This is a genomic window from Streptomyces sp. NPDC089915 (genome assembly GCF_040684675.1).
GTDB lineage: Bacteria > Actinomycetota > Actinomycetes > Streptomycetales > Streptomycetaceae > Streptomyces.
The window spans coordinates 55,955-110,311 of sequence record NZ_JBFBGN010000002.1 but is presented as its reverse complement, the minus strand read 5'-3'; the positions used below and the strand labels follow the sequence as shown (position 1 = coordinate 110,311).

Annotated in this window: 53 protein-coding genes and 2 pseudogenes; 22 read left to right on the top strand and 33 right to left on the bottom strand. The window is 72.3% G+C overall.

Features of this window, described 5'->3' with window-relative positions; all coding sequences use genetic code 11:
- Positions 1-523: 523 nt before the first annotated feature.
- Both AB0O29_RS01370 and AB0O29_RS01365 read left to right on the top strand, forming a co-directional pair.
- Entirely contained in the window at positions 524-1,162 is a 639-nt protein-coding gene (locus AB0O29_RS01370) for an ATP-dependent Clp protease proteolytic subunit (protein WP_365144216.1), read from the top strand.
- 1 nt (position 1,163) lies between these two features.
- Positions 1,164-1,766 carry an ATP-dependent Clp protease proteolytic subunit gene (locus AB0O29_RS01365; RefSeq protein WP_365144213.1) on the top strand — a complete coding sequence of 201 codons (603 nt, stop codon included), beginning with the start codon at positions 1,164-1,166 and terminating at the stop codon, positions 1,764-1,766.
- A gap of 94 nt (positions 1,767-1,860) precedes the next feature.
- Here the strand turns inward: AB0O29_RS01365 and AB0O29_RS01360 are convergent, their stop codons facing one another.
- A complete protein-coding gene (locus tag AB0O29_RS01360) occupies positions 1,861-2,298 on the bottom strand; it encodes a helix-turn-helix transcriptional regulator (RefSeq protein WP_365144210.1) in 438 nt (145 codons plus the stop codon).
- Between the two features lie 331 nt (positions 2,299-2,629).
- On the opposite strand from AB0O29_RS01360, the gene AB0O29_RS01355 reads away from it, so the two are divergent.
- The gene (locus tag AB0O29_RS01355) at positions 2,630-3,478 is read left to right on the top strand and encodes a hypothetical protein (protein ID WP_365144207.1); all 849 of its coding nucleotides are present in this window, start codon (positions 2,630-2,632) and stop codon (positions 3,476-3,478) included.
- 69 nt (positions 3,479-3,547) lie between these two features.
- On the opposite strand, the gene AB0O29_RS01350 is transcribed toward AB0O29_RS01355, so the two are convergent.
- The 8 genes and pseudogenes from AB0O29_RS01350 to AB0O29_RS01315 form a co-directional block, all read right to left on the bottom strand.
- Positions 3,548-3,943, bottom strand: coding sequence for a hypothetical protein (locus tag AB0O29_RS01350; protein ID WP_365144204.1), 396 nt, complete (start codon positions 3,941-3,943; stop codon positions 3,548-3,550).
- Positions 3,944-4,157: 214 nt separating this feature from the next.
- The gene (locus AB0O29_RS01345) at positions 4,158-4,418 is read right to left on the bottom strand and encodes a hypothetical protein (RefSeq protein ID WP_365144201.1); all 261 of its coding nucleotides are present in this window, start codon (positions 4,416-4,418) and stop codon (positions 4,158-4,160) included.
- Between the two features lie 123 nt (positions 4,419-4,541).
- On the bottom strand, positions 4,542-5,009 hold the full coding sequence (locus AB0O29_RS01340) for a hypothetical protein (RefSeq protein WP_365144198.1): 468 nt from the start codon (positions 5,007-5,009) through the stop codon (positions 4,542-4,544).
- A gap of 113 nt (positions 5,010-5,122) precedes the next feature.
- Positions 5,123-5,653 (bottom strand): hypothetical protein, encoded by a 531-nt coding sequence (locus AB0O29_RS01335; RefSeq protein ID WP_365144195.1) that lies wholly within the window; start codon positions 5,651-5,653, stop codon positions 5,123-5,125.
- 354 nt (positions 5,654-6,007) lie between these two features.
- A complete protein-coding gene (locus AB0O29_RS01330; protein WP_365144192.1) occupies positions 6,008-6,511 on the bottom strand; it encodes an NUDIX domain-containing protein in 504 nt (167 codons plus the stop codon).
- A 148-nt stretch (positions 6,512-6,659) separates the two neighbouring features.
- A complete protein-coding gene (locus AB0O29_RS01325) occupies positions 6,660-7,097 on the bottom strand; it encodes a hypothetical protein (protein ID WP_365144382.1) in 438 nt (145 codons plus the stop codon).
- 47 nt (positions 7,098-7,144) lie between these two features.
- Positions 7,145-7,243: pseudogene (locus AB0O29_RS01320) on the bottom strand (IS5/IS1182 family transposase); the annotation flags it as partial.
- Positions 7,244-7,709: 466 nt separating this feature from the next.
- Positions 7,710-7,928, bottom strand: coding sequence for a hypothetical protein (locus AB0O29_RS01315; RefSeq protein WP_365144189.1), 219 nt, complete (start codon positions 7,926-7,928; stop codon positions 7,710-7,712).
- Positions 7,929-8,874: 946 nt separating this feature from the next.
- On the opposite strand from AB0O29_RS01315, the gene AB0O29_RS01310 reads away from it, so the two are divergent.
- Entirely contained in the window at positions 8,875-9,153 is a 279-nt protein-coding gene (locus AB0O29_RS01310) for a GlsB/YeaQ/YmgE family stress response membrane protein (RefSeq protein WP_365144186.1), read from the top strand.
- A 300-nt stretch (positions 9,154-9,453) separates the two neighbouring features.
- Here AB0O29_RS01310 and AB0O29_RS01305 read toward each other — a convergent pair whose 3' ends face one another.
- From AB0O29_RS01305 to AB0O29_RS01295, 3 genes are all read right to left on the bottom strand, one after another.
- Positions 9,454-10,617 carry a Cmx/CmrA family chloramphenicol efflux MFS transporter gene (locus AB0O29_RS01305; protein ID WP_365144183.1) on the bottom strand — a complete coding sequence of 388 codons (1,164 nt, stop codon included), beginning with the start codon at positions 10,615-10,617 and terminating at the stop codon, positions 9,454-9,456.
- 285 nt (positions 10,618-10,902) lie between these two features.
- The gene (locus AB0O29_RS01300) at positions 10,903-11,049 is read right to left on the bottom strand and encodes a hypothetical protein (protein ID WP_365144379.1); all 147 of its coding nucleotides are present in this window, start codon (positions 11,047-11,049) and stop codon (positions 10,903-10,905) included.
- 317 nt (positions 11,050-11,366) lie between these two features.
- Positions 11,367-11,972 carry a cadmium resistance transporter gene (locus tag AB0O29_RS01295; RefSeq protein WP_365144180.1) on the bottom strand — a complete coding sequence of 202 codons (606 nt, stop codon included), beginning with the start codon at positions 11,970-11,972 and terminating at the stop codon, positions 11,367-11,369.
- A gap of 265 nt (positions 11,973-12,237) precedes the next feature.
- On the opposite strand from AB0O29_RS01295, the gene AB0O29_RS01290 reads away from it, so the two are divergent.
- From AB0O29_RS01290 to AB0O29_RS01280, 3 genes are all read left to right on the top strand, one after another.
- Positions 12,238-13,458 (top strand): cytochrome P450, encoded by a 1,221-nt coding sequence (locus tag AB0O29_RS01290; RefSeq protein ID WP_365144177.1) that lies wholly within the window; start codon positions 12,238-12,240, stop codon positions 13,456-13,458.
- Positions 13,459-13,802: 344 nt separating this feature from the next.
- Positions 13,803-14,711, top strand: coding sequence for a hypothetical protein (locus tag AB0O29_RS01285; RefSeq protein WP_365144174.1), 909 nt, complete (start codon positions 13,803-13,805; stop codon positions 14,709-14,711).
- A gap of 316 nt (positions 14,712-15,027) precedes the next feature.
- Positions 15,028-16,179: an alpha/beta hydrolase gene (locus AB0O29_RS01280; RefSeq protein ID WP_365144171.1), complete on the top strand. Its 1,152-nt coding sequence runs from the start codon at positions 15,028-15,030 to the stop codon at positions 16,177-16,179.
- Between the two features lie 42 nt (positions 16,180-16,221).
- Here AB0O29_RS01280 and AB0O29_RS01275 read toward each other — a convergent pair whose 3' ends face one another.
- Both AB0O29_RS01275 and AB0O29_RS01270 read right to left on the bottom strand, forming a co-directional pair.
- Positions 16,222-17,364, bottom strand: coding sequence for a helix-turn-helix domain-containing protein (locus tag AB0O29_RS01275; protein ID WP_365144168.1), 1,143 nt, complete (start codon positions 17,362-17,364; stop codon positions 16,222-16,224).
- Between the two features lie 51 nt (positions 17,365-17,415).
- Positions 17,416-18,588, bottom strand: coding sequence for an alpha-hydroxy-acid oxidizing protein (locus tag AB0O29_RS01270; protein WP_365144373.1), 1,173 nt, complete (start codon positions 18,586-18,588; stop codon positions 17,416-17,418).
- 697 nt (positions 18,589-19,285) lie between these two features.
- Between AB0O29_RS01270 and AB0O29_RS01265 the strand changes: the two genes are divergently transcribed.
- The 4 genes from AB0O29_RS01265 (at position 19,286) to AB0O29_RS01250 (ending at position 24,347) form a co-directional block, all read left to right on the top strand.
- Positions 19,286-20,851: an oleate hydratase gene (locus tag AB0O29_RS01265; protein WP_365144165.1), complete on the top strand. Its 1,566-nt coding sequence runs from the start codon at positions 19,286-19,288 to the stop codon at positions 20,849-20,851.
- Positions 20,852-20,966: 115 nt separating this feature from the next.
- Positions 20,967-22,556 (top strand): molybdopterin-dependent oxidoreductase, encoded by a 1,590-nt coding sequence (locus AB0O29_RS01260; RefSeq protein WP_365144163.1) that lies wholly within the window; start codon positions 20,967-20,969, stop codon positions 22,554-22,556.
- A gap of 87 nt (positions 22,557-22,643) precedes the next feature.
- Positions 22,644-23,294, top strand: coding sequence for a fasciclin domain-containing protein (locus AB0O29_RS01255; protein ID WP_365144160.1), 651 nt, complete (start codon positions 22,644-22,646; stop codon positions 23,292-23,294).
- A gap of 51 nt (positions 23,295-23,345) precedes the next feature.
- The gene (locus tag AB0O29_RS01250) at positions 23,346-24,347 is read left to right on the top strand and encodes an L-threonylcarbamoyladenylate synthase (RefSeq protein WP_365144157.1); all 1,002 of its coding nucleotides are present in this window, start codon (positions 23,346-23,348) and stop codon (positions 24,345-24,347) included.
- Positions 24,348-24,408: 61 nt separating this feature from the next.
- Here the strand turns inward: AB0O29_RS01250 and AB0O29_RS01245 are convergent, their stop codons facing one another.
- The 4 genes from AB0O29_RS01245 to AB0O29_RS01230 form a co-directional block, all read right to left on the bottom strand.
- Positions 24,409-25,050 (bottom strand): carbonic anhydrase, encoded by a 642-nt coding sequence (locus AB0O29_RS01245; RefSeq protein WP_365144154.1) that lies wholly within the window; start codon positions 25,048-25,050, stop codon positions 24,409-24,411.
- 122 nt (positions 25,051-25,172) lie between these two features.
- Positions 25,173-26,663 carry a multicopper oxidase domain-containing protein gene (locus AB0O29_RS01240; protein ID WP_365144151.1) on the bottom strand — a complete coding sequence of 497 codons (1,491 nt, stop codon included), beginning with the start codon at positions 26,661-26,663 and terminating at the stop codon, positions 25,173-25,175.
- A 177-nt stretch (positions 26,664-26,840) separates the two neighbouring features.
- Positions 26,841-28,214 (bottom strand): histidine-type phosphatase, encoded by a 1,374-nt coding sequence (locus AB0O29_RS01235; RefSeq protein ID WP_365144148.1) that lies wholly within the window; start codon positions 28,212-28,214, stop codon positions 26,841-26,843.
- A gap of 156 nt (positions 28,215-28,370) precedes the next feature.
- A complete protein-coding gene (locus AB0O29_RS01230) occupies positions 28,371-28,832 on the bottom strand; it encodes a transcriptional repressor (protein WP_365144145.1) in 462 nt (153 codons plus the stop codon).
- Between the two features lie 191 nt (positions 28,833-29,023).
- On the opposite strand from AB0O29_RS01230, the gene katG reads away from it, so the two are divergent.
- Positions 29,024-31,213, top strand: coding sequence for a catalase/peroxidase HPI (katG, locus tag AB0O29_RS01225; RefSeq protein ID WP_365144142.1), 2,190 nt, complete (start codon positions 29,024-29,026; stop codon positions 31,211-31,213).
- Positions 31,214-31,327: 114 nt separating this feature from the next.
- On the opposite strand, the gene AB0O29_RS01220 is transcribed toward katG, so the two are convergent.
- The 3 genes from AB0O29_RS01220 to AB0O29_RS01210 are packed head-to-tail and all read right to left on the bottom strand — an operon-like array spanning position 31,328 to position 33,416.
- Positions 31,328-32,557 (bottom strand): aromatic acid exporter family protein, encoded by a 1,230-nt coding sequence (locus AB0O29_RS01220; RefSeq protein WP_365144139.1) that lies wholly within the window; start codon positions 32,555-32,557, stop codon positions 31,328-31,330.
- A gap of 58 nt (positions 32,558-32,615) precedes the next feature.
- Entirely contained in the window at positions 32,616-33,014 is a 399-nt protein-coding gene (locus AB0O29_RS01215; RefSeq protein WP_365144136.1) for an STAS domain-containing protein, read from the bottom strand.
- Positions 33,015-33,056: 42 nt separating this feature from the next.
- Positions 33,057-33,416, bottom strand: a complete 360-nt coding sequence (locus AB0O29_RS01210) for a helix-turn-helix domain-containing protein (protein ID WP_365144133.1) — start codon at positions 33,414-33,416, stop codon at positions 33,057-33,059.
- Positions 33,417-33,556: 140 nt separating this feature from the next.
- Between AB0O29_RS01210 and AB0O29_RS01205 the strand changes: the two genes are divergently transcribed.
- Both AB0O29_RS01205 and AB0O29_RS01200 read left to right on the top strand, forming a co-directional pair.
- Entirely contained in the window at positions 33,557-35,137 is a 1,581-nt protein-coding gene (locus tag AB0O29_RS01205; RefSeq protein ID WP_365144370.1) for an FMN-binding glutamate synthase family protein, read from the top strand.
- A 54-nt stretch (positions 35,138-35,191) separates the two neighbouring features.
- Positions 35,192-36,288 (top strand): annotated as a pseudogene (locus AB0O29_RS01200) (thiamine pyrophosphate-binding protein).
- A 91-nt stretch (positions 36,289-36,379) separates the two neighbouring features.
- Here AB0O29_RS01200 and AB0O29_RS01195 read toward each other — a convergent pair.
- Positions 36,380-36,943 carry a PepSY domain-containing protein gene (locus tag AB0O29_RS01195; protein ID WP_365144130.1) on the bottom strand — a complete coding sequence of 188 codons (564 nt, stop codon included), beginning with the start codon at positions 36,941-36,943 and terminating at the stop codon, positions 36,380-36,382.
- Positions 36,944-37,262: 319 nt separating this feature from the next.
- Here AB0O29_RS01195 and AB0O29_RS01190 point away from each other — a divergent pair, with 319 nt between their 5' ends.
- The 3 genes from AB0O29_RS01190 to AB0O29_RS01180 all read left to right on the top strand — a co-directional run bounded on the left by AB0O29_RS01190 (position 37,263) and on the right by AB0O29_RS01180 (position 38,609).
- Positions 37,263-37,670, top strand: coding sequence for an STAS domain-containing protein (locus tag AB0O29_RS01190; protein WP_365144127.1), 408 nt, complete (start codon positions 37,263-37,265; stop codon positions 37,668-37,670).
- 178 nt (positions 37,671-37,848) lie between these two features.
- Complete coding sequence (locus AB0O29_RS01185) at positions 37,849-38,184, top strand: hypothetical protein (RefSeq protein ID WP_365144124.1); 336 nt, start codon at positions 37,849-37,851, stop codon at positions 38,182-38,184.
- 149 nt (positions 38,185-38,333) lie between these two features.
- A complete protein-coding gene (locus tag AB0O29_RS01180) occupies positions 38,334-38,609 on the top strand; it encodes an isoamylase early set domain-containing protein (RefSeq protein WP_365144121.1) in 276 nt (91 codons plus the stop codon).
- A gap of 38 nt (positions 38,610-38,647) precedes the next feature.
- Here the strand turns inward: AB0O29_RS01180 and AB0O29_RS01175 are convergent, their stop codons facing one another.
- The gene (locus AB0O29_RS01175; RefSeq protein ID WP_365144118.1) at positions 38,648-39,646 is read right to left on the bottom strand and encodes a zinc-binding alcohol dehydrogenase family protein; all 999 of its coding nucleotides are present in this window, start codon (positions 39,644-39,646) and stop codon (positions 38,648-38,650) included.
- Positions 39,647-39,754: 108 nt separating this feature from the next.
- On the opposite strand from AB0O29_RS01175, the gene AB0O29_RS01170 reads away from it, so the two are divergent.
- Positions 39,755-40,228 carry a MarR family transcriptional regulator gene (locus AB0O29_RS01170; RefSeq protein WP_365144115.1) on the top strand — a complete coding sequence of 158 codons (474 nt, stop codon included), beginning with the start codon at positions 39,755-39,757 and terminating at the stop codon, positions 40,226-40,228.
- A gap of 18 nt (positions 40,229-40,246) precedes the next feature.
- Here AB0O29_RS01170 and AB0O29_RS01165 read toward each other — a convergent pair whose 3' ends face one another.
- From AB0O29_RS01165 to AB0O29_RS01155, 3 genes are all read right to left on the bottom strand, one after another.
- Positions 40,247-42,691 carry an Orn/Lys/Arg decarboxylase N-terminal domain-containing protein gene (locus tag AB0O29_RS01165; protein WP_365144112.1) on the bottom strand — a complete coding sequence of 815 codons (2,445 nt, stop codon included), beginning with the start codon at positions 42,689-42,691 and terminating at the stop codon, positions 40,247-40,249.
- 180 nt (positions 42,692-42,871) lie between these two features.
- Positions 42,872-43,207, bottom strand: coding sequence for a DUF6204 family protein (locus tag AB0O29_RS01160; protein WP_365144109.1), 336 nt, complete (start codon positions 43,205-43,207; stop codon positions 42,872-42,874).
- The gene (locus AB0O29_RS01155) at positions 43,200-43,919 is read right to left on the bottom strand and encodes a TetR/AcrR family transcriptional regulator (protein WP_365144106.1); all 720 of its coding nucleotides are present in this window, start codon (positions 43,917-43,919) and stop codon (positions 43,200-43,202) included. The genes AB0O29_RS01160 and AB0O29_RS01155 overlap by 8 nt, the downstream gene beginning before the upstream one ends.
- A gap of 109 nt (positions 43,920-44,028) precedes the next feature.
- Here AB0O29_RS01155 and AB0O29_RS01150 point away from each other — a divergent pair, with 109 nt between their 5' ends.
- Entirely contained in the window at positions 44,029-45,645 is a 1,617-nt protein-coding gene (locus AB0O29_RS01150; RefSeq protein ID WP_365144103.1) for an MFS transporter, read from the top strand.
- 159 nt (positions 45,646-45,804) lie between these two features.
- Here AB0O29_RS01150 and AB0O29_RS01145 read toward each other — a convergent pair whose 3' ends face one another.
- Together AB0O29_RS01145 and AB0O29_RS01140 are read right to left on the bottom strand one after the other, a co-directional pair.
- Positions 45,805-46,008: a CsbD family protein gene (locus AB0O29_RS01145; RefSeq protein WP_365144100.1), complete on the bottom strand. Its 204-nt coding sequence runs from the start codon at positions 46,006-46,008 to the stop codon at positions 45,805-45,807.
- Between the two features lie 84 nt (positions 46,009-46,092).
- Entirely contained in the window at positions 46,093-46,272 is a 180-nt protein-coding gene (locus AB0O29_RS01140; RefSeq protein ID WP_365144097.1) for a hypothetical protein, read from the bottom strand.
- Positions 46,273-46,404: 132 nt separating this feature from the next.
- Here AB0O29_RS01140 and AB0O29_RS01135 point away from each other — a divergent pair, with 132 nt between their 5' ends.
- Positions 46,405-47,607: a glutamate--cysteine ligase gene (locus AB0O29_RS01135; protein ID WP_365144094.1), complete on the top strand. Its 1,203-nt coding sequence runs from the start codon at positions 46,405-46,407 to the stop codon at positions 47,605-47,607.
- A 43-nt stretch (positions 47,608-47,650) separates the two neighbouring features.
- On the opposite strand, the gene AB0O29_RS01130 is transcribed toward AB0O29_RS01135, so the two are convergent.
- Positions 47,651-48,502, bottom strand: coding sequence for an SDR family NAD(P)-dependent oxidoreductase (locus AB0O29_RS01130; RefSeq protein ID WP_365144091.1), 852 nt, complete (start codon positions 48,500-48,502; stop codon positions 47,651-47,653).
- A gap of 103 nt (positions 48,503-48,605) precedes the next feature.
- On the opposite strand from AB0O29_RS01130, the gene AB0O29_RS01125 reads away from it, so the two are divergent.
- Together AB0O29_RS01125 and AB0O29_RS01120 are read left to right on the top strand one after the other, a co-directional pair.
- Positions 48,606-49,217, top strand: coding sequence for a CGNR zinc finger domain-containing protein (locus tag AB0O29_RS01125; RefSeq protein WP_365144088.1), 612 nt, complete (start codon positions 48,606-48,608; stop codon positions 49,215-49,217).
- Between the two features lie 37 nt (positions 49,218-49,254).
- The gene (locus AB0O29_RS01120; protein WP_365144085.1) at positions 49,255-49,641 is read left to right on the top strand and encodes a DUF4440 domain-containing protein; all 387 of its coding nucleotides are present in this window, start codon (positions 49,255-49,257) and stop codon (positions 49,639-49,641) included.
- A gap of 41 nt (positions 49,642-49,682) precedes the next feature.
- Here AB0O29_RS01120 and AB0O29_RS01115 read toward each other — a convergent pair whose 3' ends face one another.
- The 4 genes from AB0O29_RS01115 to aceA all read right to left on the bottom strand — a co-directional run bounded on the left by AB0O29_RS01115 (position 49,683) and on the right by aceA (position 54,141).
- Positions 49,683-50,168 carry a hypothetical protein gene (locus AB0O29_RS01115; protein ID WP_365144082.1) on the bottom strand — a complete coding sequence of 162 codons (486 nt, stop codon included), beginning with the start codon at positions 50,166-50,168 and terminating at the stop codon, positions 49,683-49,685.
- A gap of 122 nt (positions 50,169-50,290) precedes the next feature.
- The gene (locus AB0O29_RS01110) at positions 50,291-51,163 is read right to left on the bottom strand and encodes a 3-hydroxybutyryl-CoA dehydrogenase (RefSeq protein WP_365144079.1); all 873 of its coding nucleotides are present in this window, start codon (positions 51,161-51,163) and stop codon (positions 50,291-50,293) included.
- The gene (gene aceB / locus AB0O29_RS01105; protein WP_365144076.1) at positions 51,160-52,755 is read right to left on the bottom strand and encodes a malate synthase A; all 1,596 of its coding nucleotides are present in this window, start codon (positions 52,753-52,755) and stop codon (positions 51,160-51,162) included. The genes AB0O29_RS01110 and aceB overlap by 4 nt, the downstream gene beginning before the upstream one ends.
- A gap of 96 nt (positions 52,756-52,851) precedes the next feature.
- Positions 52,852-54,141: an isocitrate lyase gene (gene aceA / locus AB0O29_RS01100; protein WP_365144074.1), complete on the bottom strand. Its 1,290-nt coding sequence runs from the start codon at positions 54,139-54,141 to the stop codon at positions 52,852-52,854.
- Positions 54,142-54,357 lie beyond the last annotated feature (216 nt).

The window sequence follows — 54,357 nt, the reverse complement described above, 5'->3', positions numbered from 1 at the left end:
CGTCCTCGCCTGCCGGCCCGCTGCCCACCCTTGACGCTCCTGCTGGGCGTCGAGGTCGTAAGACCGGCGCTGCCGTGGCCTTCCGCGTGGCGGATCGTTCCTTCTGCTGTCGCACGGCATGCCTACCGCTCGGCTCGGTCAGGAGCAGAGGAGTGGTGCCGCGCGGTTCGGGCAGGCGCAGCACCTGGTCTCTCGGTGCGGCCGGGTGGAGGGCGTGGCGGACGCCGACGGCCGCCGTGCAGGCCTCGAGCAGAGCAGGGCGTTGAGGGTTGAGGTCGCCCACTCGGTAGCGGAGTCCCTGGGCGGTCCAGGTCCTGGAGGTGTCGGGGTTCGTCGACCTCGACACCGTCGATCCGATCGTCTTCGGCAGGACGTACCACCTCGGGTGAAGGCCTTCCAGGTACGAGGGCCGTGACGTCGTGTCCGCCCGTGGCGGATCTGCCAGGGGCAGAGGAACGGCGTCCGGGGGGTTCCCGAGGTCGAGAGTGGAGTCGACGGCATCCCGCCCCGACAAGGAGAAGAGATGATTCCCCTCACCATGCTCGCGCCCCGCGCGGAGGAGGGCGGCACACCGCCCGGCCACTTCGACGACCACCTCGCGGCAAGGCTGCTCGACCAGCGGATCGTCTTCCTCGGCACCCAGGTCGACGAGGTGTCGGCCAACCGGGTGTGCGCGCAGTTGCTGCTGCTGTCGGCGCAGGACCCGCGCTCCGACATCAGCCTGTACGTCAACAGCCCTGGCGGGTCGGTCACCGCGGGTCTCGCCATCTACGACACGATGCGGCTCATCCCGAACGACGTCTCGACGCTGGCGATGGGCTTCGCCGCCAGCATGGGCCAGTTCCTGCTGACCGTGGGGACGCCCGGCAAGCGGTTCGCGCTGCCGAACGCGCGGATCATGATGCACCAGCCCTCGGCGGGAATCGGCGGCACCGCCGCGGACATCGAGATCCAGGCGGAGAACCTCGAGTTCACCAAGAGGGCCGTCGAGCGGATCACCGCCCGGCACACCGGGCAGAGCGAGGAGACGATCGCGCGGGACGGCGACCGGGACCGCTGGTTCACGGCCGAACAGGCCAGGGAGTACGGGATGGTGGACCGGGTGGTGGAGTCGCTCGCCGACATCCGCCCGGCCACGCCGCGCCGACGGGCGGGGCTGTGACATGGGGTCGTACACGGTTCCCTACGTGATCGAGCGGACCGCGCAGGGCGAACGGTCCTACGACGTCTTCAGCCGGCTGCTGAACGAGCGGATCATCTTCCTCGGCACGGAGATCGACGACGGGGTCGCGAACGTCGTCATCGCGCAGCTCCTTCACCTGGAGTCGGCGAACCCGGAGCAGGAGATCTCGATCTATCTCAACTCGCCCGGCGGATCGTCCACTTCGCTGATGGCGATCTACGACACGATGACGTTCGTCCAGGCGCCGATCTCCACCTTCTGCGTCGGTCAGGCGGCGTCGACGGCGGCGGTGCTGCTGGCGGGCGGAGACCCCGGGCGACGGTTCGTGCTCCGGCACGCGCGGGTGCTGCTCGGCCAGCCGGCCAGCGGCGGCCGGCAGGGGACCGTCTCCGACCTCAGCCTCGCGGCCAAGGAGATGGTCCGCATCCGCTCGCAGGTGGAGGAGGTCCTGTCCCGGCACACACAGCACGACGTGGCGACGCTGCGCGCGGACATGGACCGGGAGAAGGTGTTCACCGCCGAGGAGGCCGTGGCCTACGGGCTCGCCGACGAGGTGCTGAACCGACGGGTCGCGTTCGTCTGAGCGCGCGCGGCCGAGGCCGAGGGCCGGCGAGCCGGCCGGCAGGAAGGGGCGTACCCCTTCCTGCCGGCCGTAGGCCCGGTCCGATCCGGTCCGGTCAGGCGGCGAGGCAGAAGCCGTCGTACTGCGCCGTGGGTGACGTGCGGCCCCGGACCACCCGGCTCCGGGCGTGCCGGGCCTGCCGAGTCCGCCGGGCCAGCTCGTCACCGGCGAGCAGCAGCAGGTCGGCGAGGCCGAGACCGAGGGCTTGGGCGGCGGCCGCGAGGACCTCGGAGGATGCCTCCTTGCGTCCGCGCTCCACCTCCGACAGGTACGGCATCGAGATCCGGGCCGCCTCCGAGACGTCCTTCAGTGTGCGCTCCTGGGCGATCCGCTCGCGCCGCAGCACGTCGCCGACGAGGTCACGCCACAGAGGCTCCCTCGGCGCACCCCCCACGGGGCGCCGCGGGGCGCCGGCCGCCGCGCCGGAACCAGGCGACGGGGCCTGCGGGCGCAGGGAGATGACGCGGGACTCGTTCGGCCTATGAGTGCTCACCCCCTCACCCTAAGGATTTGGGGCGCGGGGCGAAGGCAGTGGCCTTCTGCCCTGGGCGAAGCCGCGCCGGCGCCTGGGCCGACGCGGGCCCTGAATCCGGACGGCGCTGAGGGCCGGTCCGGCCTCACGAGCACACCGCGCGGAGTCCGGCTGCGCGCGGCCGACCGTGGCGGCCGTCGTCAGCGCTCAGCGGGGGTGGTGGGTCATCCCTCAGGAGGAGGGGGTTCCCGTCCCGGCGGGCGACGATCACGCTTCAGATGCCGGCGAGACTTGGCCTCAGTACCCTCTTGTCGCGGTTTCGGGAGGGCTGTGATCGAAAGGCTGTCGTCTCGTGGTCGACCTGTCCCTGTTCCCTCTTCCTCCTCGGACGATCGGTCTGCAGGACGCGGCGTTCGTCGCCGACGTCCCGTACGACCGCGCAAGAGCCTGGCACGAGATCGGCCTGCCGGCCGCGGCCGCCCACGACGAACACGGCGAGCCGTTCTTCGGCCACCGCGAAGTCGTGACCTTGATGTGGCTCGCCCGGATGAACCACATGGGCGTCACCGACACCGAGATCCACACCGCAACCACCGCCCTCGGGGCGGCCGGCACCACCCCGACGGCCGTGGCCACCGCCCTCCCCGACATCCTCGACCACCGCCCGGACGACACCGCATCCGATCTGGCCGACCGCCTGCGCACCATGGGGCCCCTCGCGCTACTCCCGACCCCGGTGGCCGACCGCCTCACCCACCTGGGACCCGACGGCCTACGCCCCGCCGACCTCGAGGACCTGCTGGTCACCGACTCGCTCCAGGGCACCGCCCTCGCCTTCGTCCGTTCCGACATCCCCCTCACCCTGGCCGCCGACCCCGCCCTGCGCGCCGGGGCCGAGGAGATCGAAGCGGCGGAAGCGGCCCTGGACCTCCTGGAGGATCCGGAGCACCCGGACGTCACCGCCACCGCCCGTCTCATGGCCCACCACACCGAGGCCCTCGCCCAGGCCACGGCCCGCCTCGGCCTGGACACCGAGGTCGAGGCATATCTCGACGCGGCCTGCGCGTCCGCCCCGGAGAAGACCGAGGCACAACGGCAGGCCGAGAACGAACGGGACGCCGAACGAACGACGAAGATGCCCTACCCGTTCTCCGCCGCGCGGTGGCGGGCCCACGTCCTCTCCTTCACCACCACCGACTGAGCCGGCATCCCTTTGCCCGCTGAGGGCGCACCTGGGGCAGCAGGCACGTGCGAGCGGTGGGCTGGGGTGTCACCGGCTGCCGCCCGCGAGGTCCTCGCGCACCTGGCGGCACGGTTCGCGGGCCTGGACCACGGCGTTTGCGGCGCCCGGGCGCAGTTCCAGCCGGAGTCGGTTGAGCCTGCCGCGCAGAGCGGTCAGGCGGGCTGTGGTGGCCTCATCCGCGTGGGGGTGGGCCCCCGAGATGGACGCGACGGTGAACTGGATGTCGCCCAGGGCGAGTTCGCAGGCCTCGCCGGCGGCGGGGCCGCCGGGGATCGGGCTGATCTGGGAGAGGATCGGCATGATGGCGTGGTCGGCGAGCGCCTGCCAGGTCTGCCGGGCGCGGGCGTAGGGCGGGCAGACGACGAGCTCGGGGCCCCCGGCAAGCGTCGCGAGCCACGGGCCCAGCGCCCGGGGCCTGGGCACTGCCGGCACCGGACAGGGGCACGGCACGATCACGTCCGGTCACCGGCACGTGGTCGATCCGCTCCGCTCGGCTTCCGAGAAGGTGATGTCGGCGCTGCTCTGCCCGGGCCGGGTCGCCCACAGCGCAGTCAGCGACATCGGCGCCAGCAGACCGATTCCTTTCACGGGCTCTGCGACAGCAGCCGCTTGAGGGGGAGCAAATAGCCGGGGTCGGTCACTGGGCCGCCCTCAGGCTCTCGATCTCCTGCTTCCAGGAGGCCATCTGCTGCACCAGGGCCTGCCGGTCATACGGGTCCACGGCCCGGCGGGCGTCACGGATGGCAAGGGCGTGCTGCCACCACCGCTCGCGCGCCTCCGGGTCGGTCGCGGTGTCACAGCGGTGCACGTAGAGGCCGATCAGGTCGTTGGCCGTCTCGAAGAAGTAGTCGCAGACCATGGCGGTCGGGGTGTGCTCGTACGGGTCCGTGCTGGTCATGGTGTCGTCCGTTCGCTCGGGCGGGAGGTGTTCGGACGGGATGAGCTGCGGGCGGCGTCACCAGGGGGTAGGGGCGGGCACGGGATGGGTAGGTCCGTCGTCTTCGGGGCCGTTCTGGGCGGCTCATTCGGCGGTCGCCTCGATGTCGTCGTCCCTGGTAGCGGGGTGGAGGGTCACGCTGCCGTCGGCGTTCGTCCCGGCCGCGCAGTACGGGTCCACGGCGGCGTGGGTGTAGCGGATCGGCTTACCCAGGGCGCGGGCGTAGTCGATCTCCGAGCGGGTGGACTCGCCGATGTAGTCACCGACGACCAGCACCTCGTCGGCGAGGCGGATCTTCGCGCGGTGCAGTTCGTCGAGACGGCACTTCAGATCCTCCGCGTCCGCCGGATCGCCCCACAGCGCGTGCGGCTCCTTCATGTTGCAGCCCGGGCGGACGACGATCCTGCCTGCGGCGGTCTCCTGGAGGTCCGCCTCGGTCATCGCGTCCATGAAGCGGGTGGAGCCGCAGATGGCGACGATGACCGGCAGGCCGAGCCCCCGCTTCGCGGCGACGAGGTGACGCTCCGGGGTGAGTAACCGCGGGTGTGACATGGATGTTTCTCCTCTACCTGGGGTTGAAGATGCTGTCGAAGGCCTTGCCGAAGGCGTTGCCTTCGAATCTGCAGGTGCTCTCCCCGTCTACCTTCCGAACAGGGTGGGCGCGCTTACCCCGCATCGGGCCGTGGGCTGTCCGGCGATGTGACCCCCTGCGGAGGGAGCCCAGTGGCCGGGTACTTCTGGTCCTCCTCGGAGGGCAGCGAATCCCACTCCGTCCACGCGCCGTCACGCGGCACCATGAACAGCGGACGTGATCGGCGGGTCTCACCAACTGGTTGTGCGCGCATGATGATGCCCGGATCATCGGGTCCTGCATGGCCGTCGCACGTGTAGCGGAACCCCACGTCATGGGCCTCGGCGTACGCGATCATGTCGCTCTCCAGCTCCGCCAGGTCCTGCCCGACCAGCGGGAGGCCGTCGTACGCGACCTGGGGCCCGTGCACAGCGTCGCACGCCACGCCGAACAGCCCCGCGTCCTGACTCACGTAGGCCGTGACGGCCGGAGGTGAAGGCGCGCCCCCGGGGCGGTGGACCTCGATCCTCCACGTCGGTGAGAAGACCGCGTACTGCCGGCGGCATTCGCTGACCGTCGCCGGGCCGAGTGCCTCAGCTGCCTCGACCACGTCGCTGACGGTCATCCCGAACCGGAAGGGGCCCACCCCGACAGCCGCGGCGTACGACCACTCGCCCCGCTCGACCCCGAGATCTCCGTCGGACTCCAACGCCACAGCCCCTCCAGTAACACCCGCGAACATCCCGCTGCCCAGCTCCGGCGCCCTGCTTTCGGCGCCGCCTGTCCACGACAGCGTCGCACCCAACACTGACAGCGGCGGGACCGCCCGCTCTTGGGCCCCTGGCCCGGGCGCAGCCCGTACCGCTGGGCACAGCCTCCCCGAGCGCGAGCACGGTGGTGCACGACCAGGGGACGTTGCAGGTTCCGCATCGGCCGGCGCTGTCCGCGTGCAGGGTGAGTGCGTCGGCGACCGCCCCGGCTAGGACTTGTCCGGGCGATCTCCGATGGCCCGTTCGATAAGGTCGTGGATCAAGAACTCTCCGGGTCTGCGGTTCTCTTTGAGGCGGGCGAGGTTGCCGGGGTTGAACCAGTCGTAGGCAGAGTGCTTGGACCACTCCAGCGTGGGATGGTCCAAGTCGCCGTCGACCTCGACGAGGTAGTCGGCCTCGTGACGGAGTCCACCGCCGTCGTCCCCTGTCCAGGTTGTGGTGCCGAGGAACCGCCGCACATGGCTCAGGCGCCAGCCGGTCTCCTCCTCAACCTCGCGTGCGAGAGCCTCCAGAACCGTTTCCCCCGCCTCGACGTGGCCGCCCACGATGTCCCAGGTATCGGGAAACAATCGACGGTCCGCACTCCGCTTTTGGGCGAAGGCATGACCGTCCTGGTTGAGGATGACGGCGCCGACGGTCCAGACCTCGCCTGAGGCGGGATTGGGCACCTCAACGTCGTCGTTGACAGTGAACGACGGGTTCTGAGTGGGCATGACCGATAGCGTAAGAGGTTGTTCGCCTCCCCCGGCAACATCAACGGCTCCTCCGACTCCGCACCACCCCTAAGGGGCCCGACAGAAGCTGTTGATCATGCGACTTTCGGTTAGAGGGCCTGTTTCATAAGCCCGCTTCCAGTGGCGGTCAGCCGGCACCGAGGACGTCGGAGAGGCTGACGGCAGGACGGGCGAGCATTGCTGTCAGCACGCGCTGCTGGCGCTCGGTCAGAGAGGCTACGAAGATCACCACGTCGGCACTGGCCTGGCCGCTCGTCTGAGCCACCTCGCGGACCTTTCCGTAGCTCAGCAGGGTCCGCGAAGAGTAGGGCAGGCTCATCTTCTGAACCCCGCCGTCCGAGACGCCTCGACGCTGCACGATCTGCTCAACGACCCGAGCGCCCCGTGCTGCCAGCTCTTGAGCTGCAGAGGCCATGAGTGCTTCGAAGTCCTTCCGCTTCGCGGAGAAGTACCCGACCAGCACCACGTCAGCTCCGGCGACGGCGAGGTGCGAGGACTGGGGTCGGGCCCGCTCCGACGACTCGCGGCGGGCAAGGCGCCGGTCCCGCCGTCTGGGCTGATGCATGGACCACAGGCTAGAAGCCTGGCCACCTGCAGCGATACCGCGTTTCCGAACTTCGGCGGGCGGCCCCCGTGGGCGCCCAGCTTCTTGCGGTTGCGGATCTGGTCGGACCTTTCCGGCATGGTGCAGCGGATCCCACGTCTGTGCAGGTGGTCGCGCTCGCCGCTCCCCGCCCTCCCCTGCGCGTGTGGGCCGTACGGTGCGGCGATCGGGGCAGACGATAGGCGACCGGGAGCTCGGCAGATGGTGGCAAGGGGTGACACGGGGCCCCTCCTCGACTTCGACGGCGGACCGGACCGCGTCCCCAGACCGCAGCCAACCGGGCTTCTCCCGGCTGCCGAGGCCCTTGACCGAGCGGTGGACGGGCATGCGTCTCGGTCCGTCGAGCAGCTCCTTCGGACACCCTCCACAGCACCCCGGCCGATCGACGTCCACGAGACGATCGCGGCCGTGGCCAGCCTTCTCGGCCCCCACACACCCCTGACCCGATGCGACCCCGCCGCCTACGTGCCGGGCAACGCAGCCGGGCCGACGACCGGCTGCGGCTGCGAGATCGAGATCGGGTTCAGTCGGTGTACGGACGGCAGGGGGCGCCGTGCGGGAAGCGGTGGGAGCTCACGGGCCCCATCCGTTGCCGCAGGTGTCATCTATGCGCGTACCCCCGGCGGTGGTCTGCCGAGCCACCAGCATGATCTGGACCGGGGGTTTGGTGGGCTTGACGCACTGGATGCTCGAGCCGTCGGTGAGGGTGCGCGGCGCGGGTGAGGCAGCGTGCGCGGGGGCCGCCAGGGCGAGCAGTGCCGCGGAGAGCACGGCGAGGGCAAGGCGCTTCATGGGGTTCCGTTCAGGGGTGAGGCCGAAAGGCCAGGTGGGACGGCTTGTATGCCGGTGATGGATCCAGCATGGCTGGGCGCACCCCTGCGCTGTCACAGTTCCCACCTGTCACTAACGTTCCGTGGCAGCAACAGGAGCAGGGGGTATAGCGGGGCATGGGGGTTGTAGCAGTGCGATATCACCTGAATTTGAGGACATAGAAACAGGTCGGGTGCATGGGCTTCGTCGGACTCCCCGCCGTGCTGCGGCCTCCAACGGCGAGAAGCCCCGCCGTCGTCACGGACACAGCCACCGTGTCCGTATCAGCAACCGCCACGGCCGCCCGACGCCGACAGAGAGCGGCACAGCAGGCCCCCTTGTGCCCTCGCCGTCCGCCTCCTCCTCAACAAAGCCCATGGCACCACCCCAGACCGCTGAATTCGATCTCGCGCAGGGATACGGCTTCAACCTTGACGACTCACCAATCCGCCCCTGGAAGGAGGATGGGCGGGGGGGGCGAAGGCGGTCTCGGGGAACGCCCTTCGGGACAGGTCCCGCATCGCGGCAGTCCGCCGCTGCACCGCCTCCGCGATGGCCGGGTCAGTCCTGCGCGGCGCGGCGGCCTTCTGATGCGCGGCGAGCGCGCGACGGTAGCCCTCCGACGGCGCCCACGGAGGCGGCCGCGGTCGCGCGCGACCGCGATCTGGCGGTCAGCGCCCCCGAAGCCGCCGCCCGCTCCGCGCTCGCCGACCTGGGCCTGGTCGCCCTGCAGCTCCGCTCGCACTGCCGTCGGTGCCGGTGTACCTGTCATGGCCTCAGCACTACGACACCGACAGCGCGCGACGCGCCGCTACGCCCGCGGACGGCCGTCCGGTGTCCGGTGCGTTTGAAATCGCGGAAAGTGCGCACGAGCGAGGGTGACAGCGGCAACGGCCGTTACCTCACATCGGATGGGCGGAGGCACATCGTGGGCATCATCGCGTGGATCATCATCGGACTGCTGGCCGGTCTCATCGCCAAGGCCCTCATGCCTGGCAAAGACCCGGGCGGCCTCATCATCACCACCCTCATAGGCATCGGCGGCGGCCTGCTCGGCGGCTGGCTCGGCAAGGTCCTCTTCGGCGTCGACTCCATCGACGGCTTCTTCGACCTCTCCACCTGGATCGCCGCGATCGTCGGCTCCGTCATCCTGCTGGCCCTCTACCGCCTGCTGACCGGCAACCGCCGCTCTCACCGCCACGCCTGACGCGAGCGACCGGTTGCGCGGTCAGCGCACCTGGGCTCTGATGAGGCAGGTGTCGTCGTCGGTGTCGGAGGCGCTGTGGGTCGGCAGGTCGTCGAGGCGGCGTTCCAGGGAGTCCGAGGGCGGCCCACGACGGTGAGGAGTTGCGCCAGCGAGTCCGTCACGGACAGGTCCGGCGGCCGGCGACATCGGGTGCTCCGTCGCCGATGCCCTCGCCGACCTCCAGGCCGCGACGGAACCCCACGGCCCCGATGCCGGCCCGGCCGGCGGCCTCGTCCGGAGCCCGGGGCGCGTCCGAGCGGGTCAGCCGCCGGCCGCCTCGGTGCGGAACGGGAAGGCGGTGAGCAGTGCGGTCGCGACGAGGAGGGCGCTCGCCCACAGCGGACCGAGGTTCCCGAATCCGGTGGCGAGGGTGGTCGCGGCGATGAGGGGGCCGATGGCGGCGCCTGCGTTGAGTGCGGCGGTCGCGTACGAGCCTGCCATGGTGGGGGCTTCCGCGGCCTCGTAGAGGATCCGCGTGATCAGGGTGCTGCCCAGCGCGAACGACAGAGCGCCCTGCACGAACGCGAGGGTGAGCAGGGCGACCGGCTCTCCGGCCAGTACTGCCAGGGCCGGCCAGCCCAGGAGCAGCAGCGGACCCCCGACGGCGATGACCAGTCCGGGACGCCGGTCGGACAGTCGTCCGGCGACCGTGACGCCGATGAGGGAGCCTGCGCCGAAGAACGCCAGGACGACGGAGATCCACCACTCGCCCAGGCGGGCGGTGCCGGTCACCACGGGGGCGAGGAAGGTGAAGCTCGCGAAGGTGGCCGCGTTGACGAGCGCGCCGAGCAGCATCGCCAGGAGCAGTCGCCGGCCGGTGAGCCGGGCGAGTTCCGCCCGCAACGCCGGCTTGTCGGCTGCGTCTTCGCGCTCGCGCTCACCTCCCGCCGGGATCCCCTTCAGGATGCCGAGGGCGGCGGGCAGGCAGAGTGCGGTGACCGTCCAGAACGCGGCTCGCCAGCCGAACAGCGTGCCGATCAGCGATCCGCCGGGAACACCGGCGATCGTGGCCACCGTCGTGCCTGACAGCAGCACGGCCAGCGCACGTCCCTTCCTGCCGGGCGGGACCAGTGTGGTGGCGGCCGTCAGAGCGACGGCGAGGAACCCGGCGTTCGCGAGGGCGGCGACGACCCGGGTGGCGAACATGACCGGGAAGCTGGTGGTGACGGCGCCTACGGCGTGGGCCGCCGTGAATACGAGGACGAACGCGAGGAGGCTGGAACGGCGGGGCCAGTTCCGGGCGAGCGCGGCCACCAGCGGGGCACCGATCATCATGCCGACCGCGAAGGCCGAGGTGAGAGCGCCTGCCGTCGCGACGGTGACGTCGAGATCCGAGGCGATGTCCGGCAGCAGGCCGGCGAGCATGAACTCTGAGGTGCCCATGGCGAAGACGGCCACGGCAAGCAGGTACAGCGGGAGAGGCATCGGGTGGCTCCGAGGTGAGGAGAGGCACGAGAGGGTCATCTCGTCACCGCGGCCAGCCCCTGGGCCACACACGTCCGACAACGTGGTGCGGCGCGACGACAGGGCTATGAGCTCAGTGGTTCAGGGGGCTGACGGCGCGTGACCGAAAGCCCCCACCTCGTCTGACTCAGGACTCGACATGCCCCGCACGTTACCCGACCGGACGGCCTGCATGTGGTCGGACAGGCTGCCCGGGCCGATCGGCCATGTGGCTGTGATCGGAGCCTGTCCCGTGTGGCCGTCCCGCTACCAGGCGATGACGATGATTCCGCCGGTGCCGCTGCCGCCGCCGTCAGGGGCGGTCGCGCCGTGGCGGCCGTTGGTGGCGCGGACGACGTAGCGTTCGTTCTCGCTGTCGCCGTAGTCGTAGCCGCCACCGACCAGCCCGACCATGGATGAGCGCAGCGCAACCCCCCTTTCTCTTTCCGTGTCGTCTGCAACGGGCTCCAGCCACCGTTGGCGATGTCCGAGAAGATCTCGCGTGCCAGGGAGTCCGCGCGCCTCAGGTCCTCTTCGTCGGCGCCGCCGTTGAGCTGCTTGGTCACCACGAGGTTCCCCTGTCACCAGAAAGTGGGTTCCGTCGCTGGACAGGTCGTCTGGGACACCCACGGCGTACTCGTCGGCGGGAGGAGCCTTTGCCGCCGACGGCGGCTGCGAACGGCGCAGGATGAGCCACCCGGACCGTCGGGATTCGCGCGGGGCCGGCAGTCTCACAGGCCGAAGGCGCCGCCTTCGACGAGGATCAGCAGGCCGATGGTGATGAGGACCAGGGGCAGCAGGACGTGACCCCAGCGGGCGAGGGCCTTCGCGATGACGGGGCGGGTGGCGAAGTACCGTCCGGCGAGGCACCACACCGCCACCAGGACGAGGAACACGACGGCGTAGACGGCGATCCCGCCGGTGCCGGCGGTGGCGAGGACGGGGACGTAGACGCCGATGTTGTCACCGCCGTTGGCGAAGGTGACCGCGGCGACCCCCAGGGGACCGGGGCCGCCTTCCTCGGCCTGTGCTTCCGCCGGTTGCGCGCCGCCGTGACGGTGGTCCTTCCACGCTTGCCAGGCGGCCTTGAGGCCGAGCAGGAGGGGCAGCAGGCCGAGGTACGGGACGGCGGACTCCGGCAGGAAGGTGGCACCGAACGCGGCCGCCACGGCCACGGCGAGGATGGCGGTGAAGCCCAGATACTGACCGAGGACGATGCGGCGGGTGGAGCCGGGGTGCCCGGCGCCCTGGGCGAAGAACAGCGCCAGGACCAGGATGTCGTCGATGTTCGTGACGGCGAACAGCCCTGCTGCCTGCCCGATGATGCCCAGGTCCACGAGTGGATGCCCTTTCCTGCTGCGTCGATGACCGTGGCGACGCTACCGAGCGCCCGTGCCACCCCGCGCAGGGGGCCGGAGACGCACAGCGTCGACCGCGTCCCGGCCGGACCCGGACGGCACCGGGTCGCCTCGCGGCCGCAGGAGAGCTCCAGCGCGGTCGCCGGGGGATCACTCCGCTGAGCGGGCGCGCCGCCGGGGTGCGCGGCCGGTCGGCGTTGCACCCTCGTTGTGCACGGCCCGGACGGAATCCTCGGGAGGCGACATGAGTGAGCGGCCGGTCCTTCTGCCCTATGCCGATCCCGCATTCGTCGCGGATCCGTTCCCGCTGTACCGGGAGCTGCGCGAGGAGGGCCCCGTGCGCCGCGTCGTCATCGCGGGCGGGCTGGAGGCCTTCCTCGTCACCCGCTACGAGGACGCGCTCGCGGCCCTGTCCGACGCCCGGCTCGGCAGTGACGCCCGTGACGCCTCGGACATCCGGCTGCTGCGGCAGCTGCCCGAGGCGGAGCGGGAGTCGATGCTGAGCACGATGCTCCGCAGCGACCCGCCCGACCACACCCGTCTGCGCCGGCTCGTCTCCAAGGCCTTCACCGCCCACAGGGTGGCCGGGATGCGGCCGCGGATCCAGTCCCTCACCGACCGGCTGCTCGATGCCCTCACCCCGGCCGGGCAGGCCGATCTCGTCGCGGACTTCGCGCTGCCGCTCCCGGTCGCGGTCATCAGTGAACTGCTCGGGGTACCGGTGGACGACCGCCACGACTTCCAGCACTGGACCGACCGCATGATCAGACGGGGCGCGGAGCCGCCCGATCCGGCGGTGGTGGGCGAGGCGTGGCAGCACATGCGCGCGTACGTGGCCGGGCTCATCCGCGAGAAGCGGACGGCCCCCCGCGACGACCTGCTCAGCGGACTCGTCACCGCCCGCGACGAGGAGGGAAGGCTCTCGGAGGACGAGTTGGTCGGCATGGTGTTCCTGCTGCTGGCCGCCGGCTACCTCACCACCGTCAACCTGATCGGGGGCGGCATCGCGATGCTGCTCGCCCATCCCCGCCAGCTCGAACTGCTGCGCTCGGACCCCGCGTTGCTGCCGGGTGCGATCGAGGAGTTCCTCCGCTACGACGGCCCGGTCAGCCCCGGTATCGCGCGGTTCGCCCGCGAGGACGTGGAGATCGCGGGGGTGCGCGTCCCGCGCGGTGCGACCGTGCTGATCGGGTCGGCGCTCGCGGACCGGGACCCGGCGCGGTTCCCCGATCCCGAACGCCTCGACATCACCCGGCGGGACAGCGCGCATCTCGCGTTCGGTCACGGGATCCACTACTGCCTGGGCGCTCCGCTGGCCCGGCTGGAGGGGGAGATCGCCATCGGTACGGCCCTGCGCCGGCTGCCCGGGCTGGCCCTCGCCGTGCCGCCGGAGGAGGTTCCCTGGCGGCCGGGCGGGCTGCGCGGTCCCGAGAGCCTGCCGGTGACGTTCAGCCCCGGCGGCTGAGGACGCGTCCCGTGTCCCGTGCTCCGTGGCCCGTGCTCCATGGCCCGTGCTCCATGGCCCGTGACCCGGCGGGGTTCGTCCGCCGGACGGCACGGCGCAGGTGACGGCCGTGTACGGAACCTGTCACAGGGCTCGTACCGCCGGGTCCCGTGGCTTCCGCCGGAGTCCCATCGGTGGGATGTTGCGGGCCGGAGCGGCCCGCCGCGGGTCGCGGGGAGGGATGGGTGGGCACCTTGACACGCCGCCGACACGACACCACCGCTGGTGAGGGGAGAACCGCCGCGAGGGCGCGGGGAATCCGCCTGACCGGAGCACATGGCGCGACGCGGGGCAGGTGGGCGGTGGTGAGCGCCACCGCCGTCGCCGTCGCCGCGTCCCTGGCCCTCGGCGCGGCAGGAGATGCGGGAGCCGCCGGGGACCCGGGCGCCGCGGCGGACCGTCCGATCGTCTTCGCCCGCTACACCGCGGCAGCCCCCACGGAGGACCTCTACACGGTCTCCCCCGGTGGCGGCACGCCCGTCGCGCTCACCCACACCCCCGCCGTCAGCGAGGTCATGCCCCGTTGGTCCCCGGACGGCAAACGGGTGGCGTTCGTCCGCTACGGGTCCGGTGGCGCCATCGACGGCATCTGGACGATGAACACCGCGGGCGGCGACCTGAAGGCCGTCCCCGGCACCGAGGGCGCCTCCGACCCGGCGTGGTCCCCGGACGGCAAGCGGATCGCCTACGCCAAGCCGGTCGATGGCCGGCGCGAGATATACGTGGCCGGCGTCGACGGCGCTCCGGCCACCCGGATCACCCACACCACGGCCGACGACCTCCATCCGGCGTGGTCTCCTGACGGCAAGTACCTGGCGTTCAACCGGGCTGACGCCGGCGGACACAGCCGGCTGATGAGGATCCGGCTGTCCACCCTGGCCCAGACGGCGGTCACCGGGCCGGGCTCCCACGACTGGACGCCCGACTGGTCGTCGCACGGAGACCGGATCGCCTTCAGCCGGGTCGACTCCTCCGGCTTCGCCCACCTCTACCTCGTCCGCCCGGACGGCACCGGCCTCCACCGCGTCACCGCGGCCCGTGCCAACGACAAGAACCCCTCCTGGTCCCCGGACGGTCACAGCCTGGTCTTCACCAGGGGCGGCGCAGACGACGCGGACCCCGAGCACCTCTACCGGGTACGGGCCGACGGCAGCGCCCCGACCCCGCTCACCAAGGCCGACTCCCATGACCTGGAGGCCGACTGGCGCCCGTGAACCGCCGCCGCTCGTCGCGCGGGGTTGTCGCTGCCGACAGGCCGGGCCCGGTGGGCGTTGTTCCGGGTGCCATGGTCCGTGCGTCAACCGTCTGGCACGGTGGAGAGCGTTCGGGTGTGCGGCCTCGGCGGCCCGCCCGGACGTTTCCGGGGGCGGCGGCTCGGCCTCCGCCTCGGCGGCGCCCTCCCCCTGTCGGGTCCGAGGCGCCGCATCTGATCCACGCGAACGGGGTGCCGTGTCGAACCGCTTCTTGTCACGTGTCAGCGGGCGCCGTGCCGGTGCGGGCGCGACGCCGCGCCGCGGCCGGCCGTGGCTGGTGACCACCGTCGCCGTGCTGCTCTGTCTGGTCGCCGTGCTGGTCACCGTGGTGATGACGGTCCCCGTCCCGACCACGCTGACCGCGCTCCTCACCCTGGGCGTCGACGGCGCGCAGGAGATCACCCTGGTGCTGCTCGTGGCCGGGGCCGGGCTGGCGCTGCTCGCGCGGCGCCGGCGGGCCCGGGTGGCCGTGGGGGCTGCGGCCGTGTGTGCGGCGCTGATGCTGGTGATGACCGCCGTCCCGCTCGTCACCCTGGGGCGCACCGCGTCCGCTCAGGGCGTCCAGGTGTCCCTCGGCGACTATCTGAGGCACGGGCTCTCGCTCGGTTCCGAACGGCCGAAGGACGCCCGGACGCTCGTCTACGCGAGGGTCGGCGGCGCCGCGCTGGATCTCGACTACCTGCCCGCGCACGGCGCCGCCCCCACCGGTGCCGGACACCCGGCCGTGGTGTACGTCCACGGCGGCGGCTGGAAGACCGGCGGGCGCGAGGAGGGCTATCCGTGGGGCAGGTGGTTCACCGACCGGGGCTACGCCGTCTTCACCATCGACTACCGGCTGCTGCCGCATGCCGACTGGCAGACCGGACCCGGCGACGTGAAGGCGGCCGTCGGCTTCGTCCGCGACAACGCCGCCCGTTTCGGCGTCGACCCGTCGGACATCACGCTGTTCGGCGAGTCGGCCGGCGGACACCTCGCCATGATGGCCGCCTACACCCAGGGCGACCCGCTGTTCCCGCCCACCAACCCCCACGCGGACACCTCCGTGCGGGCCGTCATCAACTTCTACGGCACCACCGATTTCGACGACGCCCTCGCCCACTCCACCGCCCCGGGCCTGATCCGCGATGCGACCCGCGCGTACATCGGCGGCACCAGGGAGCAGCAGCCGGCCCGCTGGTACGCCTCCTCCCCGCTGCACCACGTCCGGCCGGGGCTGCCGGCCACGCTGAGCGTGCACGGGCGGGACGACCGGCTCATCCCGCCGTCCCAGGCGCACCTGCTCGATGCGGCGCTGGCGCGGGCCGGTGTGCCGCACCGCAGCGTGACGCTGCCGTGGGCCAGCCACCTGTTCGACCTCACGCGGGGCAACCTCGCCACCCAGATCGCCGGCGGCGTGATCGAGCGGTTCGAGCGGCAACACGCCCGCTGACCCCCTGCGCCGCAGGTGCGGCACGTGCGCGTGCCAAGGGGATCAGCCGGAGTCGCCGCTCGCCTGGAGGCGGCGGACCGCCCACCACAGGGTGAGGGCGTCCTCGGTGCGGGCGGGGTCGAGGCCGGTGGCGGCCGTGAGGGCGCGGATCCGGTACCGGAGGGTGTTGGGGTGGACGAAGAGGGCGGCGGCGGCCTGGTCCGCGTTGGTGTCGGCGGCAAGGTAGGCGTCGACGGTGCGCACCAGGGTGGTGCGGCGCTCACCGGACGTGTGGCCGAAACACCGGGCGACGAGCTGATCACCGACCGCCGGAAGGGACAGCACGGCCAGGTGGAGCGGGAGCTCTCCTGTCCGGACGCACCGTCCGAGGGCGAAGGCGACGGCCAGCTCGTCGCAGCGCTCCGCCTCGGCCAGTGACTCCCGGAGCCGGGACAGCGGGCGCGCCGGGCCCAGGCCGGCCGGCAGGGCGACCCGGGCCGGGAGCGGGCCGGTGGTCAGTCCGATGACCCGGTCGGTGCCCGGCTCGGCCAGCAGGGCGGCGGTGTGCGGGCGCAGGGCCCGTTCCACGGCGGCGATCGTACGGTCCTTGCCGGGCCGGGCGTGGCAGACGTGGTACTCGGTGCGCAGGTCGAGGCCCAGAGTCGTGGCGGCGGTCGCCAGGTACTCCGTGGGCAGGTCACCGGTGAGCAGCTGCCGCAGGAGCAGGGTGCGGTGCTCCTGCGCCGCCTGGGCCCTCTCCAGCTCCCGCTCCCGGTGCCCCTGGACCACCGCCGCCGACAGGCGGTCGCAGCAGGCCCAGAAGTCCCGTGCGAGCTCAAGGCCGGCCTGTGGGGCGTCGACGCGGCGGATCTCCTCGTAGAGGGCGTCGAAGGCGTGCCGGCTGGTCAGCCGGAACGCCTCCAGCAGCGGCTCCAGCCCGACGCCCTGCTCGGCGCGGTGGGCGCCGAAGGCGGCGAACTGCGCCTGTTCGGCGGCGGTGGCCTCGCGTCCCTCGCGCAGGAACGCGACGACCGGCGCCAGTACGGCGAGCAGTTCGGCGCGCACCTGGTCGGCGTCGTGCGCGTGGTAGGCGGGGATCTCACGGACGACGGTGGCCGCGGCGCTCGCGGCGATGTCCTCCAGTGACAGCGCGGCCAGGACGTGTCCGCGCCGTTCGCGGGCTTGTGACTCGGCTTCTTTGTCCACACGGACGATTCTGGCCCTCGGGATGCCCTCACACGCCGGTGTGGGGGCTGGTCAGAGCCTGCGGATCGCGCCGTCGGCGCGCAGGTCGGCGAGGGCGGGGTAGCCGTCGACGGCCATGATCAGGTCAGCCTCGGCGAGCAGCGAGCGCAGTACGTGCACGATGCCGTCCACTCCGCCGACCGCCAGGCCGTAGGCGTAGGGTCGGCCGACGCCGACCGCGGCGGCGCCGAGCGCGAGGGCCTTGATGACGTCGGCGCCGGAGCGGATGCCGGAGTCGAACAGGACGGGCAGGCCGTCCGCGGCCTCGACGACGCCGGGCAGGGCCTCCAGGGCGGGGAGGCCGCCGTTGGCCTGGCGGCCGCCGTGGTTGGAGCAGTAGACGGCGTCGACGCCGCCGTCCCTCGCGCGCCGGGTGTCCTCCGGGGAGCAGATGCCCTTGAGGATGATCGGCAGCGTGGTGAGGGACCTCAGCCAGGGCAGGTCGTCCCAGGTCAGCGGGTTGCCGAAGATGCCGGCCCACTCCCCTACGGCGGCGCGCGGGTCCTCTTCGGGGGCTTTGGCCAGGCGTGCCCGGAAGACCGGGTCGCAGGTGTAGTTGGCCAGCGCGTGGCCGCGCAGCTGCGGGAAGTTGCTCGCGCCGAGGTCGCGCGGACGCCACCCGGTCAGCCAGGTGTCCAGGGTCACCACGATGCCCTTGAACCCGGCGGCCTCCGCCCTGTGCACCAGGCTCTGGGCGAGCGCCCGGTCGGTGGGGGTGTACAGCTGGAAGAAGCCGGGGGTGTCGCCGAACTCGGCGGCGACCTGCTCCATCGGGTCCACGGACAGGGTCGAGGCGACCATCGGCACGCCGGTCCTCGCCGCCGCGCGGGCCGTCGCCAGGTCGCCGTGCCCGTCCTGCGCGCAGAGCCCGATCACCCCGACCGGTGCCATGAACAGCGGTGACGGCAGCTTCAGTCCGAAGAGGTCGACGCCCATGTCCCGCTTGGTGGCGCCGACCATCATCCGAGGCATGAGGCCGTACCGCTCGAACGCGGTGACGTTGGCCCGCTGGGTGAACTCGTCCCCGGCACCGCCGGCGACGTAGGAGAGCACCGACGGCGGCAGCGCCGCCCGGGCCCGCGCCTCCAGTCCCGCGAAGTCCATCGGCATGGTGGGGAGCACGCCGGAGAGCCCGTCGAGGTAGATCTCGTTCTGGAAGTCCCCGTACTGGCCCTTGGAGTTCATGTCCACCCTGATCGCCGTCCTTCCGCGCCGCGTCCGGCCCGGGACCATCCCGGCGGCGGCACGTCCCACCATGCCGACCGGGGAGCACGGCGGCCATGTCCTGGGGACCAGCGGACGTGAGCCCGGGTTTGTCGCCCCGGACAGATCGGGCGTGCGCGCGCCGTTCGCGCCGGCGCCGTGCCGGTACGTGCCAGGAGGGGCGGGGCAGGTCGGTGTGGGAACGGGCTCCGGACCCGGCCCGTGAAGGCGGGGCCGGAGCCCGTCGGATCACTCTTCGGACGCGGCCTCGGCCGACGGCTCCTTCGGGGCCTCCGGCTCCGGGTACGGCCAGTCGGCCGGTTCGATGCCTCCGCTGCCCATGGGGACTCCCTTCGCGTGACGAGAGAACGTAGGACAAGGGTGGGCGGCGGGGAACCGAGGGAGGAAGCCCGAACCCGGCCACTCCGGTTGGTGGCTGCTGGGGCTGCCCGGGCCGGTGGGGCGGTGGGTGCGGCGATCCCGACAGACCCGGGACCGGGTCCGCCGGCCCCACCCGGGCACGGAAGTGCAGGTCCGCGCTGGGCCGAATCAGGGACCTGGGGGTCGCCGTCGTGTCGCGCCCGGTGTGCCGGGGAACCCATGGTGGGGTCTTCCGCCCGCGTCGGCCGCGATCCCGCGGGTCCGGTGAGGCGGTGTGCAGCGGATGGAGGAACGGGCAGTGGCGAAGGCCTATCTGGTGGGCAGCGGGATCGCCTCGCTCGCGGCGGCGGCGTTCCTGATCCGCGAGGGCGGGTTCTCGGGGAACGACATCGTGATCCTGGAGGAACAGGACCGCGAGGGCGGGAGCCTGGACGCGGCTGGATCCCCTGAAACCGGCTACACCATGCGCGGCGGCCGCATGTTCGAGATCCACTTCGACTGCACCTACGACCTGCTGTCCTCGATTCCTTCGCTCGACGACCCGTCCAGGTCCGTGACGGAGGACACCTTCGCGTTCCACGAGGACTTCGCCTGGGACGACCACGCCCGCCTCGTCGACGCCGGCGGGAGCATCATCGACGCGCATGCGATGACGTTCTCCGAACGGGACCGCCTCGAACTCGTGAAGTGCGTGGCCACGCCCGAGAGGCTGCTGGACGGCAAGCGGATCTCGGACCTGTTCCACGAGGAGTTCTTCACCACCAACTTCTGGGCCATGTGGTGCACGACGTTCGCGTTCGAACCCTGGCACAGCGCGATCGAGTTCCGCCGCTACCTCAACCGCTTCGTCCACCTGTTCAAGACCTTCGACACCATGTCGGGGATCTACCGCACCCGGTTCAACCAGTTCGACTCGATCGTGCGGCCCCTCCTGGCGTGGCTCACCGCTCAGGGCGTCACCCTCCGGCTCGGCACCCGCGTCACCGACCTCGACCTGGCCGACGGCGACGCGCTGACCGTCGAGGCCCTCGTCTGGGAGCGCGGCGGGCAGTCCGGCCGGACGGCCGTCGGCCCGGACGACCTGGTGATGGTGACCAACGGCTCCATGACCGCGAACTCCACCCTGGGCTCCACCGATACCGTCCCCGCCCTGGACACCACGTCCTCCAGCGGGGCCTGGCAGCTGTGGGAGACACTCGCCGCCAAGCGCCCCGGACTGGGCGACCCGAAGGTGTTCGACTCCCACGTCGAGGACTCCACCTGGGAGTCGTTCACCGTCACCACCAAGGACCCGCTCTTCTTCAAACTGATGGAGGAGTTCAGCGGAAGCGAGGCGGGCAAAGGCGGTCTGATCACGTTCAAGCGGTCCGGCTGGCTGCTGACCATCGTGCTCAACCACCAGCCGCACTTCCGGGACCAGCCCGAGGACACGTTCGTGTGGTGGGGATACGCGCTGTTCCCCGACAGGCCGGGCGACTTCGTGACCAAGCCCATGTCCGAGTGCACCGGCCGGGAGATCCTCGACGAGGTACTCGGGCACCTGCCGTTCGCCGAGCGCCAGCGGATCCTGGACGGCTCCCTCGTGATCCCCGCGAAAATGCCCTACATCACCAGCCAGTTCCTCGTCCGCAAGGCCGGCGACCGCCCCCAGGTCGTGCCCGCCGGCTCCACCAACCTGGCCTTCATCGGCCAGTACGCCGAGGTCCCCGACGACGTGGTCTTCACCGTCGAGTACTCCGTACGCACCGCCTGGACCGCCGTCGCCCGGTTGCTGCGGCTCGACAGGCAGCCCCCGCCCGTCTACAAGGGGCAGCACGACCCGAAGATCCTCATCGAGGCACTGCAGACCCTGCACCGGCACTGACCTGACCTGCCCCGCCCCGCCCCGCCCCGCCCCGCCGTCTGTACCGCGCGGGCGTCACCGGCGGACGGTTCACCCTTTCGGGGGTCGGGCCAATCCGCCGGGCGGGTGCCGCCGAATGCCGGGTGTGAGCAGCTTCCTCAGCATCCTCCCCCGCGCCGCACGGGGCGCGCTGGCCGGCCTTCTGGCCGCGTTCACGGCTCTGGCCGTCGCCGAGCTGGTGGCCGCACCGGTGCGTCCTGCTGCCGGGCCTGTGACGGTCGTCGGGGGCGCGGTGATCGACCGGACGCCCGCCGCGGTGAAGGACTTCGCGATCCGCACGTTCGGGGAGGACGACAAGACCGTCCTGCGGCTCGGGATCCTCACGATGCTCGCCGTCATCGCCATCGGCCTGGGCGTCCTGGCCCTGTCCCACCGACGGGCCGGCGCCGCGGGCGTGCTGCTGTTCGGGGTCGTCGGCTCCGTGGCGGCCCTCAGCCGCCCGGACTCCAGCGGCATCGCCGACGTGCTGCCCTCGGTCGCCGGAGCCCTCGCGGGGGCACTGGCCCTGTACGTCCTCGCGTCCCAGGCCGTGTCCGGCCCGGCCCGGTCCGGTGTCGACGGCGAGCACGCGGGAGGCTGGAGCAGGCGCGGGTTCCTCGGCGCGGCCGGTGTGACCGCGGTGGCGGCGGCCTCGGCCGGGGTTCTGGGCCGGTTCCTCACCGGCCGCCGGGGCCAGGGCGCCGTCGCCTCCCGCGAGGGCCTGGTCCTGCCGGCGCCCGCCTCCCCCGCGCCCGCCGTTGCGGCCGGCGTCCGGCTGGGGGTGCCCGGCATCAGCCCGTTCACCACCCGCAACGCCGACTTCTACCGCGTGGACACCGCCCTGACCGTCCCCCGGGTCGACGCGGGCACCTGGCGGCTGCGGATCCACGGCCAGGGTGTGGACCGGCCGCGCACTTACACCCTCGACCGGCTCCTCGCGCGCCCCCTCATCGAGCGCGACATCACCCTGACCTGTGTCTCCAACGAGGTGGGCGGCCCCTACGTCGGGACCGCGCGCTGGCTCGGAGTGCGCCTCGCGGACCTGCTGCGGGAAGCCGGCGTCCGGCCCCCGTCCCAGGGAGGCAAGGCGGACCAGCTGGTGGCCCGCTCGGTGGACGGGATGACGCTCGGCTCCCCGGTCGAGGACGTCATGGACGGCCGCGACGCGATGCTCGCGGTCGGCATGAACGGCGAGCCGCTGCCGTTCGAGCACGGCTATCCCGTGCGGATGCTCGTCCCCGGGCTGTACGGGTACGTGTCGGCCTGCAAGTGGCTCACCGACATCGAGCTGACCACCTTCGACGCCTACGACCCGTACTGGGTCAAGCGCGGCTGGGCCCGCAAGGCGCCGATCAAGACGCAGGCCCGGATCGACACGCCCAAGCCCTTCGCCCGCCCCGCCGCCGGCCCCGTCGCGGTCGCCGGGGTCGCATGGGCCCAGCACCGAGGCATCAGCCGGGTCGAGGTCCGCATCGACGAGGGGCCCTGGCAGGACGCCGACCTCGCCGTCCAGGACACCGCCGACACCTGGCGCCAGTGGTCCTACCGCTGGCAGGCCACCCCCGGCGGGCACACCGTCACCGCCCGCGCCACCGATGGGACCGGAGCCGTACAGACCGAACAGCGCGCCCGCACCATCCCCGACGGGGCGAGCGGCCGGCACAGCGTCTTCGTCACCGTCCCCTAGACCACCCGGAGGGCCCCGAGGCCCGCACCGGGCAGCACCGCCAGCCACGTCAACACCTGATGAAAACCCTTCAAGGAGCAATCGATCATGAACAGCCTGAAGATCCGCCGCACCGCGATCGCCGTCTCCGCAGCCGCCCTGCTGCCCTTCTCCCTCGCCGCGTGCTCCGACTCCGGCAGCACCGCCAAGGCCGCGCCCCCCGCGGCGGCCGGCGACGAGGCGAAGACCGGCGAGAGCACCGCCGCGAGCGACGCGGCCACCGGCGACCAGCCCTTCGGCCCGGCCTGCGCCGGAGTCCCGAAGGAAGGGGCCGGTTCCTTCGACGGCATGGCCAAGGACCCCGTCGCCACCGCCGCCTCCAACAACCCGGCCCTGTCCACCCTGGTGGCGGCGGTCAAGAAGGCCGGGCTCGTCGACACCCTCAACAACGCCAAGGACATCACCGTCTTCGCGCCCACCAACGACGCCTTCGCCAAGATCCCGAAGGCTGACCTCGACAAGGTCCTCGCCGACAAGGCCACCCTGACGAAGATCCTCACCTACCACGTCGTCGGCCAGAGGCTCACGCCCGGGCAGCTGGAGAACGGCAGCTTCGAAACGCTGGAGAAGGGGATGGTCACGGCGAAGGGATCCGGCGAGTCCTACAAGGTCAACGACACCTCCCACGTGGTGTGCGGCAACGTCAAGACCGCCAACGCCAACGTCTACATCGTCGACACCGTCCTGATGCCCAAGTAGCACGCGCCGGGGCCGGGCAGGGGCGGGTCGTGGCGGTGGGAGGATGGAAGGGTGACCGTACGAACCATGGACATCGAGAAGGCTGCCGAACTGCTGCGCGCCGGGGGGCTGGTGGCCTTCCCGACGGAGACCGTCTACGGACTGGGCGCCAACGCCGAGGACTCGGAGGCCGTCAGCCGCACCTTCCAGGCCAAGGGGCGCCCGCCCAACCACCCTCTGATCGTGCACCTCGCCGGCGCGCACCAGCTCGACGGCTGGGTCGCCGGCGTGCCCGAGACGGCACGGCTCCTCGCGGAGCGGTTCTGGCCCGGCCCGCTGACACTCGTCCTGCCCCGCAGCCCGCGGGTGCCCCTCGAGGCGACCGGCGGCCTGGAGACGGTCGCGGTCCGGGTCCCCGACCATCCGGTGGCACTCGCGCTCCTGTCCGCCTTCGGCGGGGGCGTCACCGCCCCGTCCGCCAACCGCTTCGGCTCAGTCAGCCCCACCACCGCCGAGCACGTCCGCACCGAACTCGGCGACCGGGTCGACCTCATCCTCGACGGCGGCCCCAGCGACGTCGGGGTCGAATCGACCATCGTCGACCTCACGGGCCCCGCCCCCGCCATCCTGCGCCCCGGCGGGGTGACGCGCGAGGACCTCGAAGCCGCACTGGGGCACCCGCTGGCGGTCCCCGCGACGAGCAGCGTCCGGGTACCGGGCCAGCATCCCTCGCACTACGCCCCCCGGGCCCGCGTCGTACTCGTCGCTCCCGGTGACATCCCGGCCGAGGCACACCGCGCGCGGGAGGCCGGGCACCGGGTGGGTGTCCTGCTGCCCCCCTCCCTGGCGGCGGCGACGGTCACGGCGGCGCACGCCGTCAGGTCCGTCCCCGCCTCGACGGCCGCTTACGCGCGCGGCCTGTACGGGTTCCTGCGCGAGCTCGACCACACGGGCTGTGACCTCATCCTGGCCTCCCTGCCGAGCGAGGAGGGACTGGGACTGGCGATCGCCAACCGGCTCCGGCGTGCCGCCGGACCCCGGCCCTCCTCCGCCCCAGGCCACCACGCGGGATGACCACCCGGCGCGGACGGGCTGTGGGCGCGGGCAGGGCAGGGGCGGCGAATCGGCTGTGGTTCTAGCGCGTGAGAACGGGGTCCTCGCGCAGCCCCTTGGCGGCGACCAGCCGGGCGGAGCCGTCGGCCAGGCGGTAGGACAGGCCCGCCACGGCCAGACGGCCGTCCGCGACGCGCTCGGCCAGGACGCGGGAGCGTTCCAGCAGCTGGTCGACGGTGCGGCGTATGTGCTCGTGGAGGATCTCCTCCGGCGCCTCGTGTCCGGCGGCACGCGCGGCCAGCACGCTCGGGGTCACCCGTTCCACCACGTCACGCACGAAGCCGGCGGGGGTGCTGCCGCCGTCGGCAGCGGCCGTCGCCGCGGCCACGGCCCCGCACGAGTCGTGGCCCAGGACCACCACCAGCGGGCTGTCCAGCACGCTCACGCCGTACTCGATGCTGCCCAGCACCTCGGCCCCGGCCACATGGCCGGCGGTGCGCACCACGAACAGGTCCCCCAGCCCCCGGTCGAAGATGATCTCGGCGGCCAGCCGTGAATCCGAGCATCCGAACATGACCGCGAAGGGACGCTGGACCGGTGCGGTCTCCATCCGGCGCGCGGCGTCCTGGTTCGGGTGCTCCAGTGCTCCGGTCGTGAACCGCTGGTTGCCGGCCAGCAGCATCTCGAAGGCGGCGTCGGGGGTCAGCGGCGGTATACCTGTCATGGCGGCAGGCTACGACCTGCCCCGCATGACGGCACGCCCGGGGTACCGGACGGCAGCCGTCAGGGTTCGTGCCGAGTGACGGAGCGCCCTCGGGCGCGGCGCCCGGCCGGCGTGTGGGGGTGTCAGCCGTGTGGGCCGGCATGGCCGGTCGGGAGGGTGCGGGGGACCTCGGCTTCCGTGCCGGGTTCGACGATCACGAACTGGCCCATCATGCCCCGGTCCTCGTGGCGCAGGATGTGGCAGTGGAACATGTAGGGCGTCCTGGGGTCGGTGAAGTGCCCGAACTCCACGGCGAGCCGCACCTTCGACTTCGCCGGGAGGAAGACGGTGTCCTTCTGCGACCGGTACCACTGCGGGGGCGGGCTGCCGTCGATGTCGAGGACGCGGAGGGCGACCTCGTGGATGTGGAAGTTGTGCGCGTGGTCTCGGGCCTCGACCTCCCAGATCTCCCGTGCCCCGGCCGGTACGACCTCGTCGATGCGGTCCATGGCGTAGTCGCGGCCGTTGATCTCGTCGTCCCCGTCGAGGCGGAAGCCGCGCACCCGGGCGTCGGCCGGCACCTCGATGGGCGGAGTCGTCCCCAGGTGGTCGGGAACCTCGGACGAAGGGCGGAGCCGGTCGGCGGCGATGATCTTCAGGAGGTCGAAGTCCCCCTTGTCGATGGGGTCCCGGCCACCGGAACTGCGCAGGATCACGCTCTCGCCCGGTGAGAAGGCGACGACGATCTCGGCACGCTCGGCGGGGCTCAGCGAGATCCGGTCCACCTGGGCCGGGGCCGGAAGCAGCCCGGCGTCGGCCCCGACGACCTGGAAGGCGCGTCCGTCGGCGAACCCGATGTGGAAGAGGCGGGAGTTGGAGGCGTTGAGGATCCGCAGGCGTACCCGCTGGGAGCCGACCTTCAGGTGGGGGTCGAGGGTGCCGTTGACGAGGATCCGGTCGCCGAGGAAGAAGACCGAGTCGTCGAGCCGCTTCTCCGACAGGGTGCCGTCGTCGTTGAGGACCTTGTCCTGGACGATGAGCGGGAAGTCGTCGACTCCGTAGGTCCTGGGCAGGTCCAGGGCCTGGGACCGGGGGTCGTCGAGCAGGAACATCCCGGCCAGGCCCCGGTAGACGTGCTGGACGGTGTAGCCGTGGGGGTGGGGGTGGTACCAGGTGGTGGCCGCGGGCTGCTCCACGGTCCAGTGCGGGCTCCAGGTGGCGTCCGGTGCGATGATCCGCTGGGGTCCGCCGTCCATCAGGGCCGGCACCCGCATGCCGTGCCAGTGGACGGTGGTGTCCTCGCCGATCCGGTTGACGACGTTCACCCTGACCCGGTCTCCGCGTGAGGCCCTCAGGGTCGGCCCCAGGTAGGGGCCGTTGAACCCCCAGGTCGGGGCCGGCTTGCCGGGCAGGAACTCCGTCCGGCCGCGCTGCGCGGTCAAGGTGAAGGTCTTCACCCCGGCCGAGTCCACGACGGGCTCCAGCAGGGGCGGGATCCGCACCGGGTTGGCGAAGCCGGAGGCGCCGCCGTCCGACGGACGGCCGGTCGCCCGGCCGGCGGCAGGACGGGACGGGGATCCACAGCCCTGGGTACCGGCGGCCGCTGCCAGCAGGAGGAACGCGCGACGTCTCACCCGAGCACCTTAGGGCTCACATCGGGATGAAGCGCGCATGTCGGTCTTCCGGGTCGGCACCGGCATGCCCGGAGCCTCTGCCACACCCTGGTCGTCAGCGGCGCCGGGGGTGTCCGGTCGCGCCGCCGATCGCGCGTCCCGGCAGCGCCCGAGGCCGCCGCGGCGGAGGCGGGGGGTTCAGGTGTGGGCGAGGCAGCGCTTGAGTTCGTCGAGCTCGTAGAAGTAGCTGCCCTTGGACACGGGCTTGCAGGAAGGCTTGAAGGCCGTCTCCTTCTCGTTGTAGAGCATGCGCACGAGGTGGCGGGCGGGCCGGCCCTCGGAGGGCGTGTTCGCGAACAGGTCCCACTGGATGTTCGCCGCCATCGGCGAGACCTCGGCCCCGCGCCACGGGTTGTTCCCGTACGTGTAAGGCTCCCCCGGTTCGGCGGGCTCGGTGCTGCCGGGCAAGCCCATCAGCGCGGCGAGCGGCTCGATCTCCTCGGCATGGGTGAAGCGCAGCACCGCGCCGTTGCGGTTGGTGCCGGAGGCCTTGGCCTGGGCCTGGGCGAGGAGGTCGTCGAGGAGGACGCCGGCCATCTTGTAGGTGATCGTGCGTCCGCTGAACCCGGGGCCCTTCTGGTAGAACTCCTCCGCGTCGTCGAGGTAGGCGAACCACTGGGCGTCGCGGTGGGTCAGGAACGGGGTGAAGTCGACGTCCGGCGCCTCCACGGCCAGGTCGGGCACCGCGCTGTAGAGCTGGGACAGCGAACGGGCGAACGAGATCCGCGCCTCGGCGGACAGCGCCGACGCGAAGTCCTTCCGGAAGAGGCGCGCGACGACGCGGTGCGCCGCTTCGTCGGTGCGCGGGTCGCCGTCGATGCCCGTGAGGACCGCGGTCAGCTGCGGATCGCTCTTCACGTACGCCTGGTAGTCGGCGTTCTGCGGCTGCTTGTGGAAGTACAGCAGGTTCTTGTCGGTGACCGGCTCCTCGATCAGGCCCGCCAACGCCGGCTCCCCCGAGGCCAGACCACCCGTGAACGCGTCGGCGCTCGCCACCGCGCGCGGCACGCCCGACGTCTCCACCACGATGGGCTCGTGCCGGGCGGCGATGCCCGCGACGAGGCTCGGCAGCCGCTGCTCCAGGCGCAGTGCCGTCTGCCGGTGCTCGTCCGCGCCGCGGGCGGAGAGGTTGCCGTAGCCGAGCGCCGAGGCGGCGGCCAGCAGTGAGCGCACCTGCGGGCCCAGACGCTCACCGAGACCGGTGAGGGAGCCCTGGTCCTGGGCCTTCTGCAGGACGGTGAGCACGGCGTCACCGTCGCCGCTGTCCGTCATGGCGCGGGAGCCGTGGCGGGCGACGCTCTCGGTGAAGACCGGCGCGAAGCCCTCCGGAGCGTTCTGGTAGCGGCCGGGCCTGCCCTGCGGGGAGTACGGGGTCTTCGTCCCGTAGACGTCGCGCCCCGCGTGTGCGGTGCCGGTCCGCTCTCCGGCGGAGGCGGTGCCTGAGGTGAACAGCACGCCGGCGGCGAGGGTGACGACGGCCATGGCGGCGGACGAGGGGGCGGTGCGCTTCACGGCGGCCCTTCGGTTCGGGTCGGGCTACCGTTCGGTAGCTTCGGTCTGCCGCAAGGTGCCACGACCACACGAATGCCTGCCTACATTGTCCCATGGCTCGGGTTACGGGGTACTGAACGCGGGTCGGAGGCGGTCACGCGGGCGTCGGCTTCGTCGTCACCGATGCGTTGGGGGGCCGGACGGGGGCGCCGGCCGTGGAGCGGGAGCGCACGTCGGGCACAGGCCGCGGTAGACGATCTCGACGGCCGACACGCTGAAGCCGAACCGCTGCTCGTCGGGGAGGCCGGCCACCGGGTCTCCGACCGGGTAGACGTCCCGGATCAGGCCGCAGCCGGAGCACACCAGGTGGTGGTGCGCGTGGCCCGCGTTGGGGTCGTAGCGCTTCGCGCGCCCCTGGGCGGACACCTCCAGCACCTCGCCGAGCAGGACCAGTTCACCGAGGGTGCTGTAGACGGTGGCCCGTGAGATCTCGGGCAGCCTGCGTGCCGCGCGGGCGTGTACCTCGTCGGCCGTCAGGTGGACGTGCTCGCCCATGAGGGTCTCCACGACGACACGCCGCTGGGACGTCATGCGCCAACCGCGCCCGCGCGATCTCAGCCGCTCCAGCAGGTCATTCATTTCGGCTCACCTGTTCAGACTCGGCGGAATGATGAAAATCTTCGATTGCCGCCGCTTGTCGTGTGAACGCGCTCAGCGTGTTTTCGCGCCGGTGCGGTCCCGGATACGCGACCATACGAACGTCGAAACATACTCGATTATCTGCATCATCCATGAGGATATGCAGCACCGAGACGGAAAGAGGAACGGACGTGTCCGGCAGCGAAAGCGAAAACCCCGCGATCCCCTCCCCGACCCCCGCGCCGGCCCGCCCGAGGGCGAACGGGGACTGGTGGCCGAACCAGCTGGACCTCCAGGTCCTCCACCAGCACTCGCCCCGTTCCAACCCGATGGGCGAGGACTTCGACTACGCGCAGGAGTTCAGATCCCTCGACGTCGAAGCGCTGAGACGGGACGTCTTCGCGGTGATGACGGACTCGCAGGAGTGGTGGCCCGCCGACTACGGCCACTACGGCCCCCTCTTCATCCGGATGAGCTGGCACGCCGCGGGTACGTACCGCATCGCCGACGGCCGGGGCGGTGGCGGCTCGGGCGCACAGCGCTTCGCCCCGCTCAACAGCTGGCCGGACAATGCGAGCCTCGACAAGGCCCGCCGGCTGCTCTGGCCGGTGAAGCAGAAGTACGGCCGGCAGATCTCATGGGCCGACCTGCTGGTATTCGCCGGAAACTGCGCCATGGAATCCATGGGGTTCAAGACGTTCGGATTCGGCTTCGGGCGAGAGGACATCTGGGAGCCCGAGGAAATCTTCTGGGGGCCCGAGGACACCTGGCTCGGAGACGAGCGCTACAGCGGCGAACGCGAACTCTCCAATCCCCTCGGCGCCGTACAGATGGGGCTGATCTACGTCAATCCCGAAGGCCCCAACGGGAATCCGGATCCGATCGCCGCCGCTCGCGACATCCGGGAGACCTTCGCCCGCATGGCGATGAACGACGAGGAGACCGCCGCGCTCATCATCGGCGGCCACACGTTCGGCAAATGCCACGGCGCGGTCGGTCCCGACTACATCGGTCCCGAACCGGAGGCCTGTCCGGTCGAGCAGCAGGGCATCGGCTGGAAGAACACCTATGGCACCGGCGCGGGCGTCGACTCGCTCACCAGCGGGCTCGAAGGCGCCTGGACCACCGATCCGACCAAGTGGGACAACGGGTACCTGGACAACCTGTTCAAGTACGACTGGGAACTGACGACGAGCCCGGCCGGCGCGCAGCAGTGGACGCCCACGGACCCCTCGGCCCAGGGCACGGTGCCCGATGCCCACGACCCGTCGAAGCGGCACGCCCCCATGATGCTGACGACGGACCTCTCGCTGAAGCTGGATCCGGTCTACGGGCCGATCGCGAAGGGCTTCCACGAGAACCCGGAGCGGCTCGCGGACGCGTTCGCCAAGGCCTGGTACAAGCTGCTGCACCGCGACATGGGCCCCCTCACGCGTTACCTCGGCCCCTGGATTCCCGAGCCTCAGCTGTGGCAGGACCCGGTACCGCCGGTCGACCACCCCCTGGTCGGGGATGCGGAGATCGCCGACCTCAAGCGCCGGATCCGCGCCTCCGGCCTGTCCGTCCCCCAGCTGGCCGCCACCGCGTGGGCGTCGGCGGCGAGCTTCCGCGGCACCGACAAGCGCGGTGGGGCCAACGGGGCGCGGATCCGGCTCGCGCCGCAGAAGGACTGGGAGGTCAACTCCGGGTCCGAGGTGGCCGAGACCGTGGCCGCCCTCGACCGGATCCGCCAGGATTTCAATGCCGCACAGTCCGGCGGGACGAAGATCTCCCTGGCCGACCTCATCGTCCTGGGCGGGTGCGCGGCCGTCGAGCAGGCAGCGCAGGACGCCGGGCACGACGTCCAGGTCCCGTTCGCACCGGGACGCACGGACGCCTCGCAGGAGCAGACCGACGTGGAGTCGTTCGCGGTACTGGAACCCGGTGCGGACGGGTTCCGCAACTATCTCCGGGCCGGGGAGAAGCTGCCGCCGGAGACGCTCCTGCTGGACCGTGCCAACCTGCTGACGCTGACCGCGCCCGAGATGACGGTGCTGGTCGGCGGCATGCGCGCCCTCGGTACCGGTTTCGAGCGGTCCCCGCACGGCTCCTTCACGCACCAGCCGGGGACGCTGACCAACGACTTCTTCGTCAACCTGCTCGACATGGGGACGGAATGGACCCCGTCGGCCTCGGACGAGAACGTGTTCGAGGGCCGGGACCGCGGCACGGGCGAGCGCAGGTGGACGGCGACCGCCGTCGACCTCGTCTTCGGCTCGCACTCCCAGCTGCGCGCCGTTTCCGAGGTCTACGCCTCCCGTGACGCGGGAGAGAAGTTCGCGCGCGATTTCGTGGCGGCGTGGAACAAGGTGATGAACCTCGACCGGTTCGACCTCGGCTGAGTCCGTCGCCCGGCTTCCCGGTCGGCCGCTCATCGGCCGGCCGGGAGGCCTCGGGGCCGCGGGGCCGCCTGGAAGTCCGCACGGCCCGGTCGGGCTTCGTCCGCGCACGCGGTCTCAGCGGCGGGCCGCACTGCGCAGGGCTCGGTGGAGGCGGGTGCCGGCTTCGTGGCGGAGGCGCGAGTGCCGGTCCAGTTCCTCCATGAGGCGCTGGGAGCGCTTGTCCACGTCGAGTTCGTCCAGCACCCGGTCGACGTCGGCGAGCAGCGCGCCGTGCAGCTGCCAGTGCGCGGGCGAGGTCTGCAGCTGCTCCAGCAGCAGGCGTGCCAGCAGGTCGCGGGAGTCGCGTGCCATGCCCAGCTCCCGCGTGAGGCGGTCCTCCTGCTCCTCCGCGTTGGTGGTGACCTGGGCGGTGATCAGGCGGGAGAAGCTGTGGACGGCGAGCGCCATGTGCCCGAACAGATCCTGCAGGGCCCGGGTCACCGCCGGGGAGAACAGCGGCTCGTCGGCGCGTGCCTTCGCCAGGTCGGTGAGCGCGCGGGCCGATACGCGCAGGACGACGGCGCAGATCTCCAGGGTGTCCAGGCCGGTGCGCAGGACCAGGCGGAACATCAGACCCTCGCGGACGCGGGGGTTCATGCGCAGGCTGTCCTCCGCCTGGCGCAGAGCGGCGTCCACCCCGGCGATGTCGTTGTCGAGGCGGCGCGCCTCGTGCAGCCGGGTCGCGGCCCCGGCGACCGTGGTCCGGCCGGTGAGCTCGTCGGCCATGCCGGTCATCAGCGCGGCCATCCGGGCGGCCAGGTCGTCGATGGCGCGGCTGGCGGGCTCCACCCAGACGGGCGGGGCGAACAGGAGGTTGAAGGCCAGCCCGACGACCGCGCCGATCAGCGTCTCCAGGACCCTGTCCCAGGCCGTGTCGGCCACCCGGGTGACACCGAGGACGAGCATCGCGCTGATCGCCACCTCGGGGACGAACTCGTCGACCCGCACGAGGTGTCCGACCACGAGGGAGGCCAGGATGACCAGGCCGAGGCTCCACCAGGTCAGGCCGACGAGCGCGCTGAAGCCGATGGCGACCAGCACCCCGGCCACGACCGAGTTCACGCGGCGTACGCCGGTGGTGAGCGTGGAGTAGAGGGTGACCTGGACCACGAGCAGGGCGGTCAGCGGGGCCGTCAGCGGCGCGGGCTCCTCGCTGAGCCGGAGCGCGACGACGTACGAGAGCACCGCGGCGCCGGTGGACCGTACGCTCTGCACCACCACGGGGTCACGCCGCCTGGCGGCCAGGCGGCGCGGGACGTGGCGGAGGCGCTGGAAGGGGCGGAAGCGACGTGTGGGATCCGGCATACCTTCGCCTCTTCCCCGTCGGCCGCCAGGTGCACGCGGTACGGCGGGATGGCTCGCGCTACGGGTGCTTCGGGTCGGGCCGGCCGCGGACCTTCAGCAGGCGGTCGGTCCCGCTGACGTCCAGCAGGTGGGCGACGGGGCGGCTGAGGGCGGTCAGTACGAGGGACTTGCCGGTCTTCGCGGCCAGGCGGTTCAGGTCCAGGAGGACGTGCAGGCCCTGGCTGTCGCAGAAGGTGACGGCGGACAGGTCGACATCGAGGCCGTCGCGGCTGGAGTCCAGAGCCGTGGAGAGGTCTTTGCGCAGGCCCTCGGCGTCATCCATGTCGATCTCGCCGGACACCCGGGCCAGCACCCTGTGCGGCCCGGGTTCGAAGGTCAGGGAGAGCGACGAAGGCGGCAGGATGGCGCCGGTGTCCCCTGCCGCGGGGGCGGGCAGACCGTCAAGAGGGGAGGTCATGGCCTTGCTCCCTTCACAACCCTGGAAAGTGGAGAGGGCAGGTCAGCCGTGAGCGCCGGGCTCACGGCCACCGCCGTCCGGGGGCGGGGCGCCGGCGGCCCCGATGGGCGAGCCGGCGGCCAGCAGTCGCAGGAGGTTCTCGATCTCCTGGTGGCCCTCGGCCGGATGCCGGAAGAGGGTGCCGGGCGTGACCTCGTAGTGGTTGCGGCGGCCGTGGCGAACCCGGGTGAGGTATCCCGCGCTCTCCAGGTCCCCGACGATGGCCTGCGCCGCCCGCTCCGTGAGCCGGCAGCTCTCGGCCAGATCGCGCAACCGGATCTCCGGATCGCGGAAGACCATGGCGAGGATCCGGGCGTGGTGCGTGACGAACGTCCAGCTGGTCCGAGGCTCGGCCGTTTCCATACCAGACATAGTACGATTTAAGGTTCCTGTTTCGCCAGACCTGAATCCGAGAGCACCATCAGGAACGCCCGGATCACTCCCCGCAGCCATCCCGGTCCCGGGCGGTTGGCCGGCCCTCATCCGGACAGAAGCGGCGTGTGGTGAAGATTCTCCTGGTGCCCCTCCTCGCAGTGGCCGCCTCCGGCGCGGCGGCCGCCGCCCTCCTCTGCTCGCCCGGGTGGTGGGCCGTGGCCGCGCCCCTGTTCCTGCTGGCCGTCACCGCCGGGCACGACCTCGTACAACGCAGGCACTCGGTCCTGCGGAACTACCCCCTCCTGGGGCACCTGCGCTTCGGCTTGGAGGCGCTGCGCCCGGAACTCCAGCAGTACTTCATCGAGCGGAACTTCGACGGCCGGCCCTTCGACCGCGACGTGCGCAGCATCGTCTACGAGCGCGCCAAGGGAACCGACGCGGAGGAGCCCTTCGGCACCGAACTCGACCTCTACCAGTCCGGAAGCGAGTACCTCGCCCCCTCCATGGCCCCCCGGCCGGTGTCGGAGGATCCGCCCCGGGTGCGGATCGGGGGCCCCGCCTGCACGCGCCCCTACGACATGGCCCTGCTCAACGTCTCGGCCATGAGTTTCGGCTCCCTGTCCGCCAACGCCGTCCTCGCCCTCAACACGGGCGCGCACGCCGGCGGGTTCGCCCACGACACCGGCGAGGGCGGGCTGTCCGCGTACCACCTGCGCCCGGGCGGGGACCTGGTGTGGGAGATCGGCACCGGCTACTTCGGGTGCCGCACGCAGGACGGCGGCTTCGATGAGCGGCAGTTCGCCGAGAAGGCCTCACACCCGCAGGTCAAATGCGTCTCGCTGAAGATCAGCCAGGGCGCCAAACCCGGGATCGGCGGGGTACTGCCGGGCGCCAAGGTCAACGCGGAGATCGCCCGGGTACGCGGGGTGCCGCAGGGCGAGACCGTCATCTCGCCGCCCTACCACCGCGTGTACTCCACCCCGCGCGAACTCGTCTGCTTCCTGGCCCGCCTGCGGGAACTGGCCGACGGCAAACCCGTCGGGTTCAAGCTCTGCGTCGGCTCGCGCCGCCAGTTCCTCGCGGTGTGCAAGGCGATGCTGGACGAGGACCTCACACCCGATTTCATCGTCGTCGACGGAGCGGAGGGCGGCACGGGCGCGGCCCCCCTCGAATTCGCCGACAACGTCGGCCTGCCGCTGAGCGAGGGCCTCATGACCGTGCACAACGCCCTGGTCGGCACCGCACTGCGCGACCGGATCCGCATCGGCGCCTCGGGCAAGGTCGCCACCGGCAGCGACATCGTCAAACGGCTCATCCAGGGCGCCGACTACACCAACGCCGCCCGGGCCATGATGTTCGCGGTCGGATGCATCCAGGCGCAGCGCTGCCACACCAACACCTGCCCCGTCGGTGTCGCCACCCAGGACGCACGGCGCGCCCGCGCCCTGGACGTCGGCGACAAGGCACGACGCGTCCGGCGCTACCAGGAGGCCACCGTCAAGAGCGCCCTGCAGATCATGGCCTCCATGGGCGTCGACGACCCGGCCGGGCTCCGCCCCCACATGCTGCTCCACCGCGTGGACCCGCACACCGTCCGCTCGTACGCCGAACTCCACACCTGGCTCACCCCGGGACAGCTGCTCGCATCCCCGCCCGAGAGCTGGGCAGACGACTGGACGACGGCCGAGCCCGACCGCTTCACCCACTGAACCCGAACCCCGGCCCCCAGACCCGGGGGCCGCAACCGACCGGAGGGCATCGCTGTGGCACGCACCGTCGCCCGCGTGATCGTGGACGCACTCCAGGAGCTGGGCGTCCAACACGTCTTCGGCGTCGTCGGAGACGCCCTGAACCCCTTGACCGAGGCCATCCGCACCACCGAAGGGCTGGAGTGGATCGGATGCCGGCACGAGGAGGCCGCGGCGTTCGCCGCGGGCGCACGCTCCCAGTTGTCCGGCACCATCGGCGTCTGCATGGGCACCGTGGGACCCGGCTCCGTGCACCTCCTCAACGGGCTCTACGACGCCGCCAAGAGCCACGCCCCCGTCCTGGCCGTCTGCGGGCAGGTCCCCCTCGCCGAGATCGGCAGCGACTACTTCCAGGAGGTCGACAACGACCTCCTCTTCCGGGACGTCGCCGTCCACCGGGCCACCCTCACCAGCCCGGCCCAGCTGCCCCGCCTGATCGAGTCCGCCGTACGCGCCGCCGTCACCCGGGGAGGCGTCGCCGTACTGACCGTCCCGGGCGACCTGGGCGACCAGGAGGTGACCGAGGACCGGCCGGCCCGCTTCGCACTGGACCGGGCGGTCACCCGCCCCGACGACCCCGCCCTCCAGCGCGCCGCGGAGCTGCTGAACCGGGCGTCCCGGGTCACGCTGCTCGTCGGCCAGGGCGCCCGCGAAGCCCGCCCGGAGGTCCTCGAGACAGCCGACGTGCTCGCCGCGCCCATGGTGCTGACCCTCAAGGCGAAAGGGGGCGCGGACTCGGCATGCTCCTCGGCGACCTCATGACCATCAGGACGTACCGGCTGCCGGTCAAACTGGTCGTCTTCGACAACCGCCGACTGGGCATGGTCAAGCTGGAGCAGGAGCAGACGGGACTCCCCGAGTTCGGCACCGAACTCGACAACCCCGACTTCGCGGCCGTCGCCACGGCCCTGGGCCTCACCGGAATCCGGATCACCGACCCGGCCGGACTCGACGAGGGCGTACGCCGGGCCCTGGCCACCCCCGGGCCGGTGGTCCTCGACGTCCTCACCAACCCCGAGGAGGTCGCCGTCCCCGGCAGGGCCACGGTGTCCCAGGGCTGGGGCTTCGCCCTCGCCAAGGCCAAGGAGATCCTCCCGAGCCGCAAGAGCTGACCGGGCGGTGCCCGTACGGGTATGGCGGTCCCCGCCGGGGGCGCGCCGCAGCCGCGCCCGGGTCGGGGCGCGGCTCCCGTCGCGGCCTCGCTCAGCCTGCGTCGTCCGAGTCGGACTGGGCGGTGACCTTGCCGGTCGTGGCGTCCACGGAGCCGTCCCAGGTCTTGCCGTCGGAGCCGCGTACCTCGACGTGCCAGGACGCCGCCTTGCTGTTGCCGTCGTCGTCCTCGTCGGAGTTCCACTCGACGCTCCGCGCCTCGCCCGGGTGGGCGGCGACGGCGGCCTTGAGTGCCTGTTCGGCGGTGACCTTGGCTGCCAGCAGGTCCTTGTGGCCGCCTGAGTCCTCGTCGGTGTCCACGTTGTCCCGGGTCACCTTCCCGCTCGCCGCATCGACCTTCAGCTCGGCGTGGCCCCTGCCGTCCTTGGTGATCACGTCCACGTGCCAGACGCCGGCGTCCCTGCTGAGGGACTCGATCACCCCGGGGTAGTTCCTGAGGGCCGCCGCGCCGGCTCCCTCGGCCGTGACGTCGGCCGGCGATGCGGCCACGGCCGCGGGAGACGCCTGTACCGGGTGCGTGGGCGCCGCGAGGGCGGCGGTCGTCGGGCCGCAGGCGAGCAGGGCCGCGGCCGCGGCGACGTACAGGTTGCGCTTCATGGGCTGGACCTCCTCAGGCCGACCAGGACCGCGTACCTGCGGTTGCCCGGGGCGGGCGGGCCGGCAGCGAGCGTTCCCGGCCATTCTCCGGCGGGCCGCCGGAGCCCGCAGCCCGGAGCGGGGGCGTCGGGATCCGCCCCCGGGCGGTCCCCCGCCGCCCGGGGTTCGCGCCGCGTCTGCCCGGCGAAACTCCCTGATTCCGGCCGGCGACGTCGTCGGCCCGGCTGCGTCACCCTGCGCGCCTGCGCCCGTTCGGGGGGCCGCCCGGCCAGGATGGAGGGCCCGGAGGCCTGGTCCTGCGGGCGGAAGGAGAAGCACATTGATCACCCTGGGCGTCCAGCGCTGCGGCAGTACGGTCCTGGCCGGCATCAGCGGACACCTCGACGAAGGTGCCGCGGGGCAGTTGCAGCAGGTGCTGGACGGCGTCACCGCCTATGAACGGGACCTCATGGTGGACGTGCACCACATGACGTCCATGGACGCCGGCGGACTGCTGCACCTCCTGGACCTGCACCGGCACGCGGAACTCCTGGGCCTGCGCGTCCTGGTGGTGGGCTGGCAGCCCCAACCCCAGCAGCTCATGGCCGAGGTCGCCGGCATTCCCGGACCCGGCACGGCCACCGGGGAACGGTTCGCGCTGGCCGGATTCCGCCGTCTGATCGAGCAGCGGGCGCAACGCGTGCGGGACCAGTCGGACTTCGCTGCCGGATCGCTACCGCGTTCGTAGAGGAAGCTCGCCCCGGGGATCCGGGGGGGCGGCCGGGGGGACGGCCCGGGCGGCGTTCCTCCCGCCGGGCCGTCGTACTGCTCCGCTTGGCGGGGCCGGGCCCCGGCGGGCGGGCGCGGCGTCGGCGCCCTCTGCGGGCCTGGGCCGACGGCGCCGCCGGGCGTTCTAGAGTGCCGCCGTGAACGATCACGAGAGCCCGTTCCCGGCCGCGGTCCGCGCCGTGCTGGAGGAGGCCGGGTTCGCCGAGAGCGCCGCCGGGGCGGAAGGCGTCCACATCGTCGCGCACGCCCGCGGCGTGATGGTGGGCTGGATGCCCCAGGACCTCCCGCGCCTGCGGGTACGCCGACGGGGCCCCCGGCGTGCGCGCAACCACGGCCGGTCCGACCTGCCCGGACTCCGTCACGCCTTCGGCCTGGCCCTGGCCGCGGCCTTCCGCAACGCCGGCTACGCCGTGGAGACGCGCGGGGACGAATGGCTCCTGGTCATCGACCCCGCCTACCGGTCGGAACTCTGAACCGCTTGGCGCCCCCTCCCCCGCCGCCACCTGGCCCCCGCATCCGTCCACGGTCGGGTGACCACCGACCGCCCGCAAGGCGCCTACGGCCGCAAACGGCGGGCGTGGGATGAGGATGCCTCGTTCCCGTTTCTCCCGTGGAGGTCTCGATGCTCGAACGCAAGCAGCTCAAGGGCCGTACCAAGGTCACCTTCGTCCTTCCCGAGGACAACCCGGACGGGCCGGTCAGCGTGGTCGGCGACTTCAACCACTGGAACCCCGACGCCCACCCCCTCACCCCCCGGGGCGACGGCACCCGCGCCGCGACCGTTGCCCTGCCCGCGCACAGCGCCCACTCCTTCCGCTACCTCGCCGCCGGCGACTACTGGTTCAACGACGAGCACGCCGACGGACGCGACGGCGCCAACAGCCGCCTCCACACCTGAGCGGATGGGCAGGGCACTGTCGTGCCGCCCATGCGGGGTCAGCTGAACAAGTCCGGCTCGGGCTCGGTCAGGTGCGGCTCGATGCGCAGGATGCTCTTGCCGTACGTCCCTCCCCGCGCGAGCCGGTCCGCGGCCTCGCCGAGGTCGGCCATCTCGTACTCGGCGGTGACGTCCGGCCGGACGTGGCCGTCGGCGACGGCTCTCAGGGCGTGCCGGGCGCTGTCGGCGAGCCGCTCGGGGTGGGTCCGGCTGAGCAGGTCGCTGTTGTAGGACATCACGGACCGGCCGCTCATCAGCAGTTCGTCGCCGTCGAGCGCGACGGGCGCGGAGCCGGCCAGAGCTCCGTACATGGCCAGCCGGCCGTGCGGGGCGAGGCGCCGCAGGCCGGCCAGGCGGGTGGCACCCCCGACCGGGTCGAGTACGACGTCGAACGCCTCCCCCTCCTGCGCCCGGCCCTCCCCGACGGCGGCGAACTCCGCCCGGGTGATGAGCCGGTCGTAGCCGAAGCGGGCTGCGTACGCGGCGCGTTCGGTGTCGCCGACCACGCCGACGACACGGCCGGCGCCGGCCGCCCGGGCGAACTGGGCGGCCATGGTGCCGACGCCGCCGGCCGCCGCGTGGACCAGGACGCGTTCGCCCGGCCGCACCCGGGTGACCGTGTGGACCAGGTCGTACGCGGTCGGTGTCGCCCAGCCGAACGCGGCGGCGGTGCGCGGGTCGATGCCCTCGGCGTCGAAGGTGAGCGCGGCGGAGGCGATCACCACCTCGGCGAAGGCGCCCCCTGCGGTCAGCGCGGTGACCGCCCGTCCCAGCAGGGCCTCGCTGACACCCGGGCCGACGCCGACGACGCGTCCTGCGGCTTCGAACCCGGCGACGAAGGGCCGCGGCACCGGGAAATGGCCCCGGCGCACGAGCACGTCACCCCACTGGATGCCGGCGTACCGGACGGCGACGGCGACCTGGCCGGGACCGGGGGCGGGCCGCGCGACGTCGGTGAGGTGGAACCGGTCGTCGGTGTCGAGGACGACAGCCTTCATGTCTCTGCTCCCTCAGATGAATCAGTATCCTGATACCTGCGAACGTGCCGACCGTACGAGTAACAGCATCCTGAGTCAACTAAGAAGACTGATTCACCTGGAGGGGCCATGCCCGATCCGTCCGCGCACCACCAGACCGGCGCCCCGGCCGAGGACTACCTGTGCAGCCGCATCCGGCGCGCCGAGCAGGCCCTGATGGGCCACCACGAAGCGGTCCTGCGCGGGCACGGGCTCACGATGACGCAGTACACCGTGCTCCTCGCCCTGGCGGCGGGGGCCGCCCTCTCCGGCGCGCAGCTCGCCCGGGCCTGCGGCGTCACCCAGCAGACGATGGCCACGGTCCTGACCGGCCTGCAGCGGAAGGACCTCATCGCCCGCACGCCGTCGCCGTCGCACGCCAAGGTCCTGCTCACGTCCCTGACCGACGAGGGGCGCGCCGTGCTGGACCGCGCCTACCAGGAGGTCATCGTCCTGGAGCGAGCCCTCACCGAGGCCTTCGAACCGGAGGAACACGCCGCCCTGTGCGCCCTCCTGGAACGCGCCACCGCCGTACTGGCCGGGCAGACCCCGCCGCGCCGGTAGGGCTCCGGCGCCTCGGATTCAGCCGGCCGTCGCGGCGCCGGGCGTGCGGAGGCATTCGATGAGGTAGTCGCCGGTGTCGGGGTCGAGGGTGACGCCGTGGGCCTCGCTGCCGAAGCCGGGGAAGGCGCGGTCGAAGGCCTCGAGGGCGGTGAGGTAGCGCAGCAGGGGGCCGTCGGAGGTGCCGAGGGATTCGCCGGGCATCAGGACGGGGATTCCGGGTGGGGTGACGGTGACCATGGCCGCCGCGATCCGGTTGGCGGCGTCGGCCAGGCGGACGCGTTCGGTGCCGCCCCGGACGAGCTGCTGGTAGCAGTGGCGGGGCGGGTGGACCGGGGTGGGCAGGTCGTGGAAGGCCTCGTCGAGGGCGGTGATGAAGGCGCCGCGGGTGAGGTGCTCGTGCATCCGCGCGCACAGTTCGCGCAGGGTGGTGTTGCGGTATCGGGACCGGTGGCGTGACACGAGGGCGGGCAGGACCCGGTCGAGGGGGGCGTCGGTGTCGTAGAGGGCCTTGAAGTCCATGAGGGCGTCCATGAGGGTCCCCCACTTGCCCTTGGTGATGCCCATGGAGAACAGGATGAGGGTGGTGTAGCTGTCGGTCTTCTCCACGACGATGCCGCGGGTGGCGAGGTATTCCGTCAGGACGCGGGCGGGGATGCCCCAGGGCTGGGTCTGGCCGGTGGCGGTGACGCCGGGGCAGGTGAGGGTGACCTTGACGGGATCGAGGAGGCAGTGGCCGTCGGTGAGCCCGTCGAATCCGTGCCAGGCGGCGCCGGGTTCGAGCTGCCAGCAGGCGGGGTCGGTGGCCAGGAGGGTGGCGGGGGCGTCGGCGAGGGGGATGCGGGTGCCGGTCGCGGGGTCGGTTACGTGTTCGGGCTGCCAGATGCCGAAGAACCAGTCCGGGCGGTCCGCGGCGGCGGTGATGCGGCGGCCGGTGCGGACGACCGCCTGCCGGAAGCGGATCGCCTCGGTGACGGCCTCGTCGATCAGCCACCGCCCCTGGGGGCCGTCCATCATCGCCGCGGCCACGTCGAGGGAGGCGATGCCCGGGTAGAAGGCGGAGGTGGTGCCGTGCATCATGAACGCCTCGTTGAAGCGGTCGTGTTCCACCGGCGCGCGTGGCGCGGTGCGGACGTGGACCATGGCGCACTGGGAGAGCGCGGCGAGGAGTTTGTGGGTGGAGTGGGTGGCGAACACGGTGGGCCGGTCATCGGCCGGGAGCGTGTCGGCGGTCACGGCCATCCCGTAGCGCCCCCGGTAGAGGGGGTGGAAGCGGGCGTAGGCGAACCATGCCTCGTCGAAGTGGAGGCGGGGGGTGCTGGGGGCGAGGGTGCGGGCGGTGGCCACGGTGTCGTAGCACAGGCCGTCGTAGGTGGAGTTGGTGATGACCGCGTACTGGGCGTCGGCTGATGCGGCTCCGGCGGTGAGGGGGTTGGCGGCGATGCGGTCGGCGATCGCCGGCCGGGCGATGCCGGCGGGTGGGAGGGGCCCGGCGAGGCCGTATCCGTTGCGGGTCGGGACGAGGTAGACGGGGCGGGCGCCGGAGACCACGAGGCCGTGGAGGACGGACTTGTGGCAGTTGCGGTCGACCAGGGCGATCTCGTCGGCGGTGACGCTGTAGTGGCCGACCATCCGGTTGCACGTGGAGTCGCCGTGCAGGACGAAGTAGGTGCGCTCGGCGCCGAAGACACGGGCGGCGTTGCGTTCGGCCTCGCCGATCGGCCCCGAGTGCTCGTACAGGGAGCCGAGTTCCCCGACGGAGATCGACAGGTCGGTGCGGAAGAGGCGCTCGCCGTAGTAGTCGAAGAACGCCCGGCCGGCCGGCGACTTCAGGAACGCGACCCCGCCGGAGTGGGCGGGGGTGTGCCAGGAGTACTCGTGCGCGTCCTCGAACCGCTTCAGGGCGCGGAAGAACGGCGGCAGGACGTCCGCCAGGTAGGTGCGGGCGGCGGCCGCGACGCGGCCCGCGATGAATGCGGGGGTGTCCTCCAGCGGCCAGATGTAGCCGACGACCGTCTCGGACACCCACAGCGGCAGGTGTTCGAGCTCGTGGTCGGAGCCGTCGGACATCAGCAGGAAGACGGGCAGGTCCTTGAACCGGTGACGGATCCTGTCCAGGACCTCCGCACCGCCCGTCGGCAGCCCCTCCGACCGGCCTGGATCCGTGACGTGTTCACCACGGCCGGAGCGGGGTGCCCCGGCGTCGGCGCGCTGTCCTTCGGGACGGCCGCGCACGTCCTCGGCGCGGGTGCCGGCGGGCGGGCGCGGCAGATCCCAGGCGACCACGGCGGCCGCGATGCCGGCTTCCGTCTGCAGCATCGCCCGGGCGTCCCGCGCGTCCCCCGCACGCCGCAGCTCCAGGCCCCGGTTCTCCAGCTCCTTGCCGATCCGCCTGAGCTGCTCGGCGCCCACCCCGCCGCCGAGGGGGTCCTCACGCAATGCCAGCAGCACCGTGCCGTTCGCCATCGATCCGTCCGCCTTCCAGCACACCGGGGAGCCCGCGCGGGGCGGTTCCAGTCTGGAGTGGCGACCGGTGCCGCCGACGGCCCGTTCGGGCACATTCACCCGCAGGAGGACGGCACCGGCCCCCGGCGGGGAAGGCGCCGGCCGGAGCCGCCGGGGGCGTGGGGCGGGCCGGGACGGCGGTCAGGCCCGGCGGGGGCGGCGGACCTTCATGTCGTCCACGCTGGTGACCTTGGTGCGCAGGGCGCCGTGGCCGATGCCGCGTGCGGCGAGGGCCGCGGCCGCCCGGTCGCAGGCCGTATCGCCCGCCGTCTCGTCCGCCCGGTCGGCCGGCTGCCGGACGACGCAGCGGAAGGAGAAGGCGCGCAGCTCCCGGTCGTAGACGAGGGTGCCGTCCTCGGTGAACGCGGCCCTGAGGATGTCGTGTTCGTCGGCGGAGGCGAGGAGTTCGGTGCGCCGGGTGTCGTCGAGGTCGGCGAACACGCCGCGGACGATGACCCGGTAGGTGCGCTCACTCATGGGGCGGTCCCTCATTTCGTACGTCGGGGTCCTGCTCGCGCAGGGTGGACAGTCCGTCCAGGAGGCGTTCGAGGGCGAACGAGAACCGGTCCTCCATGGACGGTTCGGTCAGGTCGCCGGCGAGCGCGATCAGGTTGGGGAAGGTCTCCTGCGGCAGCCGGCGCAGCTGCTCCCCCGCGGCCGTGGCGACCTCCCGGCGGCCGGCGCCCATGGCCTCGGACGCCGACAGGGGGCCCTGCTCCTGGAGCACGAAGCCCTGGACGAACGCGCCGAGCAGGTAGTTGATCATGGCGGCGTCGGCGTCGGAGAAGCCGGCCTCCCGCAGCCGGCCGAGCTGGTCCTCCATCAGGCGCAGCAGGTGCGGGCCCGGGGCGAGCCGGCCCGCGACGACCTTGGCGGCGTCGCGTTTGCCGAGCAGGTGCCGGCGGTAGCGCACGCAGTACTCGCGCACCTGCTCCCGCCAGTCGCCCTCCCGGGGCGGGGCCTGGGCGTCGGCCATGAGCTCGTCGGTGAGCAGGTCGAGCAGCTCCTCCTTGTTGCGTACGTGCCAGTAGAGCGAGGCCGCCTTCACCCCCAGCTCGGAGGCGAGCCTGCGCATCGACAGGCCGCCCACGCCCTCGCGCTCCAGTACGCGCAGGGCGGCCTGGGCGAGCGCCTGGCGGGTGAGTCCCGGCTGCTGCGGGCCGTCGTCGCCCGCGCCCTTCACGGCCATCGGCCACCTCCTTCTCGGGTCCCACCGGAAATCCCGTTTGCCAACTAACACCGTTAGGGGCAGTCTAGCCGCACCGATCCGACGACTAACACTGTTAGGGAGTGTGATGATGAAGACGCCTGCCCGGCACAAGGGCCTCGTGCTCGCCACACTGTGCGCCACGATGTTCATGGCGATGCTCGACAACGTCATCGTCAACAACGCGCTGCCCCGTATCGGGCAGCAGTTGCATTCCGGCGTCAGCGGACTGCAGTGGGTGGTGGAGGGCTACAGCCTGGTCTACGCGGCGCTGCTGCTCACCGGCGGAACCCTCGGCGACCGCTACGGCCGCCGGCGGATCTTCCTCACCGGCCTGGCCCTCTTCACCGCGGGCTCGGCGGCCGCGGCACTGTCCGGCTCGACCGGCACGCTGATCGCCGCCCGGATGCTCCAGGGCCTCGGAGCGGCCCTCCTCACACCGGGCAGCCTGTCCATCCTGCGCCACGTCTTCACGGACGAGAAGGAGCGGGCCCGGGCCGTCGGCCTCTGGTCCGGTGTCTCCGCCCTGGGCCTGGCCGTCGGTCCCGTCCTGGGCGGGCCGATCGTGGACGCGTTCGGCTGGGCCGCCGTCTTCTGGATCAACGTCCCCATCGGGGTGGCGGGGCTGCTGCTCGCGGCCCGGGTGCTCCCCGAGTTCGCGGCCCGCACCCGGCGGCTGGACCTGCCGGGCCAGGCACTCTCCGCACTGGGATGCGGCGCTCTGGTGTACGCGCTCATCGAGGGGCCCGCCCGGGGCTGGACCGATACCAGGGTGCTCGCCCTCGCCGCCGTGGCGGCGCTGACCCTGTCGGCCTTCCTCGTGGTCGAGGCCCGCAGCCCCGACCCCATGCTCGACCTGCGCTTCTTCCGGGACCGGGTGCTCGCCGGAGCCGCGCTGAGCGGGTTCATGATCAGCTTCGGCATGTTCGGAGCCGCGTTCTTCCTGCCGCTGCTCATGCAGGACGTGATGGGCTGGTCCCCGTCGGACGCCGGCGTGGCGGGGCTGCCGATGACCGCGATGATCGTCGTCGCGGCGCCCCTGTCGAGCGCGCTCACCTCGCGCCACGGGCCCCGGCTCCCGCTGGTCACCGGCCTGACCCTGTGCGCCACGGGGCTCGGCGCCCTCTCCCTGTACGGCACACACGCCCACTACGCGCAGTACGTCTGGGTCCTGCTCACCATGGGCCTCGGCATGGGGATGACGTTCACGCCCGTGTCCATCACGGTCATGCGGCGCGTCGACCCGGCCCGGGCCGGCATGGCCTCCGCCACCCTCAACACCCTGCGCGAGCTCGGCGGCGTCATCGGCATCGCCGTCCTCGGGGCCGTCCTCGGCAGCCGGCTCACCAGCACCCTGGCCGACTCGCCGCACCGGCTCGGCGCACCGTCCGAACTCGGCCGCCACCTCCCCAGCACCGTCCCCGACGGCGCGGGCGCCCTGCCCGCCCCCGTCCGCGACGCCGTCGACGCCGCCTTCATCGACGCCCTGCACCTGGCGCTGCGCTGCGGCAGCTCCGCCCTGGCCGGGGCGGCGCTCCTCGTCGCACTGCTCCTCCGCCCGCCACGGCGCCCCACCCCGCCGCCCGGCGGCGAGGGGCCGGCCCCACAGCCGGAGGGAATGCCAGCGGCAACCTGCCGGACATCCGGCACGGCCTCGCCTTCGAGGCCCGTCACGCCACAGCGGCCGTCATCAGCGAGTTCGTCCTGAACCACGCCACCGGAGCGAAGCGCGGAGCCGTCCGCCCCTGACCCCGCGCCGGCCGGCTCCGCGGCAGGCCGGGGCGTGCACGCGCAGGACGCGCGGCAGGTCCCCGGCAGCGCGAGCCGGGGACCTGTCGTGGAGATCTGCCGTACGTCCTGGACCGGTTCAGGGTTCCTGGCGGCGGTCGCGCAGGGAGTCCTTGATCCCGCGGGCCTGTTCCTGCGCCTTGTCGGCGGCTTCGCGGACCTTGCCCTTGAGCTGGTCCGTCTTGCCCTCGGCCTGCATCCGCTCGTTGCCGGTCGCCTTGCCCGCGACCTCCTTGGCCTTGCCCTTGGCCTGCTCCATCTTTCCCTTGGCCTTCTCCGCCATGAGGAAACACACCCTTTCCGAGAAACGGTCGGTCGCTGGACAAACTAGGTGAGATCGGAAGGATTCGCTCGTCGAGGCGGCCGGTCAGCGGTCCGGCACGGGCGGTGGATCGTCGGCCAGTGCCAGGCCGAGCATGTCCAGCAGCAGCCGCAGGTCCTCGCCGCATGTGGCATGGGAGGCGACGGCCCGGCGAGCCGCGGCACGATCCGTCCTGTCGATACGCGTCAGCAGCGCGGGTTCCTCGCAGGCGAAGGGATCTTTCATCCCCCGATGCCACCACCTCCCGCCCGGAACCGCAGCCGGGACTGCTCCATCGGACCCGGACCCCCGGCGCACCGGCCGAGCCTGCCCGAAGGCCGTCTCCCCGAGCGGCACCGTCTGTGCCACGATGACCGCGTGACCCGCGAACAGTCGCCGCAGACGTCCCCGGAGCACCTCCGTTCGGCCCCTGTGGCCGTAGCGCCCCAGGCGGGGCGGGCCAGGAGACCGCTGCTGACGGTCGGCGCCGAAGAGGAGTACCTCCTGGTCGACCGGGTGACCCGGGAGTTACGGCCGGAGGCGCCGAAGGTGGTGGCCGAGGCGGCCGCCGAGCTCGGGGACCGGGTGACCACCGAGATCACGAGCTACCAGGTCGAGGTACGCACCGATCCGCACTCCGGCCTCGACCTGTTCGCCGAGCAGATCCGGTCGATGCGGGCGGCCGTCGCACGCGCCGCCGCCCGCCACGGCCTGGCCGCCGTCTCCAGCGGCACACCGGTACTCCCCCAGCCGCTGCCGCCCCCGCTGACCGAAGGAGACCGGTACGCGCGGAGCGCCGCCGCGTTCGGCGCCCTCGACGACGAGCAGAGCATCTGCGCCTGCCACCTCCACGTCGGCGTCCCGGAGCTGGGGACGGCGCTGCAGGTGGGCAATCACCTCCGGCACCGGCTCCCGGCGCTGATCGCCCTGGCGGCCAACTCGCCTTTCTGGCAAGGGCGGGACACCGGTTACACGAGTTGGCGCACCATGGCCTGGGCCCGATGGCCGGCCGCCGGTCCGCCCCCGTACATCCGGTCCGTGGCCCACTTCGAGGGCCTCGTCGCCGATCTCATCGCGACCGGGGGCATCCTGGACCGCGGCGGGCTGTACTGGGACATCCGGCCTTCCCACCACGCGCCCACCCTGGAGGTCCGGGTCGCCGACGCCACGGCCACCGCCCGGGACACCGTGCTGCTCGCCGCGATCGTCAGGGCCCTGGTCGACACCGCCCTGACCGACATCGAGGCCGGACGGCCCGCGTTCGAGCCGTCCACGGAGATCCTGCGCGCCGCCTGCTGGCGCGCCGCCCGTGACGGCCTGGCGGGCGAGGCGGTCGATCTCCGCAGCCACCGTCTCGTGCCCGCCGCCTCCCTGGTGGAGGAGCTGCTGACGGACCTTCGGCCGTCCCTGCTGCGCCACGGCGACCTGGGGACCGTGACGGAGGGCTGGGCCGTGCTGCGCGCGGTCGGCAACGGTGCCGACCGCCAGCGGGCGGCTCACCGCGAGCGCGGTGGCCTCACGGGCGTCGTGGACTATTTGGCGGACACCATGACCGCCGCCGACGGCGGCCCCCGGGGGTGAGGGGCGGGCTCGCCGTGGTCATGTTCCCGGCGGGACGGGTGGCCTACGGCCCGTCGACGGCGTCGGTCACGGGCTGCCAGCCGTCCAGGTCCGCGATCCGCGCCTCCAACGCGGGGCGCATGGCCGTCGTGCTGGAGGTGCCGAGGGCCAGGCGCAGCGGCGGGTTGGGGCTCTCGACCGCCGTGCGGATGCCCGCGGCGATGCGTGCCGCGGCGGAGAAGGCGGACGCAGGCAGCTCACCGATGCCCTTCTGGACCTCGCGGACGGTCTGGTCGTAGTCGGTCAGGCCGGCGGCGACGTCGAGGTTGGCGAGGAAGGGGGTCGCTGTCATTCCGGGCTGGATGACCGTGACCTTGATGCCGAGTGGTGCGACCTCGGCCGCGAGCGCGTCCGACAGGCCCTCGACCGCGTACTTGGTCGCGGCGAGCAGACCCACGCCGGCGTGGGCGGACTGCCCGTAGACGGATGAGCCCTGGAGGACGTGGCCGGACCGCTGGGCGCGGAGCACCGGCAGCGTGGCGCGCAGGACGTTGAGGACCCCGAAGACGTTGGTGTCGAACACGGCGCGGACCTGCGCGTCGGACGCCTCCTCGACGGCTCCGAACAGGCCGTATCCCGCGTTGTTGGCGACGACGTCGATACGGCCGAAGCGGGTGAGCGCGGCCTCCACCGCGCCTTGGACGGCCCGCTCGTCCCGTACGTCCGCCTGGATGAGGAGGAGGCGCTCACCGTGCGCCCCGGCCGGTTCGGCGAGGGAGGAGGTGTCGCGGGCGAGGGCCGCGACGGTGTCGCCGTTCTCCAGTGCCTGGAGGGTCAGTTCGCGGCCGATGCCGGACGTCGCGCCGGTGATCAGCCAGGTACGGGCGGGGGGCTGGGTGTGGGATGAGGTGTTCATGTTGCGACCGTAAGTCGTTAGCCCGCAACGAGTCAACCGAGATCGTTGGGAATGTTGCCCACTAGATTGATTAGGGGCTCCGACGGTGATGTAGCGTGAGGGGATGATCGATACGGCCGCCGCATCCCCGAAACCCAGTCCGCGCACCGTCACGCCGACGGTGGAGACCGTTCTCGCCTACGTGAACACGCGCGCGGACGGATCGGGCCGCCGGGAGTTGTTCGAGGACGCGAACTCCTTCGCGGCGTGGCTGGCCGAGCACGAGGAGTTCGGCGGCGAGACCGTGGTGACCGACGCCGACGCCGCCGTCGCGCGCGAGCTGCGGGACGCCCTGGTGACCGTGCTGCTGGCGCACTCGGGCGATGAGGAGAGCCTGGGTGAGCCGCTGCTGCGCGCCGAGCGGCACCTGAGACGGGTGGGGGCGCTCTACCCGCTGGCCACGGTGGTCACGGCCGGCGGTGTGGAGCTGGCCTCCCCGCAGACGGGGGTGCCGCGGGTGTTCGGGACCGTGCTGGCCGCGGTGACGACGTTCGCGCAGACGGGCGACTGGGCCCGGATCAAGGCGTGCCGCAACCCGCCGTGCCATTTCGGCTTCTTCGACCGCACCCGCAACGGGGGCGGGCTGTACTGCAGTACCGGCTGCGGCTCCCAGGTCTCCATGCGCAAGCACCGCCGGCGCCTGCGCGACGGCGACGGTGGGCGATCCGAGGCCTGATCCCCTTCTCCCGGCGAGAAGGGGCGAAGATCACTGCATGAGCCAAGAACCGGATGACGTGCGCGAGGCGATCGCGGGCGAGCTGCGCCTCATGGACCCCTGCGTGCGCAGTTCACGCTCCCTCACCCGCGAGTTGCTGGACCCTCAGTTCACGGAGGTCGGCGCCTCGGGGCGGCGGTGGACGTACGAGGAGGTGCTCGCGGCGCTGCCCGAGATGGACGGTGCGACGGAAGACGGCCCCCGCTACGAGCCCTCGGGGTTCACCGGCGTCCTGCTGGCACCCGGACTGGTGCACCTCACCTACGAGACCACGTTGGACGGGAACCGGGCACGACGCAGCTCGCTCTGGCGCAGGCGGGGTACGGCCGGGACGTTGCGGATGTACTACCACCAGGCCACCCCCGTCCCGCCCGGCAGCGTGTAGCCGCGCGACGAGGAGAACGGGGGGGGTGTCAGGCCGCGGGATCAGCGGGGCGGGAACGGGGCCAGAGAGAGGTCCCACTCGTCAGCCGCGTGGAGCAGCGCGGCGGCGTCCAGCCCGACCTCCACCACGTACTGGTGGACATCGGCCCCGTCATCGCCCCGTTCCCACTGCGGCGCCGCCTCCAGGGACAGATGAACGCGAAGCACCGCGGTCCCGTTCTCGCTTCGATCGGCGAGGCTGAAAGCCACGACCGGCTCGATGAAGCACGCGTCCGGCGACAGTTCGCCTTCGGCATCGGGTCCGGTGACGTCCACCGTCCCCGCGGCCACCGCGCGCAGCCACGCGGACACCCGGCGGGCCTCATCGGTGAGCAGGCACGGGGCGGCGAAGGACCAGCGTCCCTCAGGGGTGGTCACCGTGCCGGCGATGACCAGCCAGTTGTCGTCGTACGAGTCGCCCCGGACGGTGGCGAACTGATAACCCACCGGGCGGAGGTCGACACTGGCGGACAGGTCCTTCAGGAGCATCGGGCCAGGATGTCATGCGCGGGCCGGCGGCACGACCCGCTCCTCCCGGCCCGGGCGGCCGGGCCGGAGTGCCGTTCCGCGGCCCGGACGGGCACCGGGGGTCACCGGACGGGCACCGGGGTTCAGCGGTCCCGGTCGTAGATGTGGAACCCCCGGCCCGTCTTGCGGCCCAGCAGGCCCGCCTGCACCATCCGCATCAGCAGCGGGGGCGGGGCGTAGAGGGGTTCCTTGAACTCCTCGTAGAGGGATTCCGCGATGGCGGCGACGGTGTCGAGGCCGATCAGGTCCGCCAGCCTGAGCGGGCCCATCGGGTGGGCGCAGCCGAGTTCCATGCCGGCGTCCACGTCGGCGGCGGTGGCGAAGCCGGACTCGGTCATCCGGATCGCCGACAGCAGGTAGGGGACGAGGAGGGCGTTGACGACGAAGCCGGACCGGTCCTGGGACCGGATCACGGTCTTGCCGAGGGTGTCCCGGGCGAAGGCCGTCACCGCCTCCCGGGTGTCCCGGGAGGTGTGGAGCGAGGAGACGACCTCGACCAGCGGCAGCACGGGCACCGGGTTGAAGAAGTGCAGGCCGACGACCCGGTCGGCGCGGCCCGTGGCCATGCCCAGCCGCATGACCGGCAGGGAGGAGGTGTTCGTCGCGAGGATCGCCCCGTGGTCTTCGACGATCTTGTCCAGGGCGGCGAAGGTCTCGGTCTTGACGTCCGCGTCCTCGGTGACGGCTTCGATGACGAGCTGCCGGTCGGCGAGGTCGTCGAGGCTGGTGGTGAAGACGAGGCGGGTGAGGGCGTCCTCGGCGGAGATCCGGTCCAGCTTGCCCCGCTGGACGGCCCGCTCCAGGGAGACGGCGACCCGTTCGCGGGCCGCCCGGGCGGCTGTGGCGTCCGCTTCGCAGACGATCGTGTCCAGGCCGGCGCGGGCGCAGACCTCCGCGATGCCGGCGCCCATCTGTCCGCCGCCGACGACCGCGATCCGGTGGAGCAGGGTGTTCATGAGCGTGCCTCCGGGATGCGCACGAGGTGGCGGGTGTAGGCGTCAGGGGTGAAGAAGAGGGGGAGTTCCGCCGCGAGGGCCGTGCGCTCGAACAGCTCCCGCACCTCGTCGACGGCGGCCCAGGGGTGTGCGGCGCCGAGGGCGGCGAGCTCCTCGTCGAGGATCCGGAGCACCGTGTCGCGGTCGACGGCCCGGTGGCGCAGCCACTGCCAGATCTGGACGCGGGCGATCTCGGCGGTGGCGGCGTCCTCCATCAGCCCGCCCAGGGCCACGGCGCCCCGGCCGCGCAGCCAGGCGTCGAAGTACCTCAGGGCGACGGTGATGTTGGTGCGGACGCCCTGTTCGGTGGGCGGGCCGGCGGTGCGGCGGACGGAGAGCAGGTCCGAAGCGGTGGTCCGGACGTCCTCGCGGGTGCGGTCGAGCTGGTTCGGGCGGTCGCCCAGGACTCCGTCGAACACCTCGCGGCAAACGGGGACGAGGGCGGGGTGGGCGACCCACGAGCCGTCGAAGCCGTCCTCGGCCTCGCGCTCCTTGTCGAGGCGCACCGTGGCGAGCGCCGCGTCCTCCGCCCCGGGGTCCTTGCCGGGGACGTGGGCGGACATGCCGCCGATGGCGTGGGCGCCGCGCTTGTGGCAGGTGCGGACGAGCAGTTCGGTGTAGGCCCGCATGAAGGGGGCCGTCATGGTGACCCGGGCGCGGTCGGGGAGCTGGAAGTCGGTACGGTGGCCGAAGGTCTTGATCAGGCTGAAGAGGTAGTCCCAGCGGCCCGCGTTGAGGCCGGAGGAGTGCTCGCGCAGCTCGTGGAGGATCTCCTCCATCTCGAAGGCGGCGGTGATCGTCTCGATGAGGACGGTGGCGCGGACGGTGCCGCGGGGAATGCCGAGGAGGTCCTGGGCGAGGACGAAGACGTCGTTCCAGAGCCGGGCCTCGTAGCGGTTCTCCAGCTTGGGGAGGTAGAAGTACGGGCCGCGCCCGGCGTCGATCTGGCGCTGCGCGCAGTGGAAGAAGTACAGCCCGAAGTCGACGAGGGAGGCGGGCACCGGCCCGCCGTCGAACTCCAGGTGTTCTTCGAGGAGGTGCCAGCCCCGGGGGCGGACCACGAGGGTGGGCAGCCGGTGCCCGAGGCGGTACTCCTTGCCCTCGGGGGTGGTGAAGTCGATGCGGCGCTCCAGGACGTCGAGCAGGTTGAGCTGGCCGCCGATGACGTTGTCCCAGGTGGGTGCGGTGGCGTCCTCGAAGTCGGCCATCCACACGCGGGCCCCGGAGTTGAGGGCGTTGACGGCCATGCGCCGCTCGGGCGGGCCGGTGATCTCGACCCGGCGGTCCTCCAGGCCCGGGGCGGGTGGTGCCACCCGCCAGGTGGGGTCGGCGCGGACGGCGGAGGTGGCGATCGGGAAGTCCAGCGGGGATCCGGCGGCGAGCCGGATCGCCTGGCGGCGGCGCTCCTTGAGCAGCTGCCGGCGGCGCTCGCCGAAGGCCCCGGCGAGGCGTCCGACGAAGGCGAGTGCCTCCGGGGTGAGGATCTCGTCGTGGCGGTCGCCCGGTGCCGCGAGGACCCGGACCCGGTGCGTGGCGGCGGTGGTGGTGCTCATGCGGTCTCCTGGAAGGGGCTGCGCGGGGCCGGACGGGGACGGTCGTCCGGCTCCCACGGATCACGGACGTGCGGCGCGCCGGCCGGGAGGGGCCGGCTAGTGGAACTGCTCCTCCTCCGTGGAGCCGGTCAGGGCGGTCGTGGAGGAGGCGGGGTTGACGGCGGTGGAGACCAGGTCGAAGTAGCCGGTGCCGACCTCGCGCTGGTGCCTGACGGCGGTGAAGCCCTGCGCCTGGGCGGCGAACTCCCGCTCCTGTAGGTCGACGTAGGCGGTCATGCCATGTTCGGCGTAGCCGCGGGCGAGGTCGAACATGCCGTGGTTGAGGGAGTGGAATCCGGCGAGGGTGATGAACTGGAACCTGTAGCCCATGGCTCCGAGTTCGCGCTGGAACTTGGCGATCTGGTCGTCGTCCAGGGCCGCCTTCCAGTTGAAGGAGGGCGAGCAGTTGTAGGCCAGCATCCGGTCCGGGTACCGCGCGTGGATGGCCTCGGCGAACTCGCGCGCCTGGGCCAGGTCCGGGGTGCCGGTCTCGACCCAGATGAGGTCGGCGTACGGGGCGTAGGCCAGGCCGCGGGCGATGACGGGGGCCATGCCGCCCCGGACGTGGTAGAAGCCCTCGGCGGTCCGCTCGCCGGTGCAGAACTCCGCGTCGCGCTCGTCGACGTCGCTGGTCAGCAGGGTGGCGGCGAGGGCGTCCGTGCGGGCGATGACCAGGGTGGGGGTGTCGGCGATGTCGGCGGCGAGGCGGGCGGCGTTGAGGGTGCGGATGTGCTGCGCGGTGGGGACGAGGACCTTGCCGCCGAGGTGGCCGCACTTCTTCTCGGAGGCCAGCTGGTCCTCGTAGTGGATGCCCGCCGCGCCCGCCGCGATCATCGCCTTGGTGAGCTCGAAGGCGTTGAGCGGGCCGCCGAATCCGGCCTCGGCGTCCGCGACGATCGGGGCCAGCCAGTCGGTCGTGTCGGTGCCGCCCTCGGCGGTGGCGATCTGGTCGGCGCGCAGCAGCGCGTTGTTGATCCGACGGACCACCTGGGGAACCGAGTTGACCGGGTACAGGGACTGGTCGGGGTAGGTGTGGCCCGCCTGGTTGGCGTCGGCGGCCACCTGCCAGCCGGAGAGGTAGATCGCCTGGAGGCCGGCGCGGACCTGCTGCACCGCCTGGCCGCCGGTCAGGGCGCCCAGGGCGTGCACGTAGTCGAGGTCGTGGAGCTGTCGCCACAGGCGCTCGGCGCCGCGCCGGGCGAGGGTGTGCTCCTCCCGCACGCTGCCGGAGAGCCGGACGACGTCCTCGGCGGTGTACGTCCGCTCGATGCCCGCCCACCGCGGGTCCTCGGCCCAGCGCCGCTTGAGCTGTTCGGCCGCCGCCGTCGTCGTGTTGGTGTCTGCCATGACCTTCACCGTCTCCATGGTTCGCTCGGTCTGCCAACACCCCGCCCCCGAGGGGAAGGTGTTGGCACGCTGTGCCGTGTTCTGAGGTGCGGCCGCCGGCCCCGCCTGGGGGTGGAGCTGAGCAATGCTGCAGGCCGACCCGGTTACACGGCTGAATCACCGACGTCAGGGCGCGAGTCGGGGCCAGCGTGTCTGCCGGGCCGCCAGGTCCGGCGG

What these genes read in the sequence shown, in the direction of transcription:
- AB0O29_RS01210 (WP_365144133.1), bottom strand. Translation starts at nt 33,416, where the DNA reads ATGGAAACGGCCGAGCCTCGGACCAGCTGGACGTTCGTCACGCACCAC.
- AB0O29_RS01165 (WP_365144112.1), bottom strand. Translation starts at nt 42,691, where the DNA reads ATGGCGAACGGCACGGTGCTGCTGGCATTGCGTGAGGACCCCCTCGGC.
- AB0O29_RS01365 (WP_365144213.1), top strand. Translation starts at nt 1,164, where the DNA reads ATGGGGTCGTACACGGTTCCCTACGTGATCGAGCGGACCGCGCAGGGC.
- AB0O29_RS01325 (WP_365144382.1), bottom strand. Translation starts at nt 7,097, where the DNA reads ATGCATCAGCCCAGACGGCGGGACCGGCGCCTTGCCCGCCGCGAGTCG.
- AB0O29_RS01125 (WP_365144088.1), top strand. Translation starts at nt 48,606, where the DNA reads ATGATCGATACGGCCGCCGCATCCCCGAAACCCAGTCCGCGCACCGTC.
- AB0O29_RS01180 (WP_365144121.1), top strand. Translation starts at nt 38,334, where the DNA reads ATGCTCGAACGCAAGCAGCTCAAGGGCCGTACCAAGGTCACCTTCGTC.
- AB0O29_RS01305 (WP_365144183.1), bottom strand. Translation starts at nt 10,617, where the DNA reads ATGCCTCTCCCGCTGTACCTGCTTGCCGTGGCCGTCTTCGCCATGGGC.
- AB0O29_RS01120 (WP_365144085.1), top strand. Translation starts at nt 49,255, where the DNA reads ATGAGCCAAGAACCGGATGACGTGCGCGAGGCGATCGCGGGCGAGCTG.
- AB0O29_RS01255 (WP_365144160.1), top strand. Translation starts at nt 22,644, where the DNA reads ATGAACAGCCTGAAGATCCGCCGCACCGCGATCGCCGTCTCCGCAGCC.
- AB0O29_RS01245 (WP_365144154.1), bottom strand. Translation starts at nt 25,050, where the DNA reads ATGACAGGTATACCGCCGCTGACCCCCGACGCCGCCTTCGAGATGCTG.
- AB0O29_RS01290 (WP_365144177.1), top strand. Translation starts at nt 12,238, where the DNA reads ATGAGTGAGCGGCCGGTCCTTCTGCCCTATGCCGATCCCGCATTCGTC.
- AB0O29_RS01345 (WP_365144201.1), bottom strand. Translation starts at nt 4,418, where the DNA reads ATGACCAGCACGGACCCGTACGAGCACACCCCGACCGCCATGGTCTGC.
- AB0O29_RS01145 (WP_365144100.1), bottom strand. Translation starts at nt 46,008, where the DNA reads ATGGCGGAGAAGGCCAAGGGAAAGATGGAGCAGGCCAAGGGCAAGGCC.
- AB0O29_RS01260 (WP_365144163.1), top strand. Translation starts at nt 20,967, where the DNA reads ATGCCGGGTGTGAGCAGCTTCCTCAGCATCCTCCCCCGCGCCGCACGG.
- AB0O29_RS01330 (WP_365144192.1), bottom strand. Translation starts at nt 6,511, where the DNA reads ATGCCCACTCAGAACCCGTCGTTCACTGTCAACGACGACGTTGAGGTG.
- AB0O29_RS01160 (WP_365144109.1), bottom strand. Translation starts at nt 43,207, where the DNA reads ATGAGTGAGCGCACCTACCGGGTCATCGTCCGCGGCGTGTTCGCCGAC.
- aceA (WP_365144074.1), bottom strand. Translation starts at nt 54,141, where the DNA reads ATGGCAGACACCAACACGACGACGGCGGCGGCCGAACAGCTCAAGCGG.
- AB0O29_RS01220 (WP_365144139.1), bottom strand. Translation starts at nt 32,557, where the DNA reads ATGCCGGATCCCACACGTCGCTTCCGCCCCTTCCAGCGCCTCCGCCAC.
- AB0O29_RS01155 (WP_365144106.1), bottom strand. Translation starts at nt 43,919, where the DNA reads ATGGCCGTGAAGGGCGCGGGCGACGACGGCCCGCAGCAGCCGGGACTC.
- AB0O29_RS01215 (WP_365144136.1), bottom strand. Translation starts at nt 33,014, where the DNA reads ATGACCTCCCCTCTTGACGGTCTGCCCGCCCCCGCGGCAGGGGACACC.
- AB0O29_RS01110 (WP_365144079.1), bottom strand. Translation starts at nt 51,163, where the DNA reads ATGAACACCCTGCTCCACCGGATCGCGGTCGTCGGCGGCGGACAGATG.
- AB0O29_RS01370 (WP_365144216.1), top strand. Translation starts at nt 524, where the DNA reads ATGATTCCCCTCACCATGCTCGCGCCCCGCGCGGAGGAGGGCGGCACA.
- AB0O29_RS01335 (WP_365144195.1), bottom strand. Translation starts at nt 5,653, where the DNA reads ATGACCGTCAGCGACGTGGTCGAGGCAGCTGAGGCACTCGGCCCGGCG.
- AB0O29_RS01300 (WP_365144379.1), bottom strand. Translation starts at nt 11,049, where the DNA reads ATGGTCGGGCTGGTCGGTGGCGGCTACGACTACGGCGACAGCGAGAAC.
- AB0O29_RS01340 (WP_365144198.1), bottom strand. Translation starts at nt 5,009, where the DNA reads ATGTCACACCCGCGGTTACTCACCCCGGAGCGTCACCTCGTCGCCGCG.
- AB0O29_RS01195 (WP_365144130.1), bottom strand. Translation starts at nt 36,943, where the DNA reads ATGAAGCGCAACCTGTACGTCGCCGCGGCCGCGGCCCTGCTCGCCTGC.
- aceB (WP_365144076.1), bottom strand. Translation starts at nt 52,755, where the DNA reads ATGAGCACCACCACCGCCGCCACGCACCGGGTCCGGGTCCTCGCGGCA.
- AB0O29_RS01170 (WP_365144115.1), top strand. Translation starts at nt 39,755, where the DNA reads ATGCCCGATCCGTCCGCGCACCACCAGACCGGCGCCCCGGCCGAGGAC.
- AB0O29_RS01115 (WP_365144082.1), bottom strand. Translation starts at nt 50,168, where the DNA reads ATGCTCCTGAAGGACCTGTCCGCCAGTGTCGACCTCCGCCCGGTGGGT.
- AB0O29_RS01140 (WP_365144097.1), bottom strand. Translation starts at nt 46,272, where the DNA reads ATGAAAGATCCCTTCGCCTGCGAGGAACCCGCGCTGCTGACGCGTATC.
- AB0O29_RS01270 (WP_365144373.1), bottom strand. Translation starts at nt 18,588, where the DNA reads ATGAACTCCAAGGGCCAGTACGGGGACTTCCAGAACGAGATCTACCTC.
- AB0O29_RS01230 (WP_365144145.1), bottom strand. Translation starts at nt 28,832, where the DNA reads ATGAATGACCTGCTGGAGCGGCTGAGATCGCGCGGGCGCGGTTGGCGC.
- AB0O29_RS01315 (WP_365144189.1), bottom strand. Translation starts at nt 7,928, where the DNA reads ATGAAGCGCCTTGCCCTCGCCGTGCTCTCCGCGGCACTGCTCGCCCTG.
- AB0O29_RS01150 (WP_365144103.1), top strand. Translation starts at nt 44,029, where the DNA reads ATGAAGACGCCTGCCCGGCACAAGGGCCTCGTGCTCGCCACACTGTGC.
- AB0O29_RS01130 (WP_365144091.1), bottom strand. Translation starts at nt 48,502, where the DNA reads ATGAACACCTCATCCCACACCCAGCCCCCCGCCCGTACCTGGCTGATC.
- AB0O29_RS01175 (WP_365144118.1), bottom strand. Translation starts at nt 39,646, where the DNA reads ATGAAGGCTGTCGTCCTCGACACCGACGACCGGTTCCACCTCACCGAC.